51 protein-coding genes (2 of these 51 cut by a window edge) are annotated in these 56,023 nt (G+C 70.0%); 19 read left to right on the forward strand and 32 right to left on the reverse strand.

Features of this window, described 5'->3' with window-relative positions; all coding sequences use genetic code 11:
- From GWK16_RS09670 to GWK16_RS09705, 8 genes are all read right to left on the reverse strand, one after another.
- Positions 1 to 963, reverse strand: partial view of a sulfate/molybdate ABC transporter ATP-binding protein gene (locus GWK16_RS09670; RefSeq protein ID WP_170053694.1) — the 5' portion only. The gene continues 138 nt to the left of window position 1, outside the view; only the first 963 of its 1,101 coding nucleotides appear in the window; its start codon is at positions 961 to 963; its stop codon lies beyond the left edge, outside the window.
- Positions 960 to 1,793: a sulfate ABC transporter permease subunit CysW gene (gene cysW / locus GWK16_RS09675; RefSeq protein ID WP_170053695.1), complete on the reverse strand. Its 834-nt coding sequence runs from the start codon at positions 1,791 to 1,793 to the stop codon at positions 960 to 962. Before cysW ends, GWK16_RS09670 begins: the two co-directional genes overlap by 4 nt.
- Positions 1,790 to 2,644, reverse strand: coding sequence for a sulfate ABC transporter permease subunit CysT (gene cysT, locus GWK16_RS09680; protein ID WP_170053696.1), 855 nt, complete (start codon positions 2,642 to 2,644; stop codon positions 1,790 to 1,792). Before cysT ends, cysW begins: the two co-directional genes overlap by 4 nt.
- Positions 2,645 to 2,650: 6 nt before the next feature.
- Positions 2,651 to 3,667 (reverse strand): sulfate ABC transporter substrate-binding protein, encoded by a 1,017-nt coding sequence (locus tag GWK16_RS09685; protein WP_170053697.1) that lies wholly within the window; start codon positions 3,665 to 3,667, stop codon positions 2,651 to 2,653.
- Positions 3,668 to 3,740: 73 nt separating this feature from the next.
- Entirely contained in the window at positions 3,741 to 4,715 is a 975-nt protein-coding gene (locus GWK16_RS09690; RefSeq protein WP_170053698.1) for a Bug family tripartite tricarboxylate transporter substrate binding protein, read from the reverse strand.
- Between the two features lie 3 nt (positions 4,716 to 4,718).
- Entirely contained in the window at positions 4,719 to 5,702 is a 984-nt protein-coding gene (locus GWK16_RS09695; RefSeq protein WP_170053699.1) for a Bug family tripartite tricarboxylate transporter substrate binding protein, read from the reverse strand.
- Between the two features lie 67 nt (positions 5,703 to 5,769).
- Entirely contained in the window at positions 5,770 to 6,324 is a 555-nt protein-coding gene (locus GWK16_RS09700) for a precorrin-2 dehydrogenase/sirohydrochlorin ferrochelatase family protein (protein ID WP_170053700.1), read from the reverse strand.
- Positions 6,324 to 8,000, reverse strand: coding sequence for an NADPH-dependent assimilatory sulfite reductase hemoprotein subunit (locus GWK16_RS09705; protein ID WP_170053701.1), 1,677 nt, complete (start codon positions 7,998 to 8,000; stop codon positions 6,324 to 6,326). The genes GWK16_RS09700 and GWK16_RS09705 overlap by 1 nt, the downstream gene beginning before the upstream one ends.
- Positions 8,001 to 8,496: 496 nt before the next feature.
- Between GWK16_RS09705 and GWK16_RS09710 the strand changes: the two genes are divergently transcribed.
- From GWK16_RS09710 to GWK16_RS09720, 3 genes are all read left to right on the forward strand, one after another.
- Positions 8,497 to 8,697, forward strand: a complete 201-nt coding sequence (locus GWK16_RS09710; RefSeq protein WP_170053702.1) for a hypothetical protein — start codon at positions 8,497 to 8,499, stop codon at positions 8,695 to 8,697.
- Positions 8,698 to 8,782: 85 nt separating this feature from the next.
- Positions 8,783 to 8,941: a hypothetical protein gene (locus GWK16_RS09715; RefSeq protein ID WP_170053703.1), complete on the forward strand. Its 159-nt coding sequence runs from the start codon at positions 8,783 to 8,785 to the stop codon at positions 8,939 to 8,941.
- Positions 8,938 to 9,843 carry a TauD/TfdA family dioxygenase gene (locus GWK16_RS09720; RefSeq protein ID WP_170053704.1) on the forward strand — a complete coding sequence of 302 codons (906 nt, stop codon included), beginning with the start codon at positions 8,938 to 8,940 and terminating at the stop codon, positions 9,841 to 9,843. Before GWK16_RS09715 ends, GWK16_RS09720 begins: the two co-directional genes overlap by 4 nt.
- A gap of 145 nt (positions 9,844 to 9,988) precedes the next feature.
- Here the strand turns inward: GWK16_RS09720 and cysK are convergent, their stop codons facing one another.
- Positions 9,989 to 11,002, reverse strand: a complete 1,014-nt coding sequence (gene cysK / locus GWK16_RS09725; protein ID WP_170053705.1) for a cysteine synthase A — start codon at positions 11,000 to 11,002, stop codon at positions 9,989 to 9,991.
- Between the two features lie 113 nt (positions 11,003 to 11,115).
- Here cysK and GWK16_RS09730 point away from each other — a divergent pair, with 113 nt between their 5' ends.
- Positions 11,116 to 11,565, forward strand: a complete 450-nt coding sequence (locus GWK16_RS09730; protein ID WP_170053706.1) for an RrF2 family transcriptional regulator — start codon at positions 11,116 to 11,118, stop codon at positions 11,563 to 11,565.
- A 2-nt stretch (positions 11,566 to 11,567) separates the two neighbouring features.
- Here the strand turns inward: GWK16_RS09730 and cobA are convergent, their stop codons facing one another.
- Positions 11,568 to 12,380 carry a uroporphyrinogen-III C-methyltransferase gene (gene cobA, locus GWK16_RS09735; RefSeq protein ID WP_170053707.1) on the reverse strand — a complete coding sequence of 271 codons (813 nt, stop codon included), beginning with the start codon at positions 12,378 to 12,380 and terminating at the stop codon, positions 11,568 to 11,570.
- A gap of 477 nt (positions 12,381 to 12,857) precedes the next feature.
- Between cobA and GWK16_RS09740 the strand changes: the two genes are divergently transcribed.
- A complete protein-coding gene (locus tag GWK16_RS09740; protein ID WP_170053708.1) occupies positions 12,858 to 13,031 on the forward strand; it encodes a hypothetical protein in 174 nt (57 codons plus the stop codon).
- 147 nt (positions 13,032 to 13,178) lie between these two features.
- On the opposite strand, the gene allE is transcribed toward GWK16_RS09740, so the two are convergent.
- Both allE and GWK16_RS09750 read right to left on the reverse strand, forming a co-directional pair.
- Entirely contained in the window at positions 13,179 to 13,940 is a 762-nt protein-coding gene (gene allE, locus GWK16_RS09745; protein ID WP_170053709.1) for a (S)-ureidoglycine aminohydrolase, read from the reverse strand.
- Positions 13,937 to 14,320 (reverse strand): RidA family protein, encoded by a 384-nt coding sequence (locus GWK16_RS09750; protein WP_170053710.1) that lies wholly within the window; start codon positions 14,318 to 14,320, stop codon positions 13,937 to 13,939. The genes allE and GWK16_RS09750 overlap by 4 nt, the downstream gene beginning before the upstream one ends.
- Before the next feature lie 167 nt (positions 14,321 to 14,487).
- Between GWK16_RS09750 and GWK16_RS09755 the strand changes: the two genes are divergently transcribed.
- Positions 14,488 to 15,381 (forward strand): LysR substrate-binding domain-containing protein, encoded by an 894-nt coding sequence (locus tag GWK16_RS09755; RefSeq protein WP_170053711.1) that lies wholly within the window; start codon positions 14,488 to 14,490, stop codon positions 15,379 to 15,381.
- Between the two features lie 550 nt (positions 15,382 to 15,931).
- Positions 15,932 to 17,008, forward strand: coding sequence for an amidohydrolase family protein (locus GWK16_RS09760; RefSeq protein ID WP_170053712.1), 1,077 nt, complete (start codon positions 15,932 to 15,934; stop codon positions 17,006 to 17,008).
- Positions 17,009 to 17,027: 19 nt separating this feature from the next.
- On the opposite strand, the gene GWK16_RS09765 is transcribed toward GWK16_RS09760, so the two are convergent.
- The 4 genes from GWK16_RS09765 to GWK16_RS09780 form a co-directional block, all read right to left on the reverse strand.
- On the reverse strand, positions 17,028 to 17,999 hold the full coding sequence (locus tag GWK16_RS09765) for a tripartite tricarboxylate transporter substrate binding protein (protein WP_170053713.1): 972 nt from the start codon (positions 17,997 to 17,999) through the stop codon (positions 17,028 to 17,030).
- A gap of 74 nt (positions 18,000 to 18,073) precedes the next feature.
- Entirely contained in the window at positions 18,074 to 19,081 is a 1,008-nt protein-coding gene (locus GWK16_RS09770; protein ID WP_170053714.1) for a hydroxyacid dehydrogenase, read from the reverse strand.
- A 25-nt stretch (positions 19,082 to 19,106) separates the two neighbouring features.
- On the reverse strand, positions 19,107 to 19,784 hold the full coding sequence (locus GWK16_RS09775) for an RraA family protein (protein WP_170053715.1): 678 nt from the start codon (positions 19,782 to 19,784) through the stop codon (positions 19,107 to 19,109).
- Between the two features lie 74 nt (positions 19,785 to 19,858).
- A complete protein-coding gene (locus GWK16_RS09780) occupies positions 19,859 to 20,833 on the reverse strand; it encodes a tripartite tricarboxylate transporter substrate binding protein (RefSeq protein ID WP_170053716.1) in 975 nt (324 codons plus the stop codon).
- Positions 20,834 to 20,961: 128 nt separating this feature from the next.
- Between GWK16_RS09780 and GWK16_RS09785 the strand changes: the two genes are divergently transcribed.
- The 3 genes from GWK16_RS09785 to GWK16_RS09795 are packed head-to-tail and all read left to right on the forward strand — an operon-like array spanning position 20,962 to position 23,628.
- The gene (locus GWK16_RS09785; protein ID WP_170053717.1) at positions 20,962 to 21,966 is read left to right on the forward strand and encodes a Bug family tripartite tricarboxylate transporter substrate binding protein; all 1,005 of its coding nucleotides are present in this window, start codon (positions 20,962 to 20,964) and stop codon (positions 21,964 to 21,966) included.
- 4 nt (positions 21,967 to 21,970) lie between these two features.
- Positions 21,971 to 22,867 carry an SMP-30/gluconolactonase/LRE family protein gene (locus tag GWK16_RS09790; protein WP_170053718.1) on the forward strand — a complete coding sequence of 299 codons (897 nt, stop codon included), beginning with the start codon at positions 21,971 to 21,973 and terminating at the stop codon, positions 22,865 to 22,867.
- Positions 22,868 to 22,893: 26 nt separating this feature from the next.
- Positions 22,894 to 23,628, forward strand: coding sequence for an IclR family transcriptional regulator (locus GWK16_RS09795; protein WP_170053719.1), 735 nt, complete (start codon positions 22,894 to 22,896; stop codon positions 23,626 to 23,628).
- 110 nt (positions 23,629 to 23,738) lie between these two features.
- On the opposite strand, the gene GWK16_RS09800 is transcribed toward GWK16_RS09795, so the two are convergent.
- From GWK16_RS09800 to GWK16_RS09825, 6 genes are all read right to left on the reverse strand, one after another.
- On the reverse strand, positions 23,739 to 24,614 hold the full coding sequence (locus tag GWK16_RS09800; RefSeq protein ID WP_170053720.1) for a transporter substrate-binding domain-containing protein: 876 nt from the start codon (positions 24,612 to 24,614) through the stop codon (positions 23,739 to 23,741).
- Between the two features lie 56 nt (positions 24,615 to 24,670).
- Positions 24,671 to 25,480, reverse strand: a complete 810-nt coding sequence (locus tag GWK16_RS09805) for an ATP-binding cassette domain-containing protein (RefSeq protein WP_170053721.1) — start codon at positions 25,478 to 25,480, stop codon at positions 24,671 to 24,673.
- Entirely contained in the window at positions 25,473 to 26,153 is a 681-nt protein-coding gene (locus tag GWK16_RS09810) for an amino acid ABC transporter permease (RefSeq protein WP_170053722.1), read from the reverse strand. Before GWK16_RS09810 ends, GWK16_RS09805 begins: the two co-directional genes overlap by 8 nt.
- A gap of 12 nt (positions 26,154 to 26,165) precedes the next feature.
- Positions 26,166 to 26,834: an amino acid ABC transporter permease gene (locus tag GWK16_RS09815; RefSeq protein ID WP_170053723.1), complete on the reverse strand. Its 669-nt coding sequence runs from the start codon at positions 26,832 to 26,834 to the stop codon at positions 26,166 to 26,168.
- A gap of 99 nt (positions 26,835 to 26,933) precedes the next feature.
- Positions 26,934 to 28,244 (reverse strand): NAD(P)/FAD-dependent oxidoreductase, encoded by a 1,311-nt coding sequence (locus GWK16_RS09820; RefSeq protein ID WP_170053724.1) that lies wholly within the window; start codon positions 28,242 to 28,244, stop codon positions 26,934 to 26,936.
- A gap of 5 nt (positions 28,245 to 28,249) precedes the next feature.
- On the reverse strand, positions 28,250 to 29,584 hold the full coding sequence (locus GWK16_RS09825) for an NAD(P)/FAD-dependent oxidoreductase (RefSeq protein WP_170053725.1): 1,335 nt from the start codon (positions 29,582 to 29,584) through the stop codon (positions 28,250 to 28,252).
- A gap of 135 nt (positions 29,585 to 29,719) precedes the next feature.
- Between GWK16_RS09825 and GWK16_RS09830 the strand changes: the two genes are divergently transcribed.
- Positions 29,720 to 31,303 carry an acetolactate synthase large subunit gene (locus tag GWK16_RS09830; RefSeq protein ID WP_170053726.1) on the forward strand — a complete coding sequence of 528 codons (1,584 nt, stop codon included), beginning with the start codon at positions 29,720 to 29,722 and terminating at the stop codon, positions 31,301 to 31,303.
- Here the strand turns inward: GWK16_RS09830 and GWK16_RS09835 are convergent.
- Genes GWK16_RS09835 through GWK16_RS09850 form a run of 4 tightly spaced genes read right to left on the reverse strand, consistent with a single transcriptional unit; the run spans position 31,298 to position 37,435 of the window.
- Entirely contained in the window at positions 31,298 to 32,641 is a 1,344-nt protein-coding gene (locus GWK16_RS09835; protein ID WP_170053727.1) for an NAD(P)/FAD-dependent oxidoreductase, read from the reverse strand. The genes GWK16_RS09830 and GWK16_RS09835 overlap by 6 nt on opposite strands.
- A 17-nt stretch (positions 32,642 to 32,658) precedes the next feature.
- Positions 32,659 to 34,374, reverse strand: a complete 1,716-nt coding sequence (locus tag GWK16_RS09840; RefSeq protein WP_170053728.1) for a hydantoinase B/oxoprolinase family protein — start codon at positions 34,372 to 34,374, stop codon at positions 32,659 to 32,661.
- Positions 34,371 to 36,449 (reverse strand): hydantoinase/oxoprolinase family protein, encoded by a 2,079-nt coding sequence (locus GWK16_RS09845; protein ID WP_170053729.1) that lies wholly within the window; start codon positions 36,447 to 36,449, stop codon positions 34,371 to 34,373. Before GWK16_RS09845 ends, GWK16_RS09840 begins: the two co-directional genes overlap by 4 nt.
- 11 nt (positions 36,450 to 36,460) lie before the next feature.
- A complete protein-coding gene (locus GWK16_RS09850) occupies positions 36,461 to 37,435 on the reverse strand; it encodes a tripartite tricarboxylate transporter substrate-binding protein (RefSeq protein WP_170053730.1) in 975 nt (324 codons plus the stop codon).
- 253 nt (positions 37,436 to 37,688) lie between these two features.
- Here GWK16_RS09850 and GWK16_RS09855 point away from each other — a divergent pair, with 253 nt between their 5' ends.
- Positions 37,689 to 38,516 carry an IclR family transcriptional regulator gene (locus tag GWK16_RS09855; protein ID WP_170053731.1) on the forward strand — a complete coding sequence of 276 codons (828 nt, stop codon included), beginning with the start codon at positions 37,689 to 37,691 and terminating at the stop codon, positions 38,514 to 38,516.
- The gene (locus GWK16_RS09860) at positions 38,513 to 40,828 is read left to right on the forward strand and encodes a molybdopterin cofactor-binding domain-containing protein (protein WP_170053732.1); all 2,316 of its coding nucleotides are present in this window, start codon (positions 38,513 to 38,515) and stop codon (positions 40,826 to 40,828) included. The genes GWK16_RS09855 and GWK16_RS09860 overlap by 4 nt, the downstream gene beginning before the upstream one ends.
- Positions 40,829 to 41,251: 423 nt before the next feature.
- Here GWK16_RS09860 and GWK16_RS09865 read toward each other — a convergent pair whose 3' ends face one another.
- From GWK16_RS09865 to GWK16_RS09885, 5 genes are read right to left on the reverse strand one after another with little or no spacing between them, the layout of a single operon-like run.
- Positions 41,252 to 42,154, reverse strand: coding sequence for an HpcH/HpaI aldolase/citrate lyase family protein (locus GWK16_RS09865; protein WP_170053733.1), 903 nt, complete (start codon positions 42,152 to 42,154; stop codon positions 41,252 to 41,254).
- Positions 42,154 to 43,395: a CaiB/BaiF CoA transferase family protein gene (locus tag GWK16_RS09870; protein ID WP_170053734.1), complete on the reverse strand. Its 1,242-nt coding sequence runs from the start codon at positions 43,393 to 43,395 to the stop codon at positions 42,154 to 42,156. Before GWK16_RS09870 ends, GWK16_RS09865 begins: the two co-directional genes overlap by 1 nt.
- Positions 43,382 to 44,479 (reverse strand): ABC transporter ATP-binding protein, encoded by a 1,098-nt coding sequence (locus GWK16_RS09875; RefSeq protein ID WP_170053735.1) that lies wholly within the window; start codon positions 44,477 to 44,479, stop codon positions 43,382 to 43,384. Before GWK16_RS09875 ends, GWK16_RS09870 begins: the two co-directional genes overlap by 14 nt.
- Entirely contained in the window at positions 44,472 to 46,196 is a 1,725-nt protein-coding gene (locus GWK16_RS09880; protein WP_170053736.1) for an ABC transporter permease, read from the reverse strand. The genes GWK16_RS09875 and GWK16_RS09880 overlap by 8 nt, the downstream gene beginning before the upstream one ends.
- A gap of 4 nt (positions 46,197 to 46,200) precedes the next feature.
- Complete coding sequence (locus tag GWK16_RS09885) at positions 46,201 to 47,355, reverse strand: ABC transporter substrate-binding protein (RefSeq protein ID WP_170053737.1); 1,155 nt, start codon at positions 47,353 to 47,355, stop codon at positions 46,201 to 46,203.
- A 163-nt stretch (positions 47,356 to 47,518) separates the two neighbouring features.
- On the opposite strand from GWK16_RS09885, the gene GWK16_RS09890 reads away from it, so the two are divergent.
- The 3 genes from GWK16_RS09890 to GWK16_RS09900 all read left to right on the forward strand — a co-directional run bounded on the left by GWK16_RS09890 (position 47,519) and on the right by GWK16_RS09900 (position 49,677).
- Positions 47,519 to 48,172, forward strand: coding sequence for a GntR family transcriptional regulator (locus GWK16_RS09890; RefSeq protein ID WP_170053738.1), 654 nt, complete (start codon positions 47,519 to 47,521; stop codon positions 48,170 to 48,172).
- A gap of 18 nt (positions 48,173 to 48,190) precedes the next feature.
- Positions 48,191 to 48,841 (forward strand): HD domain-containing protein, encoded by a 651-nt coding sequence (locus tag GWK16_RS09895; protein ID WP_170053739.1) that lies wholly within the window; start codon positions 48,191 to 48,193, stop codon positions 48,839 to 48,841.
- A 401-nt stretch (positions 48,842 to 49,242) separates the two neighbouring features.
- Positions 49,243 to 49,677 carry a MucR family transcriptional regulator gene (locus tag GWK16_RS09900; protein WP_170053740.1) on the forward strand — a complete coding sequence of 145 codons (435 nt, stop codon included), beginning with the start codon at positions 49,243 to 49,245 and terminating at the stop codon, positions 49,675 to 49,677.
- A 160-nt stretch (positions 49,678 to 49,837) separates the two neighbouring features.
- Here the strand turns inward: GWK16_RS09900 and GWK16_RS09905 are convergent, their stop codons facing one another.
- Positions 49,838 to 51,430, reverse strand: coding sequence for an ABC transporter substrate-binding protein (locus tag GWK16_RS09905; RefSeq protein ID WP_170053741.1), 1,593 nt, complete (start codon positions 51,428 to 51,430; stop codon positions 49,838 to 49,840).
- A gap of 223 nt (positions 51,431 to 51,653) precedes the next feature.
- On the opposite strand from GWK16_RS09905, the gene GWK16_RS09910 reads away from it, so the two are divergent.
- The 3 genes from GWK16_RS09910 to GWK16_RS09920 all read left to right on the forward strand — a co-directional run.
- Positions 51,654 to 52,775 carry a helix-turn-helix domain-containing protein gene (locus tag GWK16_RS09910; protein WP_170053742.1) on the forward strand — a complete coding sequence of 374 codons (1,122 nt, stop codon included), beginning with the start codon at positions 51,654 to 51,656 and terminating at the stop codon, positions 52,773 to 52,775.
- A 143-nt stretch (positions 52,776 to 52,918) separates the two neighbouring features.
- On the forward strand, positions 52,919 to 53,119 hold the full coding sequence (locus tag GWK16_RS09915; RefSeq protein ID WP_170053743.1) for a hypothetical protein: 201 nt from the start codon (positions 52,919 to 52,921) through the stop codon (positions 53,117 to 53,119).
- Positions 53,120 to 53,447: 328 nt separating this feature from the next.
- Positions 53,448 to 56,023, forward strand: partial view of a hypothetical protein gene (locus GWK16_RS09920; RefSeq protein ID WP_170053744.1) — the 5' portion only. The gene runs 787 nt beyond the window's last position; 2,576 of the gene's 3,363 nt are visible here — the first part of the coding sequence; its start codon is at positions 53,448 to 53,450; its stop codon lies off the right edge, out of view.

Here is a 56,023-nt window from a genome sequence, read left to right on the forward strand (position 1 = left end):
ATGGTCCGACACTCCGTCCAGCATCGCGGCGCCACAACGTAGCACGACCCTCGTGCGCGAACGCTCGGCGCGTACCAGTGCCACCTCGACCCCGCCGTCGCATCCGGTAGATGCCTCGACGACCAGATCCTCCGGCCGCACGAACACCTCGGCCGATCCATCCCCCACCGCGACCCGAACCGCCGGCACCGGCAGGTCACGGATCTGGAGCCATCCGCCACGCACCTCGCCGCGCAGCCGGTTCGCCTCCCCGATGAAGCCCGCGACGAAGGCCGTCGCAGGGTCGTCGAGCAGCGCCCGCGGCGTGCCGAACTGTACGATCCGCCCACGATCCATCACCGCGATCCGGTCCGCGAGTTCCATCGCCTCGTCCTGGTCATGCGTGACCAGCACCGAGGTGATGCCCAGACGGTCGTGCAGCCCGCGCACCCAGCGCCGCACCTCCTTGCGCACCAGCGCGTCGAGCGCTCCGAACGGCTCGTCCAGCAGCAGCAGGGAGGGCTCGATGGCGAGCGCCCGGGCCAACGCCACGCGCTGCCGTTGCCCACCCGAGACCTGGTCCGGATAGCGCGCCGCCAGGTCCGGGATCTGCACCAGTTCCAGCAAAGTCGCGACGCGGCGTGCGATCTCGGCTTCCGACGGGCGCTGGCGCCGCGGGCGCACGCGCAGGCCGAAGGCGACGTTCTCGGCGATCGTCATGTGGCGGAACAGCGCGTAGTGCTGGAACACCACACCGACCCCCCGCTGGCGCGCCGGCACGCCGGCGAGATCGACGCCCGCGATGCGCACACGGCCTGCATCGGGAAAATCCAGGCCCGCGAGGATGCGCAGCAGCGTCGTCTTGCCCGAACCCGACGGCCCCAACAGGGCGGCGAACTCCCCCGCCTTCAGGGTCAAGCTCACGCCATCCAGCGCCGTGGTCCCGGCGAAGCGGCGGACGATGCCTTCCATCTCGACGCTCATACGTGCTCTCCGATCCGTCGCGAGGTGAGCATCTCGAGCAGGGTCTTCGCCGCGAGCGTCACCACCCCCAGCAGCGCGAGCAGAGCGGCGACCGCGAAAGCGCCGACGAACATGTATTCATTGTAGAGGATCTCGACATGCAGCGGCATGGTGTTGGTCTGTCCGCGGATATGGCCCGACACGACGGACACGGCGCCGAACTCCCCCATGGCCCGCGCATTGCACAACAGCACGCCCGCCAGCAGCGCCCATTTCACGTTGGGCAGGGTGACGCGCCGGAAGATCTGCCAGCCGCCGGCGCCGAGCGTCGCGGCCGCCTCCTCCTCCTCGCGCCCCTGTTCCTGCATCAGCGGGATCAGCGTGCGCGCCACGAAGGGGAAGGTGACGAAGACCGTCGCGAGAACCAGGCCCGGCAGGGCGAAGATGATCTCGATCCCCTGAGCGCGCAGCCAGGGACCGAGATATCCCTGCGCGCCGAACAGCAGCACGTAGACCAGGCCCGAGATGACCGGGGAGACCGAGAAGGGCAGCTCGATCAGCGTCGTCAGCAGGCGCTTGCCGGCGAAGTCGCATTTCGCGATGGCCCAGGCGGCGGCGACGCCGCCCACCGTGTTCACCGGCACCGAGATCGACGCGACCAGCAGCGTCAAGCGGATGGCGGCGAGGGAATCCGGATCGCTGATCGCGCTCCAGGCGGGTTCCCAGCCGCGGCGCAACGCCTCCGCCAGCACGGCGGCGAGCGGCAGCAGGAAGACCGCGACGGCCAGCGCGGCCGCCAGCAGCACCAGCGCGATGCGGGCCGGCGCCGGATCGCGCGTCGCGGCGCTCATCCGAGTCCCCGCCGCAGCCGGCGCTGCCAAAGGTTGAGCAGCAGCAGGATCGCGAAGGACAGCACCAGCATGGCGAGCCCGATCGCCGCCGCCGCCGCGTAGCTGAACTGCTCGAGCTTCACGACGATCAGCAGCGGCGCGATCTCGCTGATCATCGGCATGTTGCCCGCGATGAAGATGACGCTGCCGTACTCGCCCACCGCGCGGGCGAAGCCGAGGCCGAAGCCCGTCAGCATCGCCGGCGCCAGCGCGGGCAGCACCACGCGGCGGATGGTCTGCAGCCGCGTCGCGCCGAGCGTCGCCGCCGCCTCCTCGGTGTCGAGCGGCAGGTCGCGCAGCACGGGCTCCACCGTGCGCACCATGAAGGGCAGCGCGACGAAGAACAGCGCCACGATCACCCCCGCGGGCGTATAGGCGACCTTCCAGCCGGTCAGCGCCTCGATCGGCGCGCCGAGCCAGCCATTGCTGGCGAAGAGCGCGGTGAGCGCGAGCCCCGCCACCGCGGTCGGCAGCGCGAAGGGCAGGTCGATCAGCGCGTCCAGCACCCGCCGTCCCGGGAAGCGGTAGCGCGTGATGACCCAGGCGAACAGCAGGCCGACCGGCACGCTGGCGAGGGCCGCCGCCAGTGCGCCGCCGAAGGACATGCGGAAGGCCGCCAGGACGCGCGGTTCCGCCAGTGCCGCGACGACGCCCGCGACGCCGAGTTCCCATGGCTTGAGCGCGAGCGCGGCGAGCGGGACAATCACGATCGCCCCGAGCCAGGCGAAGGTGACGCCCAGGGTCAGCCCGAGCCCCGGCAGGGCCTGGCGACGCCGGGCGCTGCGGGGGGCGATCGCCGCGCTCGCGCTCATCGCGCTTCAGCGACCGGGGCGGTAGATGCGGTCGAAGATGCCGCCATCGTTGAAATGCGTGCGCTGCGCCTGCGCCCAGCCACCGAAGGCGCTGTCGATGGTGACGAACTCGATGGTGGGGAAGCGATCCCCCGCCGCGCGCAGCACCTCGGCGTTGCGCGGGCGATAGAAGTGCTTCGCCGCGATGCGCTGGCCCTCCTCGGAATAGAGGTGGTTCAGGTAGGCCTCGGCGATCGCGCGTGTGCCGCGCCGGTCGACATTCTGGTCGACCACCGCCACCGGCGGCTCGGCGAGGATGGAGAAGGGCGGGTAGACGATCTCGAGCCCCGCCTGGGGGAATTCCTGCAGCGCGAGATGCGCCTCGTTCTCCCAGGCCAGCAGCACGTCGCCCTGGCCGCGCTGGACGAAGGTGGTGGTCGATCCGCGCGCCCCGGTGTCGAGCACCGGCACCTGGCGGAACAGCCGTCCCGTCGCCTCCTCGGCGGTGGCGGGGCTGCCGCCGGGCTGGCGCAGCGCCCAGGCCCAGAAGGCGAGGTAGTTCCACCGCGCCCCGCCCGATGTCTTGGGGTTCGGCGTGATCACCGCGACGCCGGGCTTCAGCAGGTCGCCCCAGTCGCGCAGCCCCTTCGGGTTCCCGCGCCGCACCAGGAAGACGATGGTGCTGGTGTAGGGCGTGCTGTTCTCCGGCAGGCGCTTCTGCCAGTCGCGCGCGAGCAGCCCGCGCTCGGCGATCTCGTCGATGTCGTAGGCCAGCGCGAGGGTGACGACGTCCGCCCCCAGCCCGTCGATCACCGCCCGCGCCTGGCGGCCCGACCCGCCATGGGAGGTGTTGATCGCCGGCCGCGGATGGCCGCGCGCCGCCCAATGCGCGGCGAAGGCGGCGTTGAACTCGCGGTAGAATTCGCGCGTCGGGTCGTAGGAGACGTTGAGCAGGGTGGGTGCTGGCTGGGCATGCGCAGCTGCCGCGGCGAGTGCGGCTGTCGTCGCCAACAGGCCGCGGCGGGAGAGGATCGTGAAGCTCATCGCATCAGGCCTCCAAGATTGGATATGGGGTGGGGCGCCAGCGGTCGCGGCGCCGCTCGAAAAATCGTGATCGTCACGCATCGGCCGGCCGGATCCCGGTCGCCGCGACCACGGCGGCGAAGCGCCCTGCGGTGCCGGACAGCACCTCGGCGAAGCGGGGCGCCGGGGCGCCCACCACGCCGAAGCCGAGGGCCGCGAGGCGTTCGGTCACCGCCGCTTCCGCGAGTGCGCCGCGCGTCGCCTCGTGCAGAAGGTCGCGCGTGGCGGCCGGCGTACCGGCGGGGGCGAGCAGTCCCATCCAGGTCACCTGCTCGAAGTCCGGCGCGAGGATCTCCGCCACGGTCGGCACCGCGGGTGCCGAGGGCGCGCGCGCGGCCGAGGTGACGGCCAGCCCGACCAGCCGCCCGTCCCGCACCTGGTCGATCGCCGCGCCCAGCGTCACCAGCGCCGCGTCCACGGTGCCGGCCAGCAGGTCGGCCAGCAGCGGACCGCCGCCGCGATAGGCGATGTGCTCCGGCCGCGCGCCGATCGCCTGCGCGATCAGTTCGCTGGTCAGGTGATGGGAGGTGCCCCAGCCCGGCACGCCGACATTGAGCCCGCCCGGTCGCGCCCGCAGCCGCGCCGCATAAGTCGCGATGTCCGGGATGCCCGAGCGCGGATGCGTCACCAGCAGGTTCGGCGCATCGATGCCGAGCGTGACGGGTGCCAGGCCCGGCAGCAGCGGCGCCGCGCCCGGCGGGGGCAGCGCCTCCACCGCGGCGAGGGTGTCGTTGGTGATCAGCAGCGTGTGCCCGTCCGCCGGCGCCCGCAGCACCGCCTGGGTGCCGAGGCGCGAGGAGGCGCCGCCGATGTTCTCGACCACCACCGGCTGGCCGAGCCGCACCTGCAGCGCCGGGACGATGGCGCGGGCGAAGACGTCCACGCCCCCGCCCGGCGGGAAGGGCACGACGATGCGCACCGGCCTCGAGGGAAAGACCTGCGCCTGCGCCCGCGCCGTCGCGGCGGCGATGACGGAGGCGAGCAGGAGCGTGCGGCGTCCGTTTGTCATCGGTCAGCCTCCGGCCTGGCGGATGCCCGCGGCGCGGATGACGCCGGCGAAGCGATGGGTGGACTCCTCGGTGCGGCGGGCAAAGACCTCAGGCCCCTCCGCGACGACGGCGAAGCCGAGGCCGGTCAGCCGGTCCTCGACGGCCGCGCTGCGCAGCGCGGCGGCGATCGCCTCGTGCAGCGCGGCGACGACCGGCGCGGGCACGCCCTTCGGCACCAGCAGCCCCTGCCAGGATTCCACGTCGAAGCCGGGCGCGACCGTCTCGGCGAGGGTCGGAACATCGGGCAGCGCGGCATCGCGCGCCCCGGTCGTGACCGCGAGCGGCACGATGGCGCCCTGGCGCACCTGTTCGGTGATGGCGGGCAGGGTGATCACCAGCGCGTCGAGATGCCGCGCCAGCAGGTCCGACGTCGCCGGCCCACCGCCGCGATAGGTGACGTATTCCACCGGCAGCCCGCCGGTCGCCTGTGACAGCAGCTCGTGCACGACATGCGCGATGCCGCCCCAGGCCGGCAGGCCGACATTGAGCCGCCCGGGCCGTGCACGTACCGCGGCAAGGTAGCCCTCGATGTCGCGGACGCCCGATCCCGGATGCGTCGCCAGGATCTGCGCCGCGCGCACCGCCTGGGTCACCGGGGTGAAGGATCCGCGCACGGTGAATCCGGCGTTCGGCGCGGCCAGTTCCGCCAGCACGATGGCGTCCCCGGTGACGAGGATGGTGTGCCCGTCCGGTTCCGCGCGCGCCACGGACTGCATGGCGAGCAGCCCATTGCCGCCGCCCTGGTTCTCCACCAGCACGGTCTGGCCGAGCCGCGCGGTCAGCGCCGGGGCGAGCACGCGGGCGAGGGTGTCGAGGCTCGCCGCGGGCGCCGAGGAGACGACGAGCCGGATCGGCCGCGTCGGCGTCCAGGTGGCGGCGCGCGCCGTCGCGGCGGCGCCAAGGGTCGCGAGGGCGGCGCCGAGTGCGCCGCGTCGGTGAAGTGTCATCTCTGGTCTCCGATCGGGGGTCTGTCGCGGGCGTCGCGCCGCGCCGGATCCCCGCGGAGCGCCCGGGTCAGGCGTCCGCGGCCGGCGCGGCGGGCAGACATCGCCCCCCGGCCGCGATCGGCGACCATCCGGCGGCGGCCAGGTGGTCGCCGACGCCGCGGATGACCGCGGACGGCGTGGCGCCGCGCGCGCGCAGCGTGGCGCGCAGCGTCGCCACCTCCTCGAGATGCGCAGCCCATTCGGGGCCGAAGGCGTCCTCGAGCCAGCCGCGGATCGCGGCCGAGAGCGCCGGCGCACCGCCGGCCGTCGAGACAGTGAGCGTCAGCCCGCCGCGGCGCACGATGGCCGGCACATGCACGTCGCACAGATGCGGCACGTCCTCGACATTCACCGGGATGCGGAGCGCGCGGGCGCGCGCGGCGACGGACTCCGATTCCTCGTCCGTCAGCCCCGCGGCGAAGACCAGGCGTGCGGCGGCGATGGCGTCGTCCCCCGGCGCGCCCTCGACGACGGTAAGGTCCGTCAGCCCCGCCGCGCGCAGCACCGCGAGGCGCTTCGCGAGTGCGGCCCCGCGTCCGGCGAGCAGCACCGGTGTCGAAGGAAGGAAGACGAGCGGCAGCATCAGGCGGCGACCTTCGCGTCGAGCAGCCCGCGCGCGGCGTCCTGGCCGATCCGCGCGCAGTAGTCGCCGAAGCCCTCGCCTGGCGCACGGTCCGCGGCCCAGGCGGCGAAGAGCGGTTCCAGCCGTGCCGCGATCGCCGCCTGCGGCACCTTGTCGGCGATCTGGAAGGACAGCCGCGTCCCTTCGAAATCCCCGCCCACGAACAGGGTGTAGAGGCCGGGCGCACGGCCGACCACGCCGATATCCCCGGCATAGGGACGGGCGCAGCCATTGGGGCAGCCGGTGATGCGCAGGCTGACGCGCTCGCCGGACAGGCCGTGGCGGGCGAGTGCCGCCTCGACATCGGCGAGGATCGGCGCGCGCACGCGCTCCCCTTCCGCGAGCGACTGCCCGCAGGTCGGCAGCGCGACGCAGGCGAGCGTCCAGCGCGCGAGCGGCGTGAGGTCCTCGGCGAAGGTGACGCCATGGGCGCGCAGCAGGCTCGTCACCGCCTGCCTGTCCTGCGGCGCGATGTCGGCGAGCAGCAGATCCTGCTGTGCGGTGACGATCGGGCGCGGGGCGAAGGCCTGCATGACGGCCCGCAGCGCGGCCCGCAGCGGCCCCGCGACACGCCCGGCCGGGATGGGAAGGCCCAGCCACAGCCGCCCGTCGTCCTGTTCGTGCCAGCCGAGCAGCTCGGGCACCGCGAGGCGCGGCAGGGCGGGCGCCGGCTGGAGCGGGCGCCCGAGATCGGCCGAGAGCCGATCGCGCACCCAATCGACCCCGCGTTCGGCCACCACGTATTTCAGCCGCGCATGCTTGCGGTCGGACCGGTCGCCATGGTCGCGCGACAGCCGCACCACCGCCTTCGCGGTCTCGAGCACGTCGTCAGGTCCGATGACGCAGATCGCGTCGGCAAGGCGCGGATAGGTGGCGGGCTTGTTGTGCGTCATGCCCATGCCGCCGCCGACCGTGACGATCCAGCCTGTTAGGCGGCCGCCCTCCGTGAGCGCGAGGAAGCCGAGGTCGTTCGCCAGCAGGTCCGGCGTGTTGTCGGACGGATGCGCGAGCGCGATCTTGAACTTCCGCGGCAGGTAGGTCGGGCCGTAGAGCGGCTCCTCCTCGACCACCGCCGTCTCCTCCTCGCCGAGGAAGATCTGGTGGTGGGCGCGGGAGCGCGGCAGCAGCTCCGACGAGAGCCGGAAGGCCTCCGCCTCGAGCCGCGCATGGATCGCATCCGCGCGTGGCGCGGCGGTGGTGATGACGTTGCGCACCACGTCGCCGCAGGCGGCGAGCGTCGTCATCAGCGCATCGTGGATCGCGGCGATGGAGGGCTTCAGCGCCTGGCGGAGGATGCCGTGGAACTGCACGCCCTGCCGCGTGGTCAGCCGCAGCGTGCCGTCGGCGTGGGACTCCGCCAGCCCATCGAGGGCGAGCCACTGCGCCGCGGTGAGCCGCCCGGCGGGCGCGCGGACGCGGACCATGAAGGACCAGTCCTTGTCCTCGCCGCGCTGCTTGCGCTCGGTCGCGGTGTCGCGGTCGAACTGCTCGTAGGTGCCGTGGAACTTGAGCAGCGTGTACGCGCCCTCGGACAGGCCGCCGCGCGCCTCGGCGGCGGCGATCTCCTCGGCGATGGTGCCGCGCAGCGCGCGGCTGTCCGCCTTGATGGTCTCGGCTCCGCTCGGCTTCCCGGCCATGTCCGTCGCAGGCTCCGCATCGCGATTGCAGTGCGGACGATATCCGCATCGAGATATACAATGTCAAATCGGCAATTAGCGGAATCTGGACCTCGAACGCCGGGGGTGCTCGTCCTCACCCTCCGATGAGGCACGCCAAGGGCACAAGGTTTCCAGGAATGATGCGGCCTTGATCGAAGACTTCCGCGCGCGACCTGCCGAAGAGAAGGAGATTTTTTCTTTCTGAAAAACACATAATATGGTCGGGTTAATGTTGACGAAGACCGCCGTGTGAATGTGAAATGCGTCTGCCGATGAACGGGGCCCGCGCCCCGGGAGACCCAGGATGACTTTCGTCATGCGTCAGGACATGCACCAGCGCCACGCCGCAGCCCGGCCGTGTCGCCGCTGCCCGCCGTGGCGAATGCGCCTGGGCGGCTGAGCCGCCCCGGACGCCCTCACCCCTCTTCCCTGGAACGCATCTGCAACCGGCGCGTCGCGCCGGCGGAGGATCGACATGATCCTGTCACGACCCATCACCGAGAATGGCCACATGGTCGGCGTCGCCACGACCGGCGACAGCGGATGGCTCTTCACCGCGCTCGACCCGCGCGTGGAGGACCTGCACGGCGCGCAGTTCCGCACCCCGGCCGACGCCGAGCGCGTCGCCCTCCTCGTCCTCGCCCGCGGCCGCGGCGCCGCAGGGGGGCGCGCATGATCACGCTGACGCTCCGCACCCTCGGCGCCGGCGCGGCCCTGCTCGCGCTCCTCGCCGCGACCGGCCTGCTGCAGCGGGGCGCGCCATGAGCAGCCTGCTGTTCGTGCCGGTGCTCGAGACCGGCGCCATCGCCTGGCTCGCGGGGTTCCTCGCCGCGGTGGGCGGCGGGGCGCTGCACATCCTCATGCCGCCGCGTGACCCCGCGGTGGCCGAGGCGCTCCTTGCCGCCACGGTGCATCCGTGAGCGCCGCCCGCAAGCCGGCGGACTGGACGGTCCTCGCCGCCCTGCACCCCGCCTTCGGCGTCGAAGTGGTGGGCCCGCCGCTGGGATTCGGCACCCCGCACGCCGCCCTCGACGGGCTGCGCGACCTGGTGCGCGTGCATGGCCTCGTCGTGCTGCGCGACCAGGCGCTGCCGCCCTCGGAGCAGGCGATGCTGACGCGCCGCCTCGGCCGGCCGGAGATCCACGCGCTCGCCCATGCGCGGCATGCGGAGCTTCCGGAGATCGTGGTCGAAGGCAATGCCGGCGCGGAGGACGGACTCGGCGATGCGGGCCTCGCCTGGCATGCCGACCTGACGTGGCGCGCGGCGCCATCGCGGCTGTCGCTGCTCAGTGCCGGGCACCTGCCCGCGGCGGGCGGGGAGATCCTCTTCGCGCACCAGGGCGCGGCCTATGAGCGGCTCGATCCCTGGCTGCGCTGGCGCATCGAATACCTCGACGCGGAGCACGACCACGACCGCCGCCGCGCGGGCGGCGCGCCGGGGTGGCGGCCGCGGCCGGCGCTGGCCGGTGCCGAGCGCGACGCCCATCCGGCCGTGGTGCACCCGGTGGTGCGGCTCGATCCCGCGACGGGGCAGCGGAGCCTCTTCGTGAACGAGGGCACGACGACGCGCCTGCTCGGCGCCCCCGAGGACGAAGCGACGCGGCTGCTGGCCCGGCTGCTGGCCGCGGCGACCGATCCCGCCGTCGTGCTCCGCCATCGCTGGCGTCCCGGCGACCTGCTGCTGTGGGACAATGCGCTGCTGCTGCATCGCGTGGAGGCGACGGCACCGGGCGAGGTGATCCGGCTCCATCGGAGCGCGGTCAGCGGCGAGCGGCCCGTCGGGCCGATCTCGGTCGCGCAGCCCTGGGTGGTTGCCGGCTAGGAACCGCCCGGCGCCACCGCACGACCTCCGCCCGCCGTCGGCGGAGCGGCCTGCCCGAAGGCGGGCCGGCACCAGACGGCCATGTGACTGGACGTTTCCTCCCGCAACTTCGGCCGGGGCCCCATGTGGTCCCGGCCGTTTTTTGTCAGAGCCCGGCGAAGAGTCGCGTCGAGAGGTAGCGTTCGGCGAAGGACGGCGCGATCGCGACCACCAGCCGCCCGGCCATGGCGGGTTCGCGCGCCACGGTGATGGCCGCGGCGAGCGCGGCGCCGGAGGAAATGCCGATCGGCAGCCCTTCTTCCCGCGCGCAGCGACGCGCCGCGTCGAAGGCCTCTCGTTCCGGCACGCGCAGCACGCCGTCGAGGGCGGCGAGGTCCAGCACCGCCGGCTTGAACCCCGCGCCGATGCCCTGGATGTCGTGCGGCCCGGGATCGTCGCCCGACAGAACCGCGCTTTCCGCCGGTTCCACCCCCAACACGCGCAGCCCCTTCCGGCGCGGCTTCAGCGCGCGGGCGATGCCGGTCAGCGTGCCGCCGGTGCCGATGCCGCCGACGATGGCGTCGACCTCGCCGCCGGTGTCGGTCCAGATCTCCTCGGCGGTGGTGGCCGCGTGGATGTCGGGGTTGGCCGGATTGTCGAACTGGCGCGGCATCCAGGCGCCTGGGGTGGCGGCGAGGATCGCCTCGGCCCGCGCGATCGCGCCGGCCATGCCGCGCTTCGCGGGCGTGAGTTCCAGTTCGGCGCCCATCAGGCGCATCATCCGCCGTCGCTCGATGCTCGCACCGTCGGGCATCACCACGATCAGCCGGTAGCCCTTGGCGGCCGCGACGAAGGCGAGCGCGATGCCGGTATTGCCCGAGGTCGGTTCCACCAGCACGGAGCGGCCCGGGGCGATCTGCCCCGCGCGCTCTGCCGCCTCGACCATGGCGAGGCCGATCCGGTCCTTCACCGAGCCGAGCGGATTGAAGAACTCGAGCTTGAGCGCGATCCGCGCCGCGAGCCCCTCCGCCGCCGCGATGCGCGGCAGCAGGACGAGCGGCGTGCCGCCCACCGTCTCGAGCACGCTGCCGAAGATGCGGCCGCGGGCGGAGGCGAGGGTGGCGGGGGGTTCCGCCTTCCGTGTCTTGGCGCGGCGGCGCGGGGCGTTTCCATCGGGCATGGCGGAAGCCATACCACGTCATGCCGGGTGTTTCAGGGGGGCTGGGACAGGGGCTCGCATTCCACGACCGGGCGTCGTAGAGATCGGCATAAGCTGACTCCGGAGGAACCGCCATGCTCCTGCGCCGCGACCGCGCCCTCACGGCCATCGCCATCATGCTCGACGTCGCCTTCCACGCCGGGCGCACCGGGGAGCTGGCCGGCGGGGCGGAGGTGGCCGAGCGCCTGGGCGCCGCGCGGCGGGGCGTCGAGCCGGTCTTCCAGGCGCTGTCCCGCGCCGGGCTGCTGGAAAGCGTGCGCGGCCCGCGCGGCGGCTACCGGCTCGGGCGCCGGCCGCGGGACCTGCGCCTGTCCGACATCGTCGCCTGCGTGCAGGAGGAGGCCGGGCCCGAGCCCGACCTGACCGGCCGCCTGCAGACCGCCGTGGTCATGCCGCTGTGGCGGGAACTCGACACCGAACTCCGCGCGCGGCTCGCCGGCATGACGGTCGAGGATCTGCTGCGCCGGGCCCAGGGCGCGGGCCTGCGCCGCGCTGTGACGGAACCGCTGAACTTCGCGATCTGACCTCAGCGCGCCACGGCGTCGCGCCGGCGTGGCGTGGCGGCGGGCGCCGCCCCGGCCAGCACCGCGGACATCGCGGCGACCTGGCCGATGACCACCAGCGCCGGCGTCGGCACCCCCGCCCGCCGCGCGGCAAGCGTGCAGGCGCCGAGCGTGGTCGCGAGCGCGCTTTCCTCGGGCAGTGAGGCCTGGGAGACGATCGAGACCGGCGTATCCGGGGGCATCTCGGCCGCGAGCAATCGCACCGCAATGGCATCGAGCGCGGTCAGCGCCATGAAGGCGACGATCGTCGCTCCGCTCCTCGCCAGCGCTTCCCAGTCGACGGAACTGGGCAGTTGGCCGGTCTCGTCATGGCCAGTCACGAAGGTGACGGCGCTGGCGACGCCGCGATGCGTCACCGGAATGCCGGCGGCCGCCGGCGCGGCGGTGCCCGCGGTGACGCCGGGGACGACGCGCCAGGGGATACCGGCCTCGGTCAGCGCGGCGGCTTCCTCGCCGCCGCGGCCGAACAGGAAGGGATCGCCGCCCTTCAGCCGCACCACCCGCTGCTGGGCCCGGGCGCCGGCGACCATGCGGGCGATGATGGCGGACTGCGGCGTGGCCTGGACTGCCTTGCGCTTGCCCACGGCGACGATGGTCGCACCAGGGCGAACCAGGCGCAGTACGCCCCGGCCCGGAAGGGCGTCGTGCAGCACCAGGTCGGCATGGCGCAGGGCGCTCGCTGCGCGCAGCGTCAGCAGGTCCGGATCGCCGGGCCCGGCGCCGACGAGCCAGACCTCGCCCGGGCGCGGGGCATCTGTGGCGGCGAGGAAACCCATGGGGCGCGGCGCTTTCCTGTCGAACTGGCGGTTGGCGTAGGGCCGATATCAACGAGGAGCAAGCGTGAGATTCGTCGCCTCTGCACGGGGCACAGAAGCGAAGGAACGTGCCGCATAGCGGGGAACGAGGGAAATGCTTCGCTGCCGCCGAGGTGCACAGCGGCGCTTCGATTGGAAAAGCACATCGGTGTATGGTGATAATAGGATGTGGCTGGTGCTTCGCTCACACGCCGTTCGTCGTCAGCCGACGGGTCGCGTGCCGATGGGTGCCACATGCCTCCCGGACCATGATCGGATCCCACACGTCGTGAGGTTGTGGGGCTGTTTGCTCGTCGGTGTCGCGAGCCTGGTCGAGCGCGGTCGAGATGCGCTTCTTCAGAATCGCGGCCACCGCGCGGACGCGATGGCGCCGAGTCTGCACCGAAACCACGGGATCGCGAGGCGACGTTCTGCGCCTAGCGTTCGAAGTACGGGGGCATGGCGGTGTCCGGCGCCCGTAAGGTGAAGAGCCTCAAGGTCGAGAACGCGCGGCTGAAGGAGCTGCCGGCGGAATCGATGTTCGACGTCTCGATGCTGCGGGAGATGCTGCCGAGAATGTCTGACGTTCGGCTCACGCGGAAGGGCCGCTACCTGGGCGATCGAGGAGACTGACCACTGGTAGCGGCGGGCGTGCCAACGCGTCGGCCTGGCGACCAAAGCTGTCGTCACGGATCGCGTTCGAGCGGCTCGCGCCAGAACGCATCGGTACAATCCTCCCGGCTTGGCGGAGCCTGCGCCGCTCTTGTGAGGCCGAGAGAGTCAGAACGTCACGTCACGATTGACGTCCTTGTAGAGCAGATAGGCCGTCTCGCCCCATCCTGTGGCGTAGAACTGCTGCGGGACGTAGGCGCCCATCCAGATGAAGTCGCCGACCCAGCATTCGTGCCATTCGCGTCCGAGCAGGTACAGCCCCTGTCCCTCCAGCATGTACAGCCCGTGCTGCATGATGTGGGTCTCGACGAAGGGGAAGTAGTTGCCGGGTTCGAAGGACAGGATGTTGACCTCCATGTCCATCGCCATGTCGGCCTCACCCAGCAGGGCCTGCCAGTTCCGCCCGCGCGTGTGCTTGTTCACCTTCGGCACGTCGTGCCGGTGACCGAAGAAGGAGGCGCGCGGCGCGATGCCCGGTGCCGCCACATAGGGGCGCTTGACCCAGATGATCTTGGCCGCGCCCGTGACCGCGTAGCTTTTCCCGGCCGCGACATAGGCATAGCCGCCGGCATCGAGCCGCCGCGTCTGCCCATCCGCGGCGATCTCGGCCTCGCCCTCCACCACGAAGAAGAAATGCTCCAGCCCGTCCATCAGCGGCGCGGGCGTTCCGCCGCCGTCCTCGATCTCCAGCAACGCCTGGGCGAAGTTCGCACCCATGGCCGGGCTGGTGTGGAAGCGGATCTTCGTCTTCTCGAAGCCGGGCAGGCGGCTTTCGAGGATCCCCTCCGGCGGCATCACCGCGTAGTGCGGCGTGACCATGGTGCGGTTGTGGCCCGCGATGCCGGGCGGCAGAACGTCGCGACGGGTCATGCGCTCCCTCCGGGCAGGGCGGCGGTGACGATGATCTCCACCAGGTCGCCTGGCGGCATCGGTGTCTGCACGGCGCTGCGCACGGGGCCCTCGCCGGCAGGGACCCAGCGCGTCCAGGCGGCGTCCATCGCGGGCTTCTCCGACAGGTCGGCCATGAAGACCTCGGCGCGCAGCAGGCGGGACTTGTCGGTGCCGGCAGCGTGCAGATAGCCCTCGATCGACGCGAGCAGGTCGTCCGTCTGGGCCTCGACGCCCGCAGTCTTGTCGCGCGCGGTGGCAAGCGCCCAGATCGTGCCGCCGCCGCCCGGCGGGCGGTGCACCACGACGCGCGATCGGTTGGCGAAGGGGCCGGGGGTTCGGGTGATGTCGGGATGGGGCATGCGCCCTCCGGTTGGATGGTTGGCGATGGTTTACTCGGCCGCGTGCGGCCGCATGGTCGGCCCGCGCCGTAGAGTCCGGCGGTTTCCGGAAGCGAACGGAGACTGTGCTGCGGGAATGGCTCAGACAAACCAGTTGTTCTCGGGTTGAGCCTTAGTTTTCATGGCGCATGGGTCGTCGCCTGCCGCCGCTGAATGCCCTGCGCGCCTTCGAGGCCGCCGCCCGCCTCGGAGGCTTCGCGGCGGCAGCGCAGGAACTTGGCGTCACCGCGGGCGCGGTCAGCCAGCAGGTGCAGGCGCTGGAGGCGCGGCTCGGCCGGCGGTTGTTCGACCGTTCCCCGCGTTCGCTGAGCCTGACGCCGGACGGGCGTGCGCTGACCCCGGTCCTGACGGAGGCGCTGGACGCGATGGAGGCCGGGCTGCTGCGCGCGCTCTCGCCGCGGGTGCGCAGCGCGCTCGCCGTGTTCGCGCAGACCTCCTTTGCGATCGGCTGGTTGCTGCCGCGGCTGCCCCGCTTCCATCGCGAGCACCCGGAGATTGAGTTGCGCCTGTCCACAGGAATCGACGCGCCGGACCTGCATGGTGCCGCACCTGATGCCGTCATCCTGCATGGACGCGGCCCCTGGCCGGGGCTTGCGACGCATCTGCTGTTCCCGGACCGCCTGGTGCCGGTGTGCGCGCCGGGCTGGCTCGCCGCGCGCGATGTCGGGGACCCGCGCCTGCTCGCCAACGAGACTCTGCTCGTTTCCGACACCGCGCGGGGGGACTGGGAGGAGTGGTTCGCCCATGCCGGGCGGCGCAGCCTGCGGCCGGACCGCGCGCTGCACTTCGGATCCTCCCTGCTGCCGCCGCAGGCGGCGCTGCATGGGCTCGGCGTGGCGCTGGCGGATATCGGGCTGGTGCAGCCGGAACTCGATGCCGGACGGCTGGTCAATCCGGTGCCCGCCGTGCCGCCGCTGCGGCGCGGGACGGGCTGGCACCTCGCACACTTGCCCGGCCGCGGCGACGAGGCGCCGATCGTCGCCCTGCGGGATTGGCTGTTGCGCGAGGCCCAGCCCGGCTGAGGCTGGGGCGAGGAAAGCTGCTTCTGCAAGGCCCTGCGGCTGCGCGCTTCATCGCGCGCCATGACCCTGCGGACCGTGTCCCCTTGCCAGGACTCGGCTCCGCCGCATCCACGACGCCGCTGGTGGCGTGACGCATGCGGGCTAGGACGAATGCGAGCGCGCCGGGCCGCGAGACGGCGGAGGCGCAAGGGTTCGCCTTCAGCAGCCATCTCGACCGCGTGCCGCAGGTGGGGGCGAGCATGGTCGTGCTCGCCGGGCTGCGCCATGCCGGAGGTGTCCCGAGGCGCGACATGGAGGTCATGGCGATCCGTGCCGCGCAGGCCGGTGCCTGGTTCCCCTTCGGCTCCCCCGGCTCGCGCTCCACATGGATGCACCGATCGGACGGCTCCGCGCCCCTCCAGCTCGGGTGGACCGTCTCGGCCCGAGCCCGAGAGCAGCCTCTCTCGTCGCCTGCTTCCGGATCCGGACATTCACCGGCGGCGCTCCCTTGCCTGCTTGCCGGCAAGCCTCGGCTTGCCCAGTTCTCCCGACGGCGGGCACTCTCCGTCGCATGACCTCCCCCGCCGCCACACACTTCACGCCGTCACGCCAGATCGCCGTTCGTCCCGAATGGCTCGCCCAGCGGCGGGAGGAACCGCTGGACCCGACGCTGCCGATCGTGGATTCACACCATCACCTCTGGGATCGGGAAGCCGAGTGCTACCTCCTCGACGACCTGCTGCGCGACACCGCGGAGGGCCACGACGTGCGCGCGACGGTCTTCATCCAGTGTGGCGCCATGTACCGCGGGGGCGGCCCCGAGGAAGCGCGGTCGATCGGCGAGACGGAGTTCGTCAACGGCATCGCGGCGGCGAGCGCCAGCGGCACCTACGGGCCGGTACGCGCCTGTGCAGGCATCGTCGGCTTCGTGGATCTCACCCTTGGCGACCGCGTGACGCCTCTGCTCGAAGCGCATGTCGCGACGGCCCGGTCGCGTTTCCGGGGCGTGCGCAACCGCACCGCCTGGCATCCCTCGCCCGCGGTCCGCTCGAACCTCCTCGGGCCGCCACCGGGACCGCTCGAGGATCCGCGCTTCGTCGACGGCGCCCGCCGGCTGGCCGCGCACGGACTCGTGCTGGACATCTGGGCCTACCAGACGCAACTGCCGCTGGTTGCGGCGGTCGCGCGCGCCGTGCCGGACCTGACCGTGGTCGTGAATCATTGCGGCGGCCCGCTCGGCGTGGGGCCCTATGCCCCGCGCCGCGAGGAAGGCTTCGCGGAGTGGCGCCGCGAGGTGCTGGCGCTCGCCGCCCTGCCGAACACCGTGATGAAGCTCGGCGGCCTCGCCATGGAGGTGGGCGGCCACGACTTCCACCTGCGCGACCTGCCGCCAGGCTCGGTCGAACTGGAGCAGGCCTGGCGACCGGTCGTCCACACGCTGATCGAGGCCTATGGCGCCGGCCGCTGCATGTTCGAGAGCAACTTCCCCGTGGACAAGGGGATGGTTGGCTACGGCGTGCTGTGGAACGCCTTCAAGCGCCTCGCGGCCGGCGCGGGGGAGGCGGAGCGCGCCGCCCTCTTCGCCGGCACGGCGACGCGCGTCTATCGCCTGCACGAGGCGCCGGGCTGCGAGGCGCTGCGCCCCTAGGCAGGCGCCGCGCCGGCCGTCACTGCCACGGCGTCCTCTCCCAGATTCGCTGGTAGCGTGCGAGCTGGGCCGGCATCTGCGCCTCCCATTCCGCCCCGCGCAGGAAGGCCATGGCCAGTTCGAGCTGCCGGACCCGCTCCGCCCATTCGGGCGTCGCGATCACCTTCGCGATGGCGTCCTCCAGCCGGCCTGCGACCTCGTCGGGGATGCCGCGCGGTGCGCCGATCCCGCGCTCGCTGCTCATCAGCACGTCGAAGCCTTCCTCGCGGAAGGTGGGCACGTCGGGCATCAGCTCCCACCGGCGCTCACCCATGCCCGCGAGGGCACGCAGCATCGGGTTCTCCTGTCCCAGCATCCCGATCTCGCCGAGGTTCAGGCCGGCGACGTCGATCTGGCGGCCGATCACCGCATTGCGCGAGGGCCCGGCGCCGGCGAAGGGAACATGGATGAACTCGGCGCCCGAGGCGGCCTCGAACAGCGTCAGGCCGAGATGGTCGTCGGTGCCGATGCCGGAGGAGCCGACGCTGATCGTCCCGGGCCGGCGCTTCGCCGCCTCGACCAGGTCGCGCAACGACCGGTAGGGCGAGTCCCTGTGCACCACGAAGGCGCTGGGATCATCCACCAGGCGCGCGATCAGCCGGATCTGCGCGCGGTCAAAGCGCACGCGGCGCTGCACCCCGAGCGAGAGGTAGCCCGGCGTGTTGATTGTGCCGAGCGTGTAGCCATCCGGCCGGGCGGTCTGCAGTGCGACATAGGCCGTCTCGCCGCCCGCCCCGGGCCGGTTGACGACGACGAAATTGGACCCCGGCAGTTCGGCGCTGAGGAACTGGGTCAGCGCGCGCACCATCACGTCGGTCCCGCCGCCGGGCGCGAAGCCGACGATGACCTCGATGGGCCGCCCGGCCGGCCATGCGGGCTGCGCCAGGGCGGGCGCGGCGAGGGAGGCGACCCCGGCCGCAAGGATACCGCGGCGCGTGGCTATGATCGGCATTCTGATGGTTTCCTGTCTGGTGGTGATCTGGCTGGGCCGGGCCGCGGCGGGCCGCTGCGCCGTCGTGGAGCGCGTCAGGCCGCCGCGGGCAGGCGACCCCGGACGACCACGGCGCCGGGCATGGCCGGGACACGCCCGGCGAGCACCGCGACAATGCAGTCCGCTGCCATGGTGGACATGCCGACCGCGCCGCGCGGCGTGTTGGCGGCGAGGTGCGGCGTCGGCAGGACGCGGGGATGGCCGCGCAGCGGGCTGGCGGTGTCCAGCGGCTCCTGCGCGAAGACGTCAACGCCTGCCCAGGCGAGCTGCCTGGACTCGAGTGCCGCCAGCAGCGCCGCCTCATCCACGATGCCACCGCGGGCGGTGTGCACCAGGATGGCGCCGCGCGGCATCAGCGCGAGTTCCGCCGCGCCGATCATGCCCCGCGTCGTGGCGTCGAGCGGGCAATGCAGCGACAGCACTTCGGAGCGTGCCAGCAGCGTCCGCAGGTCCGCGACGCGCTCCCCGGGGCCAGGCAGCGGCCCAGCGGGAAGGAGAGGGTCGTAGGCGGCAACCCGCATGCCGAAGGCGTCCGCGAAGCGCGCGACCTTGGACCCGATGGCGCCGTAGCCGACGATACCGAGCCTGACGCCATCGATGTCGCGCGTCATGCGGGAGGTCTTCTCCCACAGCCCGTCACGCATGCCGGCGGCGACCGACGGCAGGTCCTTCAGCAGCGCGAGCATCAGCGCCATCGCGTGTTCCGCGACCGAGCGCGAATTGGCCCCTGCGGCCCGCGTCACCGTCAGGCCGCGCGCCTCCGCGGCCGCGAGGTCGATGCCGTCCACGCCAGCGCCATGGCGCGCGATCACGCGCAGGGCGGGCGCGGCGGCGTCCATGACGGTGCCGTTGATGAACCCCTGCCGGTGCAGCAGCGCCACCGGCCGATGCTCGGCGACGGCGGCCAGCAACTCGGCCTCGGAGGGATAGCCGGAGGTGCAGGGCACGGCGTAGCCGGCGGCTTCCAGGATGGCGACCGCCTCCGGCGCGAGCTTCGCGGCGGTGACGAGAACCGCAGGCTTCGCGGCGGGGTGCTGGGTCATGGGGGATCTTCCGGAATGCATCGGTTCAGTCGAGGCCGTCGCAGCCAAGCCGCCGCAGCGTCGCATCCACCCAGGATGCGTCGTGCGTGCCGCCCTCGATGTTCGCCATCTGGCGCGCCTCGGCCGCCGCCTTCTGCGCGGCCGCCGCGTACACGGCTTCCGCCTCGGCGAGGGGGACGCAGAGCAGGCCGTCATCGTCGCCCAGGATGAGGTCGCCGGGCTCGATCACCATGCCGTCGATCGCGATGGCGACGTTGATCTCGCCGGGGCCGTCCTTGTAGGGGCCACGATGGGTGATGCCGGCGGCGAAGACCGGGAAGCCCTGCGCGCGGATCGCGGCGCTGTCGCGGATCGCGCCGTTGATGACGATGCCGGCGAGGCCGCGCCTGATCATCTGCGCCAGCATGAGCTCGCCGATGATGGCGTTGGTCAGGTCGCCGCCGGCATCCACGACGATGACGTCGCCCGGCTGTGCGAGCGAGAGGGCCTTGTGGACCATGAGGTTGTCGCCCGGACGCGTCTTCACGGTGAAGGCGGGCCCGGCCAGCACGCCTCCGGCATGCATCGGGCGCAGCCGCGGGCCACCCGCGGCCATGCGCGACATGACGTCGCTGACATTGGCGACGGGCAGGTCGCGGAAGCGCGCGACCGTTTCCGGGCCGACCTTGCGCGGGCGTGGCAGGATCCTGAAGCCGGCAGCCATGGTCATGCTCTCCTGGATGCGCAGGCCGTTCGGCGGTCTGCGAGGATTACGAAATTCAATTCCATTTTCATCAGTCACTCGCGCCAGGGGCGCCGGGACCAGAGGGCGCGCAGCGCCGCCTCCCCGCCCAGTGCCGCGTCGCGATACGCGGCGCCGACCAGAGGCTTCAGCGGCAGGCCGGCGCGGGACGCCGCCTCGGCCCAGGCGGGGTCGGCGAAGGTCGCGGCGAAGGCGGTCTCGATGCCCGTGCGGATGGGATCCGGCAGGCCGGGCGGGCCGAAGATGCCGCGCCCGGCGGCGAACACGACGTCCACCCCGGCCTCGCGATAGGTCGCGACCTCGGGTGCGGCGGGGTCGCGCGCCTCGGCGGCCAGGCCGAGCCCACGGATGGCGCGCTCGCGCAGCAGCGGAAGCGCCTCGCTGATGTTGAAGGCGCCGACCTGGAGCTGCCCGCCGAGCAGCGGGACGAGAAGCTGGGAGGTGCCGTTGAAGGGCACGTGGTTCAGCCGCACACCGGCGGCTTCCTCCAACAGGAGCATCGCGATGTGGTCGTCCCCACCGATGCCGGCGGTGCCGTAGGCGACGTCACCCGGGCGCGCCCGCGCCGCCGCCAGCAGGTCCGACAGGCCCTGCAGCGGGCTATCGGCGCGGACGAAGAGCCCGCAGGGATCCTCGACCACCTGCGCGAGGTAGGTGAGGTCCGCCGGACGCCAGCGCACCGGGCGCTCGATCGGCTGGCTCAGCACCGTGGGCGTCGCGCAGGCGCCGAGGACGAAGCCGTCCGGCGCGGCATTCGCCACCGCCTCGGTTCCCACCTGGCCGCCGGCGCCGGGCCGGTTGCTCACCACCACCCGTGCACCTGGCAGGCGGGCGGCGAGGAACGGTGCGACCGTCCGCGCCATGGCGTCCATGCCACCGCCCGGGGCGAAGGGCACGATGATCTCGATCGGTCGGCCTGCCGGCCAGGCGCGCTGAGCGAGGGCCGGGCGCGCCAGCGCGGCAGTGGCTCCAAGAAGGGCGGTGCGCCGGCCGAAACGGGGTCCTGGCATCTCGGATGTCTCCTTCCCCGCGCCAGGCATCGCTTGACAGGCCCGGGCGCGAGGCGCCTATAACGCAACGCCATTTCGAAATGCAAGCCCCGTGAAACAGCGGGCACACAGGGAAGGAACCACGCCGCATGTTCTCCCGCCGCCACATCCTCGGCTCCGGCCTCGCAGCGCTGCCGCTCGGCCTTGCCGGCCTGCCGCGCCGTGCCCTCGCCCAGAACGATGCCTGGCCTTCGCGTCCGGTCCGCCTCGTCGTCGCCTGGGCCCCGGGCGGGGCGGTCGACACCATCGCGCGGCGCCTCGCACCGAAGCTGTCGGAAAGCCTTGGCCGGCCGGTCGTGGTGGAGAACAAGTCGGGCGCCACGGGCACCATCGGCGCCGCAGAGGTCGCGCGCGCCGCGCCCGACGGGCACACGTTGCTGGCGATGGACAACACCTACGCCATGCTGCCCTACCTGTTCCAACGCCTGCCTTTCGACCACGCGGCCGCCTTCCGGCCGGTGACCGTCAGCGCTTTCTCCCCGGTCATGCTCGCGGTGCACCGCGACGCGCCGTGGCGGGATCTCCCCGCGCTGATCGCGGCCGCGCAGCGCGAGCCGGAGAAGATCACCTACGGCACCGGCGGCATCGGCAGCGCGCCGCACTTCGCCACTGCCGCCTTCGCCCAGGCGGCCGGCATCCGGATGCTGCACGTGCCCTTCCGCGGCGCGGGGGAGGCGGTGACGAATGTGCTCTCGCGCCAGGTCGATCTGGTGATGGTCTCGCTCGGCTCGGCACTGGGCCATGTGCAGGGCGGGGCGCTGCGGGTGCTGGCCATGAGCGGGTCGCACCGCGCCGCCGTCCTGCCCGAGGTACCGACCTTCCGGGAAGCAGGCCTGCCGCGTTTCGGACCGAATGGCGAGGGCGTGGTGAACTGGTCCGGCCTCGCCGCGCCCGCCGGCACGCCGGATGCCGTGGTGGCGCGGCTGCAGGCGGAGGTGGCGAAGGCGCTGGAGGCGCAGGACGTGCGCGATTTCCTCTCCTCGATCGCCTCCGAGCCGGGCGGCATGCCGCCCGCAGCCTTCGCGGCGATCCTCGCCGAGGAGACGGCGCGCTGGCGCGACGTCGCCGCCACCAGCGGCATCGAGCGGCAGTAAGGCGATGGGCTTCTTCGCACCTCCCCCGCGCATCGGGACCGAGGTCTTCACCCGGCTGCCGGACCGCTTCCGTCGCCCGCGCGCGACCGCATGGGCACGCTGGAACCGCGGTGGACGGGAGATCGACAGCTTCCTCGAAGGCCCGTGCTTCGATGCCGAAGGCCGGCTCTACGTCACCGACATTCCCTTCGGCCGCATCTTCCGCATCGCAGCGGACGGAGGCTGGGAGCTGGTGGCCGAGTACGACGGCTGGCCGAACGGGCTGAAAGTGATGCCCGATGGCATGCTGCTGGTCACCGACTACAGGCGCGGCCTGGTCCGCGTCGATCCGTCCAGCGGCGCCGTCACGCCGCTGCTGGAGACGGCGCGCAGCGAAGGCTTCAAGGGGTTGAACGACCTTGCCCTCGGCGCCGATGGCAGCATCTTCTTCACCGACCAGGGGCAGACCGGTCTGCACGACCCGACCGGGCGCGTGTATCGGCTGCGGCCGGACGGCCGGCTCGACCTGCTGATCGGCACGGTGCCGAGCCCCAACGGCATTGTCGTCGCGCCCGACCTGTCGCACTGCCTGGTGGCCGTCACGCGCGCGAATCAGATCTGGCGCCTGCCGCTGCATGGCGACGGCGCGGTCACGAAGGCCGGCATCTTCATTCATCTGCATGGCGGGCCGGGCGGGCCGGACGGGCTGGCCTGGGACCCGAACGGCAATCTGCTCGTCGCGCATACCGGGGTCGGCACGATCTGGCGCTTCAACGGGCGGGCGGAGCCGACGCTCGCGATCGTCTCCTGTGCCGGCGCCTCGACGACCAATCTCTGCCTGGGCGGCCCGGATGGGCGCGACCTCTTCATCACCGAGAGCGAGACGGGCAGCATCCTGCGCGCAAGGCTGGAACTGCGGTAGATGGCGCCGAGAGGTCGGAGGTAGGCATGGCGGAGAAGGCAAGGCGGCGACCGGCACTCGAGGGCGTGGCCTCGGCGGATCGTGCGTTGACCGTGCTGTCGGCCTTCCGCAAGGGCGACCGCGCCCTGTCGCTGGCAGAACTGGCCGAGCGGACGGGGTTGGTGAAGAGCACGATCATGCGCCTTGCGATCTCGCTCGCGGAGCATGGCTACCTCGCCCGCGAGGGCGATGGGTCCTATCGGCTGGACGCCGAGGTGCTGCGGCTCGGGACGATCTACACGCAGTCATTCCGGCTCGAGGCCCATGTGACGCCGGTCCTGGAGGAACTCGTCACGCGCACCGGCGAGACCGCCGCCTTCTACGTCCGGCGCGGCGAGCAGCGGCTCTGCCTGTTCCGCGTCGACAGCCCGCACCTGCTCAGGATGCATGTGCGGGTCGGCGATGCGCTGCCCCTGGACAGTTCCGCCATCGCGCAGGTGTTGCGGGCTTTCGCGGCGCGGCCGCTGCCGGCCTATGTCGCGGCGCTCGACCTGCCGATCGTCACCATGGGTGCGACCGATCCGCATACCGGCGCCATGGCGGCGCCTGTCTTCGGGCCGGGCGACAGGCTCGCCGGAGCGCTCGCGCTCTCTGCGCCGGTGATCCGCTGGACGCCGGAGGCGCTGGCCGCGGCACGACCGATCCTGGCCGAGGCGGCCACGGCGCTCACCAGGCGGATCGGCGGTGAGGCGCCGGAATGGCCGCGCGCAGCCGCGGAATAGCTCGGAGTCTGCATCCAACTGCCGCAGGCGGAGCGCGCAGAGGAGGACCTCGGCCGATCTGGCGGAGGTCCCGCAGCTCCAGGCGATGCGTCCGTCGCCCCCCGGAAAGCTCATCGCAGAACGACGGGTTGCAGCTTCGTTATGTCAACGCCGCGAAACGCATAGGCCTCGTTGAGCGCGTTCTGGACGAAGCCCGAGAAAGCGAGATAGCCGAACGATGTCGTCAGGAAATTCCGCCAGCGCGGGTCGAGCTCCTGCCGGATGGCCGCAGTCGCCGGGAACAACGCGGGCGGCGCAGGCATCGTCACGACGGTGTTCGGAATACGTGCGCTCGCAAGGGTCATGCCCGTGAGCGAGGAAGAGATCGCCGCTACACGGTTCGCGTTCAAGGCGGCGATCATCTCGTTGATGTTCTGAAAGCGGTCGAGCTGGGCAGCCGGAGCACGTCTCATGATCTCCGTCTCCATGGTGGTGCCGACCGGAACGCCGATCCTCAGACGAGCGGAATTGATGGCTTCCCAGGTTGCGATGTCGATGCCCTGGCGCGCGAGGATCGCCGTGCCGTACATGAACAACGCCTGCGGCACGAAATCGACCGCCACCGCGCGGCGCACCGTGCCGTCGAGTGCGAAGATGAGATCGAACTGATTGGCCTGCAGACCAGCCACGGCATTGCCGTAGGTCGTCTCGACCAGCTGCAATTCGGCTCCGAGCGCATCCGCCATCTCCTTGGCGCAAGCGACCGACAGGCCCCGCCAGACTGCGCCCGCAATGCGCACGCCGCCAGGCGCATCGCTGTTGGTCAGATCCTTGAAGACGAATGGTTCCGAGATGGGAGCACCGAGCCGCAGGACCTTGGTCTGCGTGATCGTTTCCCACGTCGACCGCGCACCTTGTGCTTGGGCGCTGCGCGCCCCCAGCAGGCTCGCCGCGCTGGCGGCAAGCGCCGCCGCGACCGTCGTGCTCCGCCTTGTGACTTCAGCCATCGTCGTTCTCCTTCAGGTGTCGGGTTACGGGATGGATCGGCTCCGTGCGGATGCGGTCATCCGTCCACGGCCGCGGCCGGAGTCATCTCGGGCTCCGGCATCCGGAAAGCCGTGTGGCCACGGAGAAAATCCTGTGTTCGCGGTCGTCTGGGCCGTACCAGGATCTCCTGCGGCGGGCCCTCCTCGTAGATTGTGCCTTCGTGCAGGAAGACGACGCGATGCGCCACGTTGTACGCAAAGCCGAGTTCGTGCGTGACGACGAGCATCGTCGTTCCGTCCTCAGCGAGCTTGCGCATCGCGACCAGCACCTCCCCGACCAACTCGGGATCGAGGGCGGAGGTAGCCTCGTCGAACAACATGATGGAGGGTTCCATCGCGAGCGCGCGCGCGATCGCCACGCGCTGCTGCTGACCTCCCGAGAGTTGCGACGGGTAGTCCTTGGCCTTGTCGAGAATGCCCACGCGACGGAGCTGCTCGGCCGCCTTCTCATGCGCCACGGCCGGCGGGACACCACGGATCTTGATGGGTCCAATGGTCACGTTCTCTTCCACCGTCAGATGCGGGAAGAGATTGAACTGCTGGAACACCATGCCGACATGGGTCCGCACCGCACAAAGCTTTGATTCCCGGTAGGCCATCTTGCCTCCGGACTCACGCCCTATGAGCCGGCCTTCGAGGTAAATGCGGCCCTCGGTGGGATAGCCGAGGAAGTTCACGCAGCGCAGCAACGTGCTCTTGCCTGATCCGCTCGCGCCGATGAGGCAAACTGTTTCCCCGCGATGCACGGTGAGGTCGATGCCCTTCAACACCTCAAGCAGCCCGTAGGCCTTGCGCAAGCCTTCGATGCGGAGGACTTCCTCAGTCACGATGCACTCCTCCACGGCGCGCGAGGCGGCGTTCGAACCAGACACATCCGTAGCTCACGGGCAGCAGAATCACCGTGAAGATCACCGTCACAGCTGTATAGGTCTCAAGCGGCCGCATCTGGTCCTCGGCGATGACCTTCGCGGTGTAGAGCAGCTCGCCGAAGGCAATGGTTGAGGCGAGGGTCGTGGCCTTGGCGAGCTCGATGGCACGATTGCCGAAGGCCGGGATCATGCGCATCAGCGCCTGGGGCAGCACGATGTAACGCATCTGCGCGCCGAAGCCGAAGCCGATAGCCCGCGCCGCTTCCCATTGACCACGCTCGATCGAGGCGATCCCAGCGCGGTAGATCTCCGCGCTGTAGGCCCCGGTATAGATCGAGAGCGAGACCACGGCCGCGAGCCATGCCGAAGCCTGCCAGCCCGTGACCATGGGGATCGCGTAGTAGAACCAGATGAGCTGAATGAGGCCTGGCGTGTTGCGGATGGCTTCGACGTAGACCGTGCCGATGCTGCGCAGGATGCGCGACGGCGCGGTGCGGAAGATGCCGACCACGAGTCCGATCCCCAGGCCGCAGATCAGCGCAACGGCCCAGAGCTTTGCGGTGCCGGCGAGGCCCACCAGCAGATGCGGCCAGAGCACCCAGAGAAAGGCGAAATCCCATTCATAGGCCATGCTGCCGCCCCTCTAGCGCTCGACCGCCGCGTAGCGACGCTCGAGTCGCATGGCGATCCGCCCTGTCACGAAGAGGAAGGCGAAGCAGATGAGGCCCGCGATCGTGAAGGTCTCGACCGGCCGGTACACTTCGGTGGATACGCGGAAGGCTTCGTAGACGATCTCCGGATAGGTGACGATGCCCGCGAGGGTTGTGGTCTTCACGACCTCGACCACAAGCAGGAAGAAGACCGGGATCATGCGCCGCGCGGCCTGCGGCAGGATGATGTAGCGCAGCCGCATCGTGCCCGGCATGCCCAGGGCACGCGCGGCTTCCCATTGCCCGGTCGAGATGGAGCCCAACCCCGCGCGCACGAGCTCCGCCAGATAGGCGGATGCCTGCAGGCCAATCGCGATGGTCACCGCAGTGAAGGTAGACAGATTCACGCCGAGCAGAATTGGCAGCGCGTAATAGCACCAGCAGATCAGCACCAGCGCGACGGAGGTGCGGAAGAAGTCGATATAGACGACGGCGATCGGTGCGAGGAAGCGCACACGCTGGTGCCGGATCACCCCGAGCACGACGCCTATGGGTACGGCGAGCGCAATGCAGGCCGCCGACAGTAGGACGGTGTGCAGCCCGCCCCACAGCAGTTGCGGCATGTACTGCAGGACGATGGAAAAGTTCCAATCGTACGGCATGTTCCCCCAGCCTGTTCACGGCCGGCGCCTCCCGCATCAACTCTAAGCGCGGGTCCGGAAGCGCGGCAACACCGAAATGGACCACCATTCCATTCTGCGTCAGCGGCCGGCGGCGAGCTGCGCCCGCAACCGGTGATACATGACGGCACCTTCGACGATGAGGTCGCGCAGCGGGTAGTAGGGCAGCGTCCGGAAGGTCGAGAGCGGCAGCACGAGATCGTCGATCTTCGCCTCGCCCGACGCCCAGCGCGCGAGCTCGCGTCCCATGATCGTCGCTGTGCAGATGCCGCGTCCGCTGTAGCCGAGCGCGGCCGCCGCATCGGGCGCAAGCTCGAACAGGCGCGGATAGCGGTCCGTCGTCATCGCCATGTGGCCGCTCCAGCGATACTCCCAGGTGAGTTCGCCGGCATGCGGAAAGAGTATGCGGCCGTGCCGCGCCAGTTCCTCGAAGAGTGCCGGCGTCTCCCCGCCGGCCGTGCCGTTGCCGCCGCCGAGATGCAGGCGCCCGTCCGGATGCATGCGAACGCCGACCGTCAGGTAGCGCGTATCGGACATGATCTCGCCGCCGGGCAGGATGCTGCGGCGCTGATTCTCGCCGAGCGGCGCGCTGACGAGCTGCGGCGTGCGTCCGGCCAGGAAGGTGCGGCGCAGCCCGGGCCAGACGTCGTCGGTATAGGCGTTGGTGGCGAGGATCACCTTGCTGGCCGTGACCTCCCCCTTGTCGAGTTTCAGCCGCCAGCCGGCGCCATCGCGGCCGATGCTCCGGACATGCGCATCGCGACGGATGGCGCCGCCGCTCTCCACCACGGCGCGGGCCAGGCCGCGGGCATAGCCCAGCGGATTGATGGCGCCGCCACGCGGATCGATACAGCCGCCGGTGTAGAACTCCGTTCCGGACCGCCGCGCGAGCTCCGTCGCGTCGAGCAGTTCGAGCGGTGCGCCGCGCGCCACCCAGATCTCCACGCGGCGTCGCAGGTCCCCGAAGGCACCAGAGGAATGCGCCGCGGTGATGATGCCGCAGCGCCGTGCGTCGCAGTCGATCCTGAAACGCTCGATCAGCGAGAAGACAAGGTCCGGTCCGGCGCCGACGGCACGGATCAGCTCCCGGCCGCGCTCCACGCCGAAATGCTCCTCGATCTCATGCGGTTCGTGCTTGAGCGCGGCGACGACCTGGCCGTTGTTGCGCCCCGATGCGCCCCAACCCGGCTCATGCGCATCGAGGACCAGCACCGACAGGCCGCGCTCGGCCAGGTGCAACGCCGCCGACAATCCGGTGTAGCCAGCCCCGACGACCGCGATGTCGGCCTGCATGTCGCCGTCGAAGGCGGGGATCTCCGGCCCCGGCGAGGCGGTCGCCGCCCAGTAGGAGAGGGGCGTGCCCGCAGGGTCGTCGATCGGCTGCCGCGCCATCCCGGTCAGATCTCCGCCGGGCGCTGCTTCTCGAGACGTTGTGTCTCGAGGTTGTCGCGCAGCGAGTACCATTGGATCAGCGCCGTCACGAGCGGTCGCGCGAGCGGCTGTACGAAGATCCGCTTCGGTGCATCCGGCGGAAGGACGAAGTCGGTCTCGGGTGCCCCCAGCGCGTGGCGCGCCAGTTCCCGGCCGTAGATGGTCGCGAGTGCGACGCCGCGGCCATTGCATCCCATCATCGCGTGCAGCCCAGGTGCGAGGCGGTGGATGTGCCAGGAATTGTCGCCGTTCATCGCCATGAAGCCGCTCCACCAGAACTCGGCGCCGATATCGCCGAGTTGCGGGAAGATGCTGCGGAGCCGATGCAGCGTGCCGCGCCAGGACGGTTCGCCCTGCGGTCCGAAGGCGGGACCCATGCCACCGAACTGCAGCCTTCCATCCGCATGCAAGCGGATGCCCGAGAGCAGGCGGCGCGTATCCGTCATCACCTGCCCGCCGGGCAGGATGGATCTGCGGAGGTTGTCGCGCAGGGGGGCGCTGCCGAACTGGTAGGCGCGGACCGGCACGATGGTCCGCCGCAGCCCTGGCCAGAGATCATCCGTATAGGCGTTGGTGCAGAGGAAGACGCGATCGGCGCGCAGCACCGCGCCGTCCCGGGAGGTGATGCGCCAGCGCGCGCCGTCGCGTTGTAACGCAGCGGCGCGCGTGCCTTCATGCAGCTCGGCTCCCGCCGCGATGGCGGCGCGCGCGAGGCCGCGCACATAGGCAAGCGGATTGATCTTGGCGCCGCGACGATCGAGCCAGGCGCCAAGATAGAAGTTGCTGCCGATGGTCTGGGCCGCTTCACGGCGGTCGAGCAGCTCCACCGGCCGGCCGCGCGCCTGCCAGTAGGCGACGCGCCTCTCCATGCCCTTCAGCGCCGCGGCGGTATGCGCGCCGGAGACGATGCCAGAGACACTGTACTCGCAGTCGATGCCGTGCTTCGCGATCAGCTCGGCGATCAGCGCCGGCCCCTGCTCCGCCGCGTCGATCAGGCGCTGGCCGCGCTCAACGCCGTAGCGCGCGACGATCTCGTCCGGGTCGTGCTTCGTCGCCGGCGCTACATGGCCCGCATTGCGACCGGAAGCGCCCCAGCCGATGCGATGGGCCTCGATCAGCACGGTTCGCGCGCCGCCGTCGGCCGCATGCAGCGCGGCCGAGCATCCGCCGATGCCGCCGCCGACGATGGCGATGTCCGCCTCGTGCTCGCCCGCCAGAGGCCGGAGGTTGAGCGGAGCCCCGCCGCCGGCCGTGAAGCTGGTCTTCGGATAGACGGGATCGTCGTCGATCGGCAGGTGCATGCAAGGCTCTCCCTCGCGCTCCTGTCGATTGGACGACAGCGCGTCGGCATCGGCAAGAGGAAAAGAGAACGATGTTCCATTCCACTCGACGCCATCGGACGACGGCGCCATAGTCGCGGCAAGGAGACACGCCGCATGGCCCAGACCGCCGATCAGGATCCGCATCCCGTCGTCACCGGTGCGGACGACATGATCCGTGCCCTTGAGGAAGGCGGTATCGATCTCTGCCTGACCAATCCGGGCACTTCGGAAATGCATGCGGTCGCAGCGCTCGACCGCTCGGACCGCATGCGCTGCGTTCTGGCGCTGTTCGAGGGCGTGGCGACCGGCGCCGCGGACGGATACTTCCGCATGGCGCGCCGGCCGGCCGCGACGCTGCTGCATCTCGGTCCCGGCTTCGCCAACGGCATGGCGAACCTGCACAACGCCAAGAAGGCGGGGTCCGGCGTCGTCAACGTCGTGGGCGACCATGCGAGCTTCCACCTCGCCTACAATGCGCCGCTGACCTCCGACATCGCGGGTATGGCGCGGACGGTATCGCATTGGGTGCAGGCGGCACCGGATGCCGCGGCACTTGCCGAGGCCGCGACCCAGGCCGTGGAGCAGGCGCGGATCGGCACGGGCCGCGTCGCGACGCTGATCGCGCCAGCCGATGCGACCTGGTCAGCCGGAGGTCAGCCGATCCGTCGGGCCGCACCGCCACCGCGCCGCGCCGTGCCTGACGCGGCGCGGATCGCGGCCGCGGCGGCGACACTGCGCCGCGGCGGGACGAGCCTCCTGCTGCTGGGCGGCAGCTTCGTCTTGGCCCGGGCAAAGGCTTGGGCGGCCGCGATTGCGCAGGCCACGGGCTGCGCGCTGCGCACGCCGATATCGAGCCCGCGCAACGAGCGCGGCGCCGGGCGGGTCGAGATCCCTCGCGTGCCCTATGCGGGCGAGGAAGCCATCGCGGCGCTGCGGGAGGTCCGCCAGGTCGTGCTGTGCGGCGCGCGCCGCCCGGTGTCGAACTTTGCCTTCCCCGATCGTTCGAACGTGCTGACGCAACGCGGCTGCACCTTCGTCGAACTGGCCGAGGCCGATGACGACATCGAGGCGACGCTGGCGGCTTTGGCCGATGCTGTGGGGGTGCAGGCCGCCAGCGCGCCGACGCCCGTCGCCGCGACGCGGATGCTGCCGACCGGCGCGCCCACGCCGGAGGGGATCGCGCGCACCATCACGGCGCTGCTGCCAGAGAACGCCGTCGTCGTGGACGAGGCAGTGACGACCGGCCGCGGCTTCGCGCGCTTCACCGCCGATGCTCAACCGCATGACTGGTTGCAGAACGTCGGTGGGTCGATCGGATATGGCATGCCGGTTGCGATCGGCGCGGCGCTCGCCTGCCCGGATCGCAGGGTGCTCTGCCTCGCCGGAGACGGCAGTGCCATGTACACGGAGCAGGCGCTGTGGACGATGGCGCGCGAGGCCCTCGACATCACCGTCGTGATCATGGCCAACCGCGCCTATCAGATCCTGCGCGCGCAGCTGCCGCGCGTCGGCATCCGCAATCCTGGGCAGCGATCGATCGACATGCTGACGCTGGATCGGCCGGCCCTGGATTGGGTCGGCATCGCGCGCGGTCACGGCGTCGAGGCCGGCCATGCCGACGACCTCGAAGGCTTGGCGCGGCAGCTGCAACGCGGGTTCGCGGCAAGCGGACCTTACCTGGTCGAACTGCGCCTATGAGGCCGCTGCGCGGGCCCGGGCATTCGCTGCCTGCAGGCGCCGCATCTCGATCCCGTCCCGGAAGCGGTACCACCGCACGATCCCCGCGGCGCCCAGGCCGGAGAAGGCGTGGAAGCGCACCGGGTCGAGCGGCGTGAACGGGAGGGTGAGCTCCGTGGCGGGCGTGCCGGCGGCAAGGCGCGCGAGGTCCCGCCCGTAGATCGTGGCGAGCGCGACTCCGCGCCCGTTGCAGCCCAGGGCCGCATGCACGCCCGGCGCAAGCTCGTGCATCTGCCAGGAATCGACCTTGTTGAAGGCCATCCAGCCGCCCCAGCTCGTCTCCGGTTCGACGTCGCCGATCTGCGGGAACAGGGTGCCGAGCCAGCCTCGCATCTCCGACCAGGCCGGCACGCTCCCCGCGCGCATCCGCGGGCCGGCACCGAAATGCAGCCGTCCGTCCGGATTCATGCGCAGCGAGATCAGCACGCGGCGCGTGTCGATCATGGGGTTGCCGTAGGGCAGGATGCTGCGCCGCAGATTGTCGGAGAGCGGCTTCGTCAGGAACTGCACGGTGCGCACCGGGATCACCGTCCGCCGCAGGCCGGGCCACAGGTCGTCCGTATAGGCGTTGGTGCAGAGGAAGACACGGTCGGCGACGACGCTCGCGCCGCTCGCCGTGGTGACGCGCCAGCGCCGACCCTCGGGGCGTAGACCGGTGGCGCGGGTGTTCTCATGCAGCGCGGCGCCTGCCTTCAGTGCCGCACGGGCCAGGCCGCGGACATAGGCAAGCGGATTGATGCAGCCGCCGCGACGGTCGAGAACGCCACCGAGATACAGCTCGCTGCCCGTCATTTCCGCCAGGCGCGAACGGTCGAGGATCTCGAGTGGCCGGCCGCGCGCCTGCCAGTACTCGGCGCGTCGGCGGAGTGTCTCGAGCGCGGCGGGCGAGTGCGCGGCGTTGATGATGCCGGGCAGCGCGACGTCGCAGTCGATGCCGTGCTTCTGCGCAAGTTCCATGACGAGGCGCGGGCCGTTCTCGCTGGCATCGAGGATGCGCTGGCCGTAGTTCGGCCCGTAGCGCCGCAGGATCTCGTCCGGTTCGTGCTTCGTGGACGCGGGCAGGTGGCCGGCATTGCGGCTGGATGCGCCCCAGCCGATGGATTGCCCTTCCATCAGCACGACGCGGGCGCCGAGCTCCGCCGCGTGCAGCGCCGCGGAACAGCCGGCGATGCCACCTCCGACGATGGCGACATCCGCCTGCTGCTCACCCTGCAGAGGGGGCAGCGACAACGGGTCGCCACCCCGCGCGATGTAGGGCGTCTGCGCCGGTGCAGTGCCGTCGGAAGCGGGTGTGTACATCCCGCGTTGCTCCTTCTTCAGCGAGCGGCGCGACGTTGCGCAGTTGCAGCCGGGTCAGGCTCCCCGGTCGCGGTCAACACGACGCCGTAATCGGCCTCGGCCTGCTGCGCATCGATGAGTCCGTACCGGACGTCGCGCGCGACCAGCAAGGGGTCGCGCGCGAAGGGATCGCCGTAGCCGCCGCCGCCGGGCATCTCGACTACGAGCCGGTCGCCCGCAGGGATGACCTGCAGCCCCTTGGTCTTCAAGTCGCTGCCCGTTCCCAGCGAAAGCCGTCCCAGCGCGCCGGCACCACCGCCCGAACGCCCGCGCGCAGGATAGACGCCGCGCTCGAAGCGCGCCTGGATGCCGAAGGCCGCCTCATCGCGATTGGCGATCTCCATCCGCTGCCCCAGCCCGCCGCGATGGCGGCCCGCGCCGCCCGATCCCTTGCGATACTCCTTGCGCCACACCACCAGCGGGGTGATGGCCTCGGTGATCTCCACCGGCACGTTGCGCACGCCTGAGGGGAACGGCGTCGCCGACAGGCCGTCCTGTCGCGGCCGCGCGCCCGCGCCGCCGGAATGGAAGGTGGTCACGTTGAAGGCGCGGGTCGCGGAACCCTCGGTCCCTGTCAGGCCGTGGCCCGCGAGGAGGCTGAGGTTCCACAGGCTCGAGGTGCCTTCCGCCGGCACGGTGTCCGGCAACGCCTGGTCCAGGCAGCCATAGACGACGTCGGGCATCATGTGCCCCATGATCGAACGCGCATAGACCGCCGCCGGATGCGGCGCATTGACGATGGTGTTCTCGGGGGCCGTGACGACCACGGCGTCGAGTGTGCCGGTGTTGTTCGGGATCCAGGGAGCGATCGCCGCCTTCACGCCGAAGGACGTGTAGGCCTCCGTGTAGCAGAGCGGGCAGTTGATGGCGTAGCGCGACAGGCCCGAGGTGCCCGTGTAGTCCACCAGGATGCGGTCGCCCGCGATGGTCAGCGTCGCGGCCAGCGTGACCGGTGCCTCGTACCCGTCGATGGTCATCGACGCCGACCATGACCCCTGCGGCAGCTTCGAGATCGCGTCCGCCATCGCGCGGCGGCTGCGCGAGATGATCTCCTCGCCGAGATGGTCGAGATCGGCGAGGCGGAACTCGCGCATCATCTCGACCAGGCGGCGGCCGCCCGTCTCGTTGCAGGCGACCAGCGCATAGATGTCGCCTACCACCTGCACCGGCTCGCGCACATTGGCGCGCACCATGCCGAGCAGGTCCTCGTTCATCGTGCCCTGCCGCGCCAGGTACATCAGCGGGATGTAGAGGCCCTCGTGATAGATCTGCCGGCCATCGGCGCTGACCCCGAGCCCGCCGATATCCACCACATGCGTCGTGCAGGCGAAGAGCGCGACGGGCGTGCCGTCGAGGAAGATCGGCGTCACCACCGTCAGGTCGAACAGATGCCCCGTGCCCTTCCACGGGTCGTTGGTGATCAGGATATCGCCGTCCTTCAGCGTCGCGGCGGGAAAGGCATCGAGGAAATGCACCACCGACCGCGCCATCGAATTGATGTGTCCCGGCGTGCCGGTGACCGCCTGCGCGAGCATCCGGCCCCGCATGTCGAAGACGCCGGCGGAGATGTCGCCGGCCTCGCGCGCCGCCGTGGAGAAGGCGGTGCGCACCAGGGTCTGCGCCTGTTCCTCGACGACCGAGAGCAGGCGGTTCCACAGGATCTGGAGCTCGATCTCGCCGACCGCGTTGCTCATCGGGCCATCCTTTCGATCAGCAGGTGGCCGGCGGCGTTGGCGCCGGCGCGGAAGCCCGCGGGAACCAGCGTCGAGGTCTCGGCCTCGACGATCACGGCGGGCCCCGCGATGCGCGCGCCGGGCCTGAGGCTCGCGCGGTCGTAGATGCTGGCCTCGACGACCTCGCCCAGGCCGGGATCTACGATGCGGCGCGTGCCGGACGGTTCGGGTGGCGGCGCTTCCGGCGGGTCGGGTATGCGCGCGGGCAGCGGCTTCGCCTCCGCGAGCGAGAGCGTCCAGGTCAGGACCTCGATATCGAGCTTCGGGATCACGCGGCCGTAGAGCGCGTTGTAGGTCGCCTCGAAGGCCGCCTTGAAGGCCGCCACGCTGGATGCTGCATAGGGCCCTTCGGGCAGCGTCACCGCGACCTCATGTCCCTGTCCGCGATAGCGCATGAAGCCGGTGCGGACTTCCTGCAGCCTGGCATCCGGTGCGCCGAGGCGCACCACGGCTTCGGCTTCGGCACGCATGGCGTCGTACAGCCCGTTGACCAGCGCCGCATCGAAGGCGTTGAGGTTGATCAGCCGCGTGCGCACCACCTCATAGCCGATCGGCGCGCCGAGGAAGCCATGCGCGGACCCTACGCCGGCGCCAACCGGCACCAGCACGCGATCCATCCCGAGTTTCTGCGCCATCCGCGCGGCGTGCAGCGGCGCGGCGCCGCCAAAGGCGATCATGGTGCGCCCGCCCGTCTCCTTGCCGTTCTCCACGGCATGCACGCGGGCGGCGCTTGCCATGGTCTCGGTCACGATCTCGGTGATGCCGAGGGCGGCCTTCTCCGTCGTCATGCCAAGTGGCGCGGCGACCACCTGCGCGCAGGCGACAACCGAGGCTTCGGGGGTCAGCGTGATGTGGCCGCCTGCGAAGCGGGCCGGATCGATCCAGGACAGGGCGAGGTCCGCATCCGTCACAGTGGGCATGGTGCCGCCGCGCCCGTAGCAGGCGGGGCCCGGCATGGACCCCGCGCTGTCCGGTCCCACCGTGATGCGCCCGAGGCCGTCGACCCGCGCGATGGAGCCGCCGCCCGCCCCGATCTCGACCATGTCGATCACCGGGATGCGCACGGGGATGCCGCTGCCTTTCACGAAGCGGGCCGCGCGGGCGATCTCGAAGTGTCGGGCCTGCTGTGGCTTCATGTCGTCGATCAGGGTGATCTTCGCCGTGGTGCCGCCCATGTCGAAGGCGAGGGCGCGGTCGATGCCGTTCTCGGCGGCGAGGATCTGCGCGAGGATTGCGCCGCCCGCCGGGCCGGATTCGACGAGGCGGATCGGGAAGCGCCGCGCCGTCTCCACCGTCGTGATGCCGCCCGAGGACATGATCAGCAGCAACGGGCAGGTCGAGCCCAGCGCCTTCAGCCCGTCCTCCAGCCGCCTCAGGTAGCTTTCGATCAGCGGCAGGACATAGGCGTTCGCCACCGTGGTCGAGGTGCGTTCGTACTCGCGGATCTCGGGGCACACCTCGGAGGAGATCGCGATGACCTCGCTCGGCAGCACGCGCGAGAGAACCTCGCGCGCGCGCCTTTCGTGCGCGTCGTTCTGGTAGGCGTGGAGGAAGGAGATGGCGAGCGATTCGATGCCCTCGGCCTTCACCTCCGCGGCGACGGCCTCCAGCGCCGCCTCATCCAACGGCAGCAGCACCGCGCCGTCGGCGGCGACGCGCTCGGGCACCTCGAAGCGCCAGGGCCGCGCGACCAGCGGCTCCGGCCGCTCCATGTAGAGGTCGTACTGCTCGAAGCGATGTTCGTAGGCCATTTCGAGGGAATCGCGGAATCCCTCGGTGGTCACCAAAGCGGTCCTTGCGCCCTTGCGCTCGATCAGCGCGTTGGTCGCGAGCGTCGTGCCATGGATCACCAGCGTGAGGTCCGAAGCGGCGATGCCGGCCCGCGCCAGAATCATCGCCGTGCCCTCGAGCACGGCGCGCTCCGGCGCATCTGGCGTCGTCAGGACCTTGCTGGAAAGCGACCTGTCCGGCAGGGCCAGGACGAGGTCCGTGAAGGTACCGCCGATGTCGACGGCCAGGCGCGCAGTCTTGCTCATCAGATCCCGTTTCAATCGGCGCGGATGTTCGCGGCCTGCACCACAGACCGCCAGGTTTCGAGTTCCCGCCGCACGAAGGCGGCGAATTCGGCCGGCGGCATCGGTGCTGCGTCGAAGCCGACGCGCGAGAGCATCTCCACGACTTCGGGACGCGCGAGGATGTTCGCAATGTCGGCCGCAAGCCTGGCCTGGATCGCCTCCGGCGTGCCCGGTGGCGCCGCCACCCCGTACCAGTTGGAGACATCGAAATCCGGCACGACGCTGCCCACCGTGGGCGTGTCGGGCGAAGCAGCCCAGCGCGTCGCCGGGCTCACCGCGAGCAGGCGCAGCTCCCCCTGCTGGACCATCGGCCAGGCCGAGGCGTCGGAGAAGAAGATGTCCACATTGCCCGCGACGAGATCGGTCAGCGCCGGACCCGTGCCGCGATAGGGCACATGCACCATGCGCGTGCCGAGGCGGAGATTCAGCAGCTCGCCCGCGAGATGCGTGCCGGTGCCAACGCCGCCCGAGGCGAAGCGGATCGCATCCGGCTCGCGCTTCACCAAGGCGACGAACTCGACGAGGTTCCGTGCTGCGATCCCCTTGCGGCAAACCAGCAACAGCGGGCTGCGCGTGACCATGCTGACATGGCTGAGCGCGAGCGGATCATAGGGCATGGACCGCACGGCGGGCCCCGCGGTGATCGCGCCGGGCGCGGTCATCGACAGCGTATGGCCGTCGGGCGTCGACTTCGCCATGGCTTCCACGCCGATGCCGCCGCCGGCCCCGCTGCGGTTCTCGACCACAACGGGCTGTCCGAGCAGCGTGCCGAGCGGGTCGGCCAGGATGCGTCCCACCACATCCACCCCGCCCCCTGGCGGGAACGGCACGATCAGCCGGATCGGCCGGTTGGGAAAGGCCTGCGCCCGCGCGGCGGGCGCCGTGGCCAGGACAAGGCCGGCACCCAGAACGGTGCGCCGGGTCGCGGAAAGGACAGCATCATGCACGTCGCCATTCCTCCTGGCCTTCTGGAACGCCGGCTCCACCCATCCTGCGGGCCGTTCCGTCCCGCATGCTCATGCCGCTGTTCACGCTTGCCACAGCCATGGCTGGGCGGATACGAAGAGAACGCTGTTCTATTTTCCTGGTCAAGCACCCTTCATGCGTGGGGCGGCAGGCGCCTTCCGGCGCCGCGCATCGAGGGAACGCTCCGGCGGGACAGCACGTTCAGCGACTTCACCGGCTTCCCAGAGGACGTGCATGGCGATCAAGGCGACTCGAGCGTCGGTCCGGCGGGCAGGCGAGCGCCGCGCCGCCGTCAAGGCCAAGGTCCGGGCCCCGGCGCCAGAAGCGGCGCAGGAGGATGAGGACGCCACCGGTGACGAGCGGCCGATCGCCGCGGTGGAGCGAGCCCTGTCGGTACTGAGCGCCTTCCGCGCCGCGCCGCGCCTCTCGCTCAGCGAGTTGTCCAAGCTCACCGGTCTCTTCAAGAGCACCCTCCTTCGCATCCTCGCCACGCTGGAGCGCAACGGCTACGTCATGCGCCTCGCCGACGGCCAGTATCGCGTCGGCGGCATCTTGTTCGAGCTCGGCTCCGGCTACGTCGCCTCCTTCCATATCGAGGAAGTGATGAAGCCGGCCCTCGCGCAACTTGTCGCTGCCACGGGGGAGACCGCGGCCTTCTACGTCCGTGCCGGGACGCAGCGTCAGTGCGTCTTCCGTGTCGACTCGCCGCAGGCGGTCCGCCACGTCATCACGGCCGGCCAGATCCTCGAACTCGACAGCGCCGCCACCAGCCAGATCCTCCGGCGCTACGAGAAGGGCGGTCGCCGACCGACCGCGGAGACGGACTACACCGCGCTGTGCCGTTCGACGTCGGGGCAGGGCGACGTCGACACGGCCTCGGTCGCCGCACCGATCTTCGACACCGGCGGCTTCATCGGGGTCATCAACATCTCGGGCCCGGTTCATCGCTTCACCAAGCCGGTGGCGGCGCGATGCCTCACGGAGTTGGCCGCGACTGCGGCACGGCTGTCGCGCGCGCTCGGCGGCATCGGCCCGGACAATGCGGGGGGGCCGCCGTCGTGACCGCGCGTTCGCTCTCCCGGATCGAGGATCTGCGCTTCCTCACCGGCCGCGGCGATTATGTCGCAGACCGCACGATGCCGGGCATGCTCGAAGGGGTCGTGTTGCGGTCGCCACATGCGCATGCGCGGCTCGGCGCTGTCGCGGTGGAGGCGGCACGGCGCCTGCCTGGCGTGCGCTCGGTGCTGACGGGGGAGATGCTCGGTGCGCTCGGCCCGCTGCCTTGCATCACCGCGATCGACACGGTCGGGCCCTTCGTGAAGCCGTCCCGGCCGGTGCTGGCGCGCGGCACGGTGCGCCATGTCGGCGACCCGGTCGCCTTCGTCGTCGCGGAGACGCGCGCCCAGGCGCTCGATGCCGCGGAGGCGATAGAGGTCTCGTACGAGCCGCTGCCCCCCGTGACGGATCTCGCCGCCGCTGTGGCTCCGGATGCGCCCCAGCTCTGGCCCGAGGCACCGGGCAATACGAGCTTCGTCTTCCGCCGGGGCGACGCCGCAGCGGTGCAGGCGGCAATGGACGCCGCCGCGCACGTGATCGAGGGCGAGCTGGTCAACAACCGCGTGGTCATCGCGCCGATCGAGGCGCGTGCGGCCATCGGTGATTGGCAGGACGAGGACGCGACGCTCGTGCTGACCGGCCAGGCGGTGCACGGCGTGCGGCAGCAGATCGCCGGCAATATCCTCGGCATCCCGAATGAGCGCCTGCGGCTGATCGTGCCGGACGTGGGCGGCGGCTTCGGGGTCAAGAACTTCGTCTATCCGGAATGGGTGCTGGTGCTGGAAGCGGCGCGGCGGATCGGCCGGCCGGTGCGCTGGATCTCGGAGCGCGTCGAGGATTTCCACTCCTCGACGCAGGGGCGCGACAACCGCGCGACGCTGCGCCTCGCCCTGGATGCCGGGCACAACATCCTGGCCCTCGAGGCTCGCATCCTCAGCAACATGGGCGCCTATCTCTCGACCAACGGTCCGCTTGCGCCGACCACGGCCTTCGCGAGCGCGATGGGCGGCGTCTACGCCGTTCCGGCAATCGACATCGAGGTGCGCGGCGTCTTCACCAACACCGTGCCGGTCGACGCCTATCGCGGCGCGGGCAAGCCCGAGGCGAACTACATCGTCGAGCGGATGATCGACATCGCGGCCGCCAGGCTCGGCGTCGATCCGGTGGAATTGCGCCGGCGCAACATGATGCGCAACGCCCCGCACCGGAGCGCGACGGGCATGCAGATCGACGGCGGGCGCTTTGGGCTGAATCTCGAGGATGCGCTGCGGCGGGCAGACCATGCCGGCTTTCCCGCGCGTCGCGCGGCCTCCGAGCAGCTCGGCCTGCTGCGCGGCCTGGGCCTGGGCTGCTTCCTCGAAACGGCGCGCGGCGCCCCCAACGAGGTCGCCAGCATCCGCATGGAACCCGACGGCAGCATCGTCTTCGCCGTCGGCACGCAATCGAACGGCCAGGGGCACGAGACGTCCTATGCGCAGGTCGCCGCGTCGATGCTCGGCCTGCCGCTCGATCGCTTCCGCTTCCGCCAGGGCGACACCGCGCTGCTGCCCGGTGGCGGCGGGCATGGCGGGGCGCGGTCGCTGCAACTCGGCGGTACGGCGCTCGTGCTCGCGGTCGAGGCGATGGTCGCGAAGGGATGCAGCATCGCCGCGCATCTCCTCCAGGCCCGGCCGGAGGAGATTGCCTTCCGCGATGGCGCCTTCCGGCACCGGCAGGATGGCCGCGCGCTGCCGCTCGACGAGCTTGCCGCGGCCTCCCGCGATCCGGTGAGCCTGCCTGAGGGCCTCAGCCCGGGGCTGGACGGGATGGGGAAGAACGTCTCGGACCTCTACGCCTTCCCCAATGGTTGCCATGTCGCGGAGGTCGAGATCGATCCTGAGACCGGCAGTGTCCGCCTCTGCCGCTACACACTGGTGGACGACTACGGGACGCTCGTGAATCCGCGACTTGCCCTGGGCCAGGTGCAGGGCGGCGTCGCGCAGGGCATCGGCCAGGCCATGCTCGAGCACGCCGCCTATGATGCCGCAACGGGTCAGTTCCTGGCAGGCTCGCTGATGGACTACGCGCTGCCGCGCGCCTCGGACCTGCCCGACTTCGATGCGGTGCTGGCCGAGGAGGTTCCGACGGCGTCGAACCGACTGGGCGTGAAGGGCGCGGGACAGGCCGGGTGCATGGCCGCACCCCAGACGGTCATGAACGCGATCATGGATGCGCTCTCGACGGTGGGCGTGACGCATCTCGACATGCCGGCGACGCCGTTGCGCGTCTGGCAGGCCATCGAGGTCGCGAAGCGCGGAAAGGCGAGCCTGGCCGGCTGACAGACGTTCCGGTCGCAGGTTGCGCTCGCGCCGTGCCGCCGCGCCATGTCGGCGCGGCTGTCGCGCGATGTCGCCGGCCTCGGCGGGGAACTGTGGCGGCAAGAGACCGGCACCGAGATGGTCGCTGGACATCACGGAGACGGGGCGCAACGCGAAGGTGGCGGGTTAGGTCCGGCGCGGGCGGCGTCGTCGCCGGCAACCCGGCCTCCACATCAGCATCGCGACGCTGCGCCTTGACTGCTGCGCGACGGTACTCGGTCATGTCCGGGGCATACCGCGCGCGGAGCGGCAACTCCGCCGCCCGGCCTGATCCTTGGCACGGAGCTGAGGCATGTCCGGCATCGGCACATGAGCGATATCGTCGAACCACCAGGTCCGATAACCACATCCCATCGCTATCGCCCCGGCCGCCGGGAGCAGCCTTCACGCCTTCCGCGCCTCTTGCGCCGCAATCGCGCGCGCCCGAACGAGAAGGGCCTGAGCCCGTTGTACGATCGGGATGTCGATCATCTTGCCGTCCAGGGACCAGGACCCGCGACCGGCGGCCGCCGCTTCCTTGTCCATGCGCACGATCGTCTCGGCCTTCGCCACAGCCTCGGGGCTCGGGCTGAAGCCGACGTTCAGCACCGGCACCTGCGACGGATGGATCGCCGAGGCGCCGACGAAGCCGAAGGAGGCCGACAGCCGCACAACCTTCATGTAGGCGTCGAGATCCGAGTAGTCGGCTACGGTCCCGATCGTGCCCATCGGCATCAGCCCATGCGCGCGCGCCGCCTGCAGGATCTGCTGCTTCGGCAACAGCATGGTCTCGGCGGTCGGCTCGCCCCCGAGCTCCGTCGCGAAGTCCTCCGCGCCGAGCGACATGCCGAGGTTGCGCGGCGTCGCGCGCGCGATCTCATGCGCCTGGTGCAGCGGCCCCGGTGCTTCGACGAGCACCATGAAGCGCAGCGTGCGGTCGGGGATGCCGCGCTTCTCTTCGAGCCGCGCCACCAGCTCGTCGAGGAGGCGGAGGTGGTCCGGTCCTTGAGCCTTGGTGATCATCAGCCCGTTCACGCCGGGCAGCACCGCGGCCTCGAGGTCGCGTACCGCCAGTTCGAGCGGCTGGTTGATGCGCACCAGGATGTCGGCGCGGCCTTCCTTGTGCAGGCGCTCGACGACGCCCGGCAGCTTCTTCCGCGCATCCTCCTTGTCGGCCGGGGCGATGCTGTCCTCGAGATCGAGCTGCAGCACGTCCGCCCCGCGGGAGGAGGCCTTGGCCACGAAGCGTTCCACGTTCACCGGCACGAAGAGGCCAGAACGCCAGACGGGATGGGCGGCAGCAGTCATCAGTCGCTCCTCGCGAGGCCGTTGGAGAGGCTCGCCTCGATCTCTGCCGCGGTCAGGCCGGCTTCGGCGAGGATCTCCCGCGTATGCTGGCCGAGGCGCGGCGCAGGCGCGCGGATCGCCCCGGGGGTGCCGGACAGGCGCACCGGCACGGCGTGCATCGGGAACTGGCCCATATCCTCGTCGGGATAGTCGGCGACCAGCGCGCGCGCGTGGACGTGCGGGTCCGCCAGGAAGCCGGTGATGTCGTACACCGGGCCGATGGTGACTTCCGCCTGCTCGAAGAAGGCGACGTTCTCCGCCTGGGTCCGCTCGGCGACGAAGGCGCCGATGATGTCGTCCAGCTCGACCCCATGCACGACGCGCTGCTCGTTGGTCTGGAAGCGCGGATCGTCGCAGAGCTCCGGCCGGCCGATGGACCGAAGGACGCGCATCGCCATCGGCTGGGTGGACGCGGACAGCGCCACCCATAGGTCATCCTTGGTGCGATAGACGTTGCGCGGCGCGGATCCGGTGCTGCGGCTGCCGGTGCGCGGCTTCACTGCACCGGTCAGCCGGTAATTTGCCGCCTGCGGCCCGAGCGAATTGTACAGCGGATCGAGCAGCGGAAGATCGATCACCTGGCCCTTGCCGCCGTTGATCTCGACCTCGCGCAGCGCGGCCATGGCGGCGAAGGCGCCGGTCAGGCCGGCGATGCTGTCGGCGAGATACATCGGCGGCAGCACCGGCTCGCGATCCGCGAAGCCGTTCATGCTGGCGAATCCGGCGAAGCCCTCGACCAGCGTGCCGAAGCCCGGGCGGCGGCAATAGGGTCCGTCCTGCCCCCAGCCGGAGACACGGACGATGACGAGGCGCGGCTCGATCGCCAGCAGCGCCTCCGGGCCGAGGCCCATCGATTCCAGCGTCCCGGTGCGGAAGCTCTCGACCAGCATCGCCGCGCCGGGAATCAGGCGGCGGATCAGGTCCACCGCGCCGGCGTGGCGGAACTCCATGCACAGGCTGCGCTTGCCGCGGCTGTGGATCTTCCAGGTGGTCTCCACGCCCTTCACGCGCCAGTGGCGCAGCGTGTCGCCCTCGCGCGGCTCCACCTTGATGACGTCGGCGCCGAAGTCGACGAGGTGCTGGGTCAACAGGTTGCCGGCCACGAGACGCGACAGGTCGATCACCTTGAGGCCGGATAGCGGCCCTGGAACGCCGGGCGTGTAGTCGGCCTTGGGCAGCGCGGGCAGGTCAGGCTGCGGCATTGGCAGCCCCCCGGAACAGGATGCACCCGGACCGCGGCAGCCAGAGGCGCACTGCGTCTGCATGAGGGGGTGTCTCGATCTCGAGACGCAGCGGCCCGCCGCCGAGGTCGAGGCCGACTTGCCAGCGGCCGCCGACATAGGACCGCGACAGCACGCGCGCCGTGATGACGGAGCCGTCCGGGGTGGCGCCTTCGCCCGACGCGGCCACGCGCATCTGCTCGGGGCGGAACGCCAGCATGACCTGGGCGCCGGACTCCGGCGGCCGTTCGGCCGCGATGTCCACGCGCTGACCATCGGCGAGTTCCAGCGTCGCCGCGCCGCCGGCGACAGCAGCGACCCTGGCCGGCAGGAAGTTGGTGGTGCCGATGAAATCCGCGACGAAGGGATCGGCGGGCCGCTCGTAGATGTCCTGCGGCGTGCCGAGTTGCGCAATGCGCCCGCCATTCATCACCACGATGCGGTCGGACAGCGACAATGCCTCGATCTGGTCGTGGGTTACGTAGATGGTCGTCAGGCCGAGCCGGGTGCGCAGCTCGGCGAGCCAGGTGCGCGCGCGGTCCCGCAGCTTGGCGTCGAGATTCGACAGCGGCTCGTCCAGCAGCAGGATGGACGGCTGGTAGACCAGGGTGCGCGCCAGCGCGACGCGCTGCTGCTGCCCGCCGGAGAGCATGTGCGGGTAGCGGTCGGCATAGGGCTCCATTTCGACCAGCGCGAGCACTTCCGCGATGCGGCGCTTCCGTTCGGCGGCCTTCACCTTGCGGAGAGTCAGCGGGAAGGCGACGTTGTCGGCGACCGTCATGTGCGGCCACAGCGCATAGGACTGGAAGACAAGCCCGCAGCCGCGCGCTTCCGGCGGGAGATAAGTCCCGCGACTGCCGTCGAAATAGACCTTCCCACCGACGGTGATGCGCCCCGCATCCGGTCGGTCGAGGCCGGCGACGGCGGCGAGCGTCGTCGATTTGCCGCAGCCGGAGGGGCCCAACAGGGTGACGAACTCGCCGTCGGCGACGTGGATGGACACGTCGTCCACCGCGCGTACCTCGCCGAAGCGCTTGACCAGACCTTCGATCTTCAGATCAGCCATGGAGTTTCACTCCGAAAATGGTGCGCGCGGTCGTGATGCAGACCGCGATGACGACGACCTGGATGGCTGCGAGGCTGGCGACGACGCCCACTTCCCCTTGGACCCAGGTCTGCAGCAAGGCTGTGCCGATCACCTCGCTGCCCGGGGCGAAGAGGAAGATCGCGGTCGAGTATTCCTTGAAGAAGGAGATGAAGAGGATGGTGTAGCAGGCGACCAGCGCAGGGCGCATGAGCGGCGCCATGATGCGGCGCGTGGTTGTCCACCAGTCCGCGCCCTGCACGCGCGCGGCGCGGTCGAGATCCGGGCTGACCTGCAGCAGCATCGGCGCGACGGCGCCGAGGCCGGTCGGGATGAAGCGCATGGTGAAGGCGATCACCAGGATCCAGATCGAGTTGCGGATGCCACCGAGGCCCGGCAGCAGCGCGAAGGCGTAGAAGAAGCCGATGCCGGCGACGACCCCGGGGATCGCGCGCGGGAACAGCGCCGTATAGTGCAGGGCGTTGCGGAAGCGGAACTCCGACCGGTGCACGATCAGCGCGATCATGCCGATCAGGGCCGTCGCGCCGGCGGCGCCGACCAGGCTCACCACGAAGGAATTCGTGATGGACCGCGCATAGACCGGCTCACGCCACAGGATCTCGAAGTTCTCGAGGGTGAGGACATCGACGAGCGGCACCATCGGCGACAGGAACGACGTGAAGGCGCGCAGCACCAGCATGCCGATCGGCGCGACGCCGGTCAGCACGACATAGGCGACGCAAGCGGCGAAGAGAGGCCAGCGCAGCCCGCCGAGCCGGAAGGGCCGCGGCCGTGTGGCCTTGCCGCCGAGCGTGACGAAGCGGCGCGTGTTGCCGAGCAGTCGGCCCTGCAGCCAGACCAGGAACACGATCACCACCAGCATGAGCGCGGCGGCCGTCGCCACCAGCCCGTGGTCGGGGCGCGGGGATGTGGCGCTGATGTTGTAGAGGAAGGTGGTGAGCACGGTGACACCGGCAGGCTCGCCGAAGATCAGCGGCACCGACAGCAGCTCGAGCCCGATCGTGAAGTTCAGCACCGCGCTGTAGGCGATCGCCGGCATCATCAGCGGCAATGTGATGCGCCACAGCGTGCGGAAGGTCCCGGCGCCGGAGACGCGTGCCGCTTCCTCGAGCGTCGGGTCGGTCATGCCGGCGGAGGACAGGCAGTAGAGATAGGCGAGCGGTGCCTGCGATACGCCGGCGATGACCGCCATGCCGCCGATCGAATAGAGGTTCCACGGCGCTTCGCCGAGGATGGACTGCCAGAACAGCGTGATGTAGCCGGCCGGTCCGTAGATCGAGTACCAGCCGAAGGAGAGCACCAGCGCCGACAGGTAGATCGGCCACAGGAACAGCTCTCCGAGCACGCGCGCGCCGGGCAAGTCGGTGCGGCCGAACAGGATGGCGGCCGCCGTGCCGAAGACCTGAGCGACGATGGTGGAGAGCGCCGCCAGCAGGAAGGTGTTCCACAGGACGGTGCCGAAGCCGTCCGTCTGCGCCAGGCGCGCGAAGTTGCCGAGGGTCAGGCGCGCATCGTGGTCGTACAACGCGCCGGTCAGGAACGATTGGTACAGGATCGGCACCAGCGGTGCCGCGACCAGCACCACCACCAGCGCGGCCATGCCGTACTGAATCGGCACCTCACGGCGGAAACGGCCCGGGGCGGCAGCCGCCCCGGGTTCGGCAATGGCGTTGCTCATCGCGTCAGCGGACGCCGTAGGCGGTGCGCCAGCGCTCGAGGAAGCTGTCGTAGTCGGTCACCATCTTGGGGTCGTAGCTGATGAAGGCCATGTTCTGCTCCCCGCCGATCGCCTCGGAGATCGAGCTGAAGGTGTGGCGGATGCCGTCGCCCGGACGGACATCCGGCCGCGCCGGTGTCAGCCCGCCGCGGCCGAAGGCCTGCTGGCCTTCGGCGGAGGCGATGTAGTCGAGCATCAGCTTCGCCGCGTTGACATTGCGCGAGCCCTTCGGCACGCCGACGCCGCGCACGACGACGGGCTGTCCATCCCCGATGAAGTTCCAGCCAAGGACGCGGGCGCGCGCGGCGTCGTTGAGCCGCGGCCAGAAGGTGATGGCCGAGACGAACCAGCCCATCACGTATTCGCCGGCGGTCACCTTCTCGGTCATCGGGCCGCCGGAGCGTTCCCAGCGCGGCTGCAGCTCGGCGAGCTGCCGGAACCAGTTCCAGGCCTGGTCACCATGCTGGCGCACGAAGGCGTAGTTGCCGGAATAGCCGAGCCCGCTGTTGTGCGCGCCGTAACTGGTGATCTTGCTGCGCCACGGTCCGCGGTTGGCCAAGGCGCGTTCCACGAACTGCGCGAAGGTCTTGGGCGCCTGCGCGTCGGGCACCAGCATCTTGTTGTAGATGAACACCAGCGGATCGGCCGAGCAGGTGTAGACGCCGGGGATCGGCTTCGCCCAGGCCGGCCAGGCGGCGTCCTCCGGCGACTTGTAGTCAAGGATCTCGCTGCGGGCCTGGAGCTGCAGCCAGCCGGCGGGATCGGGGGTCGCGAGCAGGTCGCCGGTGCGTGCGTTGGTTCCGCGCTCGGCGAGGTAGCGCTCGAAGACGTCACGCGTGTTGGGCAAGTCCAGCGTCTCGACGCGAATGCCGGGGTAGCGGGCATTGTAGCCCTGGATAACCGGGCGCCAGTTCTCCGGCGACATCACGGAATAGATGAGCAGCGAGCCCTCGCGCTGCGCAGCGGCCACGATCTCGTCGTAGCCGGTCGGATAGTTCGCTGGCGCGCCCTGTCCCGAGGGACGCGCACCCTGCGCGAAAGCCGGGCGGGCCAGCGTGTCGGCGGCGAAAGCGCCGGCAACGGGGAGCGACAGCACCGAACGGCGCCGGATCGTGGTCATGGCCTCGTTTCCTTCCCGGGGGCGGTCGTGGCAGCGACCACCTGCATCGTGTTGTTGCTTCGAGCTTGCCGCTCGCGACAATTGGCGCAAGAATTGGCGCCAATTCATGCTAGGCTGTGCCGCCCACTGTCGCAAGGCGGTTTTTCCCGAGGAAACTCGATCCATGAACGTTCAGCAGCGGCCGAAGCGCGGCCTCGCGATGGAAATCGCCATGCTGATCCGGTGCGGCGAGTACCGCGCGGGCGAGTGGCTGCGGCAGATCGACCTCGAGCAACGGCTCGGCGCCAATCGCTTCGACGTCCGGACGGCGCTGGCGGAACTGGCGCTGCGCGGCACCGTGCAGCATGTGCCGAACCGGGGTTTCCGCGTCTCCTCCTTCGATCGCGTGCGGCTGCGGCAGATGCTGGAGGTCCGGGTTCTGCTGGAAGTCGAGGCGGCGGTGGCGGCGCTGCCGCATGTGGACGCGGCGGCGCTGGAGGTGCTGCGCGGGGAGATGTTGGCCTTCGAGCTGGCCGCGGAGGGTGGCACGCGCGCCGAGCAGAATCGAGCGAACCTCGCCTTCCATGACGGGCTGTACGCGCTGACCCCCAATCGCGCGCTGGCGGAGATGGTGACCGAGGTGCGGGAGCGTGCGCGCCTGTGGCCGACTGCGTTGTGGCCGTCGGCTGGGGCCCTGCGGCAGAGCGTGGAGGGGCACCGCCAGATCATGATGGCGCTGGAACGGGCTGACGCCGCGGCTCTGGCCGACTCGGTGCGGGCGCATATCCGGAACTCGATCGCCAATGATCCGTCACTGGAAGTGGCAGGGGAGTCGTGAGGCCAGGATCACCGGAGGTTGACGGAGCGGGATATCCCGGGCTTTGGCCGTGTCGGCTACACCATGCGGACCATGATGACATTCCTGAGCAGCGAGGTTCTGGAGGATCTCCGCCGCCGATACGCCGAGCCGCACCGCAGGGCGCATACATGGGATCGGGTCGCTGAGCTGCTGCGTTGTGCTGAAGATGTCGTCAACGGCATTGCCGAGCCGCCGGCATTCATCCTGGCGATCCTGTTTCACCGAGCGGTGTTCGATCCGCGGACGAGCGATTCCGCGGCACGCAGCGCGGAGCTGTTGCGGCGCGCGATCGGCCCTGCCGTTCCGATGCGGACGCTGGATCGCGCCGCCGCACTGATCCTCGCCATCGACGGGGGTGAGATACCAGAGACCGACGATCCGTCGCTGCGCGGGGATGCGGCATTGCTCCTCGACTTCCGCAACGCTGTGCTCGGCAGTGACTATCGGCGTTTCGCGGCCTACGAGCAGGCCTTGCGTGTTGAAGCCGCGCATTTGGCCCCCGAGCGATATGACATGGCGCGTTCGGCTGCCTTGCGGATGTTGCTCTGGCGGGACCGCATCTTTTTCACCGATCGATTCTACCTGGCCTGCGAGAAGCGGGCGCGCCGGAACATCCAGGCCGTCATTGCGCATCACGAAGCGGCGTAGGGCGAAACCCCAGTCTGCCATACCATCGGCGGCGCGTCATGAGGATCAGCCCCTAGGCCATCAGGAGCAGTTCGAAAGCGATCATGCCAGAAGCGCCATGAGTGCCAGGTTGAGCGAGGGATCGCTCGGCACAGCGCATGGGCATCCGGCGTCGCGTGGGGCGCAATCTGAGCGGGTTGCGCGACGAACGTGGCCTCAATCAGAAGGAGCCTGCCTTTGACGCGGACGACGTCGATGTTCAGTTCACGTGGTCTCTATGCCGCGATCCCCTTTGGAGGCAGAGCGTGATCCTCGGCTCCTCCGTCGCGAGTCTGCGCGAGACTGAGCCAGAACTTCTCGCCCCGATCCAGTCGCGCATGAGAGTATCCTGCAGAACACGATAAAGGGGGCTTCGAACGACGATGACACAGGACAAGGACAACCTGCTGAAGCTGACAGCGTCGATCGTCGCCGCGCACGTCTCCCACAACCCGGTTCCGACCGGCGACCTGCCTGCGTTGATCACAGGCGTCTATTCATCCCTGGTGGGCACGCGGGAGGCGATGGAGACGCCGGCTTCGGCAAAGGCCGAGCCCGCCGTGCCGATCAGGCGATCCATCCGGCGCGACCATCTGGTCTGTCTGGAGGATGGCCGGAAGCTCAAGATGCTCAAGCGGTACCTGGCCACAGCGTACAATCTGACGCCCGACCAGTACCGGCATAAGTGGGGGCTGCCGTCGGACTATCCCATGGTGGCGCCTTCCTACTCGGAGCGGCGGTCGGCGCTTGCCAAGGAAATTGGCCTAGGTTCTGGCGGCCGCCGCGGTGCGGTCGCTGCGAGCACACGGAAGAAGTAGATCGAGATGGAGGCGGAGTGACTCCTCACCGTAGCTGCTGTCATCCCGCCAGGATCGGTGACACGCAGATCGCGCTTTGACGCATGGTGCTGGAGCCTACCGATCACGTCAGCACCGGCACCTCTCGCCGTACGCGTGTCGGTAGCCGCACCACGTGCACTCACGCCTGTCGCTTGATGTTCCAGAAGACAGGTGGACCTGCCAGCACGCCGTCCAGCTCCCGACGATAAGCCGTTGGCTGAAAGTACTGCCCGAGCGGGAGATACGGGACTTCGACGAAGGCAAGGCGCTGCATCTCCACAGCAATGCGCCGCTGCGCATCGAGGTCGGGCGCATCGATCCAGTCGGAGGCGAGATCCTCCATCCTTGGTATCGAAGGCCAGCCGAACCAGGCGCGTTCTCCACCACCCCGAACCAACTGATGCACCCCTGGATTCAGCAAATCCAGCGACGCGAAGCCCGTGTAGAAGCACGACCAGCCGCCGCGCTCGACGGGTTCACGGCTGGAACGGCGCTGCGCCACCGTGCCCCAGTCGGTCGCCACGTGATCCACATTGAGACCGAGGCGGCGGAACAGGTCCGACCCCACCTCGCCCGCCGCCTTGCCCGTTGGGAAATCCGCCGAGACCAGAGACACGATGCGCTCGCCGCGATATCCGGCCTCGCGGATCGCGTGACGAGAGCGCTCGAGGTCACGTGGAGCGGTGATGGCCTCGATCCCGGAGCCGGTGGCAAGCGGTGAGCCCGGCGGCCAGATGCCGACGCCGTCGCGCCAGGCGTCGGGCGCCGCACCTGCAACTGCCGTCATGAAATCGGCCTGGTTCAGGGCACCCAGCAGAGCGCGACGTAGCGCGACGTTGTCGAATGGCGGCTGGAGGTGATTGAAGCGGCAGATGCTGATCGTTCCAAGCAACGGTGTCGTCACGACGGTCACATCGTCCCGGCGACGCAGCAGCGGCAGCAGATCGAAGGCAGGCTGTTCCCACCAATCGACCTCCCTGCGTTGCAAGGCAGCAGCGGCGGTCGCGGGATCGGGTAAGGTGTGCCATTCGACACGGTCGAGCCAGACGCGCTTCGGGCCCGCCGTCCATTCGGGATTGCCGCCACTGCGAGGGCGATAGCCTTCGAATCTCTCGTAGACGGCGAGCGCCCCAGGCACTCTCTCCTCGGCGCGAAAGCAGAAGGGCCCGGAACCCACGACGTCCGACTGTGGTTGCCACGGATCCGTGTTCGCGATGCGCTCGGGCATGATGGCGCAGATCGGGGAGGCCAGCTTTCCAAGCGCGTCGAGCATGGGCCCAAACGGCCGTGCGAGGCGGATCGTGAACGTCCGATCGTCGGCGGCCGAGATTTCGTCTGTCCGCATGGCCAGCAACTGACCAAGTGGATCGCGGCGCCACCAGCGCCGGATGGAGGCAACGCAATCGCGGGCGCGCACCCTTTCACCATCGTGAAAAGCAAGCCCATCGCGCAACCGAAAGGTCCAACGCCGTCCCTCGTCCTCAACCAAATGGCCTTCGACCATCTGTGGGACCGGACGTAGCGACGCATCCAGGCCGTAAAGCGTATCGTAGACGAGGAGCGCGTGATTGCGTGTCACGTAGGCACTCGTGACGATGGGGTCGAGGATGGTGAGATCCGCTTGCGGGACGAAGCGGAGTGTCCGCGCGCGAACGGGCTGCGCCCTGGTCGCAGGTGCAGGGAGAACAAGCGCGGTCGAAACCGCATGGATCAGGCGCCGACGACTCGTCATGGCTCGCTTCAGCTCAGGCGACGACATTGCTTGCCGGTCATCTTTCGGCACATGGGCCCCGCAGCAGTGTCCGTCGCCTTGCGCCACATGGGTGGCGCACATCTCCCATAACGGGCATTGGTCGCCCCACCAACACGAGTTGGCGTAGGATGGCTGCGTGCGGCTAAGGTATTCCGCAAGCGAAGGCCTGAAGGGTGGGCCGTCCGGCCATCATGTGTGACCCATGATCCAGTGGAGGGACAGCGCGTCGATCGCCCGCGTTGAAGTGTCATCGGTGAGTGTATTGGACAGGGAGGCGGGCAATGGCGCGCACTCGCGCGGTTCGTCGCCCTTACGTTCCGTCGTCTTCTCGACCCTCGACCTGCCTCGCGCGCAGCAGTTCGAAGCCTGGCACGATTCCAGCGCCGGCACGGTCGACACGAGGTCGATGCCGGACGCGGCGGCCGGCTTTCCTGCGCGGCGCGAAGCCTGGGCTCTCGGCTCACTCGCTTTCGCCGCAATGCAGGCGCCCGCTGCGCAGCTGTCGCGGACGGCCGCGCAGGCTCGCCGCGGCTCACTCGACCATTGGATGATCAGTATCGCCAGGCGTGGTGAGCGAAGCGCCAGTGCAGGCGGCACGTCACTGGTGTTGCCGGCTGGTCTGGTGAGCGTCTCCTCGCTCGACGAGGTCTTTGTCTCGGAGCGGACGGATATCGATTGGCTCTGTCTCTTTGTCCCGCGCGAAGTCGTGCCAGAGGTCGGCCCCGCGCTGAACGCCTTGCGCAACAGATCACTCGACACGCCTATGGGGCGAATCCTGGCAGCCTATCTCCGGCAGGTTGCCCTGGAGTTGCCAAAGCTCGACACCTCGGAGGTACCTCGCCTGGTCGAAGCGACGCGCGCGATGATCACCGCAGCCGTCGCGCCCTCGACCGATACCTTGGCGGCGGCGGCAGCGCCGATCGAGACGGTGCAGATTGCCCGCATCAGGACGTTGATCCGTCAACACCTGAGCTCTGCAACACTCGGCCCCGAGCGGCTCTGCCGTCTCGCAGGCGTCTCGCGCTCGGCGCTTTACCGTCTGTTCGCATCGCAGGGCGGCGTCGCGCACTGCATCCAGGTTGAGCGGCTGCGTGCGACGTCCCGCGCCCTGGCCAATCCGGAGGAGCGGCGGAGCATCGCCAAGATCGCACAGGACGCGGGCTTCTTCGAGCATTCGACGTTCAGCCGCACTTTCCGACGGTGGTTCGGCTGCACGCCGAGTGAGTTTCGGATCGCTGCAATGGCGGGACACATCGTTCCCATGATGTCCACCAAGCCAGGTCCGAGGCCCCTCGATTTGGTGGATGTGCTGCGCCGGCTCTGAGCCTGTCGCCGGCATATCCGAGCGATCCTGCCACGCCGCGCCATCGACCTGCCGAGAAGGGCGCTAGGTCCTGTCAGGACCAGCGCAGGGCGTTGGGGTTCGTCTGGCGGCACGCGGTCGCGGCGGCGCCGAGTCGGACTCGGATGGCCGCCGAGAAGATCGGCCGGCGGGCGCGGCTGATGGACCTCGAGCCGCGCTATGTCGACGTCACGACCGGCCGTTGGCAGGCGTACACGAAGCAGGAGGCTACGCTTGCGGAGGATGGTCGCACCTTCGCCGAGGTGCGGGCGGAGCGACTGGGAGGACCCGCCGAGCGGTCTTTCGGCACGGTCGCTCAAACGTAAGCGGAGGGCGCGGTTGTGAGAGGGCCGCGCAAGCGCCGCCGGCCGAGCGGTGACGACGAGGGCGGCCAGACACGGCCGTCCACTCTGACGCGCTGACCGTAGCGCCAAGGCAGCAACTCCAACCTCCATCTGAGAGATCAGTTTGGAGAATTTGCTACTGCCCAATGAGCGTCAGCCAGGAACAAGTAGCTTGGCTAGGCATTACAAGAACATTCGGATCAGAATTCTTCTGGGTTTGAAGAGAACGCGTCTATTGGTGCGGAATTCACGTCACGCGAGAGCTGGTGGGGCTATATGGAGGTGAAACTTTGCACGGTAGGCTGGCTGGATGCAGATTCTCAGAGTCTCGGGTCGACACCTTCGCGCATGGCTGGTGCTGACTTCCCTGGTCTTGGCATTTGCAACGGCTTCCTTTGCAAGCATGCCGTCCGAGCAGGTCCGCGGGTTCACAGACGAGGCAAACCCTTGGGGCATCGCCATTTCGCCCGACGGAACCCGGATTGCGGTCTCCGTTCTGACCGGTGACGATCAACGTGGCCAGCAGGCATGGTTCCAGCTGCGACGGGTTGCGATCCATGATGCTCAGGATGGGCGTCTTCTGAGGGTAGTTGGGCCTGACTTCACCCCCTCCGGGCCGTTCGCCTTCACTCCAGACGGCCGGCACCTCCTCACTGTTCGGAGATGCCTGACTGAGGAGGAGTGTCGTCGTCCGTATAATCCGGAGACCCCCGTCCTCATCGTCGCAACCAACCTTGAGACCGGCGCGGAGGACGTCAGGCACGCGAGCCGCCTGGGGAGCTTCAACAGTCTCGTCTACGACTCAAGAAACCCGAGGCGCCTCCTCGCGTCGGGGTCTTCGTTCATCAACAACCAGTTTTCGTCGTTCCTCGCGACGATCGAGCTTCCGTTGGCTGTCGGCGAAGCCTCGAAGGAAGAGGTCCTGCATCGCTGGAGACAGGGGGATGGGTACGTCAGAGCCGCCCTGGGCGGTTCGATCGACACCCAGGTCCTGTTCTCCGGGGGGGCTTCCGACTACACTATTCCTGGGCTGCCGAATGAGGTGAGGGCGCTTCCTCCGGTGGGACGCTTGGGTACGTTGCGCTTATTCACCTGGACTGCGGGAGCCCCAGGAGCTGCGCCGCGCGTGGCCGTTGTTCCGCTGGGTCTCAAGGAACGCCCGTCGTGGCGCATAGCGTTGCCGTTCGCAGCCTCGGCTGACGGGCAGAGGATCTTGTTGGCGGCCACGGTGCCCGGAAGATCGATCCTTTCGTATGGAGCAGGGATTGGCTCCTTCGGGCTCTCGACCGATCTCTTTCTTCTCGAGGACGGACGGGCGACCCGGCTGACCCGCCTGTGCGGGATCATCCAGCATGCAGCGATCACGCCGGATGGTCGGACGGCAGCGATCATGGCCGGCTATGCCCTGACCAGGCAGCGCACATTCACACCTAGCGAGATTTACGCGTTCAGGGTGGATGATGCAGCGGGACCTCATGGATCCTTGCCGGTGCCGAGCGGCATCCTCGCGACGCGGTTCGGATCGAGCGTCGAGGAAGTTTCGGCTCGGCAATCCGAAGCCGCATGCTCGGAGACATGGCCTGATCCCCCGGCCGGACGCATCAGCGCTAGCGAGCTGCTTCGGCGTGTCTCCCTGATCGCTGAGCGGCGATCGATCGCGGACAGCGACGCCATCCGAGACGCGTTGCAGGTCCATCTCGATCCCGCCCCGACAACCAGCGCCGGGTACACGCGCTATGACCTGCGAGGGGAGGACATCGCCTTCATTCCCACAGAGCGAAACGCTTACGGGAACTCGTATTCCAGGACCGACCAGCGCATCCAGAACGGTGCGGCGACGTCCTATGCGCTGTCCTTGCGCCTGGCATACTCCGGACCATGCGTCACGACACAGGACGTCGTTGCCGCGCTGGGAGCAGGCTTCCGGGATGAGCGGGATCCGTTCGGCGGCCCCGTCCTGTTGCATCACATGCATGGTCGTCCCGTCGGAGAGGGTAGAAGTGACGTCCAGACGATGGTCTACGACCTCAGCTCCGGCACGACGGATCTGAAGCTCAAGTTCGTGTTCGGAATGGAGCGCTGTGCCGAGAGTCTCGAGTTTCGCCAGTCGTCTCGCATCGTATCGACCTCGCTTGAGACACCGCTGGCGAGGCAGTGTCGGAACGCACCCAGCATCGAATGTCTGGTCCAGGTCGGGTTGTCGGCCTCTTCCGACGTGATGCCCGAGGCTGCCTTTTCAGAGTTGGCTCTCGGACTTGCGCGGGCGGGACGCATTTTCGAGGCCAAAGATTTGGCGGCGCGCATCAGCACGAGTTGGACCCGCGAAAGGTCGCTTGGGCTGATCGCAGAGACAGAGGTGCTCGCTGCGGCGCGCGCCGATCCGTCACGGGCAGCCGACCTGACCTTCGTGGAAGCCACAGCGGCTCAAGCCCAGAACCCAAGCCAGGCGCGCCTCCTGCTCTATGGTCGCATTGCCCGGGACCTGGTCGGAACTGAGCGTGTCGATCCGCCAATTGGGTACGTCGCCGAACGTCTGGGGGCCTTGTTACGCGGGAACCCCCCGAGGGAAGCCAACGCCACGCTCAACGAGATCGTATCCCGCTGGCGCGCGATGATCCCGAGCCTTCCCAGTTCGAGCCGGGACCTGCGCGTAGCCACGCAACAGGGCGCGCAGCAGATGCTCGCTCCCATACTCCTTGCACAAGGAGACCGGGCAGGAGCTGAAGCGGCCCTGGAGAGCGCGATCGCCATTGGCGGGATGCTTCCTCACATCGTTGCGGAAGGATGGGCGCATCTTGGAAATGCTGAACGCACGATGGCCATCGAGGATGGCCTGAGTCCACCGCGGCCTACCACGTACACAACTCTTGCCGCGGCGATGAGGCG

The organism is Neoroseomonas marina (assembly GCF_012927745.1).
In the GTDB taxonomy this organism is placed as follows: Bacteria; Pseudomonadota; Alphaproteobacteria; order Acetobacterales; family Acetobacteraceae; genus Neoroseomonas; species Neoroseomonas marina.

Coding starts and splice junctions, on each gene's coding strand:
- cysW (WP_170053695.1), bottom strand. CDS start 1,793: ATGAGCGCCGCGACGCGCGATCCGGCGCCGGCCCGCATCGCGCTGGTG.
- cysT (WP_170053696.1), bottom strand. CDS start 2,644: ATGAGCGCGAGCGCGGCGATCGCCCCCCGCAGCGCCCGGCGTCGCCAG.
- GWK16_RS09685 (WP_170053697.1), bottom strand. CDS start 3,667: ATGAGCTTCACGATCCTCTCCCGCCGCGGCCTGTTGGCGACGACAGCC.
- GWK16_RS09690 (WP_170053698.1), bottom strand. CDS start 4,715: ATGACAAACGGACGCCGCACGCTCCTGCTCGCCTCCGTCATCGCCGCC.
- GWK16_RS09695 (WP_170053699.1), bottom strand. CDS start 5,702: ATGACACTTCACCGACGCGGCGCACTCGGCGCCGCCCTCGCGACCCTT.
- GWK16_RS09700 (WP_170053700.1), bottom strand. CDS start 6,324: ATGCTGCCGCTCGTCTTCCTTCCTTCGACACCGGTGCTGCTCGCCGGA.
- GWK16_RS09705 (WP_170053701.1), bottom strand. CDS start 8,000: ATGGCCGGGAAGCCGAGCGGAGCCGAGACCATCAAGGCGGACAGCCGC.
- GWK16_RS09710 (WP_170053702.1), top strand. CDS start 8,497: ATGATCCTGTCACGACCCATCACCGAGAATGGCCACATGGTCGGCGTC.
- GWK16_RS09715 (WP_170053703.1), top strand. CDS start 8,783: ATGAGCAGCCTGCTGTTCGTGCCGGTGCTCGAGACCGGCGCCATCGCC.
- cysK (WP_170053705.1), bottom strand. CDS start 11,002: ATGCCCGATGGAAACGCCCCGCGCCGCCGCGCCAAGACACGGAAGGCG.
- GWK16_RS09730 (WP_170053706.1), top strand. CDS start 11,116: ATGCTCCTGCGCCGCGACCGCGCCCTCACGGCCATCGCCATCATGCTC.
- cobA (WP_170053707.1), bottom strand. CDS start 12,380: ATGGGTTTCCTCGCCGCCACAGATGCCCCGCGCCCGGGCGAGGTCTGG.
- GWK16_RS09740 (WP_170053708.1), top strand. CDS start 12,858: ATGGCGGTGTCCGGCGCCCGTAAGGTGAAGAGCCTCAAGGTCGAGAAC.
- allE (WP_170053709.1), bottom strand. CDS start 13,940: ATGACCCGTCGCGACGTTCTGCCGCCCGGCATCGCGGGCCACAACCGC.
- GWK16_RS09750 (WP_170053710.1), bottom strand. CDS start 14,320: ATGCCCCATCCCGACATCACCCGAACCCCCGGCCCCTTCGCCAACCGA.
- GWK16_RS09755 (WP_170053711.1), top strand. CDS start 14,488: ATGGGTCGTCGCCTGCCGCCGCTGAATGCCCTGCGCGCCTTCGAGGCC.
- GWK16_RS09760 (WP_170053712.1), top strand. CDS start 15,932: ATGACCTCCCCCGCCGCCACACACTTCACGCCGTCACGCCAGATCGCC.
- GWK16_RS09765 (WP_170053713.1), bottom strand. CDS start 17,999: ATGCCGATCATAGCCACGCGCCGCGGTATCCTTGCGGCCGGGGTCGCC.
- GWK16_RS09770 (WP_170053714.1), bottom strand. CDS start 19,081: ATGACCCAGCACCCCGCCGCGAAGCCTGCGGTTCTCGTCACCGCCGCG.
- GWK16_RS09775 (WP_170053715.1), bottom strand. CDS start 19,784: ATGGCTGCCGGCTTCAGGATCCTGCCACGCCCGCGCAAGGTCGGCCCG.
- GWK16_RS09780 (WP_170053716.1), bottom strand. CDS start 20,833: ATGCCAGGACCCCGTTTCGGCCGGCGCACCGCCCTTCTTGGAGCCACT.
- GWK16_RS09785 (WP_170053717.1), top strand. CDS start 20,962: ATGTTCTCCCGCCGCCACATCCTCGGCTCCGGCCTCGCAGCGCTGCCG.
- GWK16_RS09790 (WP_170053718.1), top strand. CDS start 21,971: ATGGGCTTCTTCGCACCTCCCCCGCGCATCGGGACCGAGGTCTTCACC.
- GWK16_RS09795 (WP_170053719.1), top strand. CDS start 22,894: ATGGCGGAGAAGGCAAGGCGGCGACCGGCACTCGAGGGCGTGGCCTCG.
- GWK16_RS09800 (WP_170053720.1), bottom strand. CDS start 24,614: ATGGCTGAAGTCACAAGGCGGAGCACGACGGTCGCGGCGGCGCTTGCC.
- GWK16_RS09810 (WP_170053722.1), bottom strand. CDS start 26,153: ATGGCCTATGAATGGGATTTCGCCTTTCTCTGGGTGCTCTGGCCGCAT.
- GWK16_RS09815 (WP_170053723.1), bottom strand. CDS start 26,834: ATGCCGTACGATTGGAACTTTTCCATCGTCCTGCAGTACATGCCGCAA.
- GWK16_RS09820 (WP_170053724.1), bottom strand. CDS start 28,244: ATGGCGCGGCAGCCGATCGACGACCCTGCGGGCACGCCCCTCTCCTAC.
- GWK16_RS09825 (WP_170053725.1), bottom strand. CDS start 29,584: ATGCACCTGCCGATCGACGACGATCCCGTCTATCCGAAGACCAGCTTC.
- GWK16_RS09830 (WP_170053726.1), top strand. CDS start 29,720: ATGGCCCAGACCGCCGATCAGGATCCGCATCCCGTCGTCACCGGTGCG.
- GWK16_RS09835 (WP_170053727.1), bottom strand. CDS start 32,641: ATGTACACACCCGCTTCCGACGGCACTGCACCGGCGCAGACGCCCTAC.
- GWK16_RS09840 (WP_170053728.1), bottom strand. CDS start 34,374: ATGAGCAACGCGGTCGGCGAGATCGAGCTCCAGATCCTGTGGAACCGC.
- GWK16_RS09845 (WP_170053729.1), bottom strand. CDS start 36,449: ATGAGCAAGACTGCGCGCCTGGCCGTCGACATCGGCGGTACCTTCACG.
- GWK16_RS09855 (WP_170053731.1), top strand. CDS start 37,689: ATGGCGATCAAGGCGACTCGAGCGTCGGTCCGGCGGGCAGGCGAGCGC.
- GWK16_RS09865 (WP_170053733.1), bottom strand. CDS start 42,154: ATGACTGCTGCCGCCCATCCCGTCTGGCGTTCTGGCCTCTTCGTGCCG.
- GWK16_RS09870 (WP_170053734.1), bottom strand. CDS start 43,395: ATGCCGCAGCCTGACCTGCCCGCGCTGCCCAAGGCCGACTACACGCCC.
- GWK16_RS09875 (WP_170053735.1), bottom strand. CDS start 44,479: ATGGCTGATCTGAAGATCGAAGGTCTGGTCAAGCGCTTCGGCGAGGTA.
- GWK16_RS09880 (WP_170053736.1), bottom strand. CDS start 46,196: ATGAGCAACGCCATTGCCGAACCCGGGGCGGCTGCCGCCCCGGGCCGT.
- GWK16_RS09885 (WP_170053737.1), bottom strand. CDS start 47,355: ATGACCACGATCCGGCGCCGTTCGGTGCTGTCGCTCCCCGTTGCCGGC.
- GWK16_RS09890 (WP_170053738.1), top strand. CDS start 47,519: ATGAACGTTCAGCAGCGGCCGAAGCGCGGCCTCGCGATGGAAATCGCC.
- GWK16_RS09900 (WP_170053740.1), top strand. CDS start 49,243: ATGACACAGGACAAGGACAACCTGCTGAAGCTGACAGCGTCGATCGTC.
- GWK16_RS09905 (WP_170053741.1), bottom strand. CDS start 51,430: ATGACGAGTCGTCGGCGCCTGATCCATGCGGTTTCGACCGCGCTTGTT.
- GWK16_RS09910 (WP_170053742.1), top strand. CDS start 51,654: ATGATCCAGTGGAGGGACAGCGCGTCGATCGCCCGCGTTGAAGTGTCA.
- GWK16_RS09915 (WP_170053743.1), top strand. CDS start 52,919: ATGGCCGCCGAGAAGATCGGCCGGCGGGCGCGGCTGATGGACCTCGAG.